Raw genomic sequence first — 57,671 nt, forward strand, 5'->3', positions numbered from 1 at the left:
TTGCCATCTTCGCTCCGCTACTCGCACCGTTTGATCCGAACTGGCAGGATGCCGCAGCACGTCTGCAGGCACCCAATGCTCAGCACTGGTTGGGCACCGATAGCTATGGTCGCGACCTGCTCTCACGTCTGATTTATGGCTCACGCCCTGCTCTTGGCCTGGTGTTGCTGGTCACAGTGATAACGCTCCCCGTTGGGCTGCTGATCGGTATTCTTTCGGGCTATTACGGCGGTTGGCTGGAGCGTGTGTTAATGCGTTTTACCGACGTCGTTATGTCGATGCCACGCCTGATTCTGGCCTTTGCTTTTGTGGCAATGCTTGGCCCAAGCCTTGTGAATGGCGCTCTGGCGCTGGCACTCACCACCTGGCCTGCCTATGCACGTCAGGCCCGGAGCGAAATTCAGCGTCTGCGCCATAGCGACTATCTCGCCGCCGCAGAAATGATGGGAATTCGTGGAACGCGCCTTTTAGCAGGTCACATTCTGCCGCTGTGTTTACCTTCGGCGATTGTGCGCCTGGCGCTCGACTTAGCCGGGATTATTCTAGCCGCAGCCGGGTTAGGTTTCTTAGGCCTGGGAGCCAGACCGCCAATGGCAGAATGGGGGTCGATGATCGCTGACGGTATGCAGGTTATTTTCGATCAGTGGTGGATTGCCGCAATTCCAGGTACCGCCATTTTGATTAGCAGCCTGGCGTTTAACTTACTGGGTGATGGATTACGCGACGTGCTGGAGCCTGGAAATGACTGAGAATCGTATTGAAGTCAGTGGATTAAACATTGATTATCCGGGCGCTCGGGTCGTGAATAATCTCTCATTCACGCTAGGTAACGAACGACTGGCATTGGTAGGCGAATCGGGATCGGGTAAATCGATGACCGCCAGAGCGTTAATGGGTCTGGTGCGTAAACCGGGCAAGGTAAGCGCAACTCAGCTCAAAGTATTAGATAACGATCTGCTCAGTATGCGTAACCGTGACTGGCAACGCCTGCGTGGTAATGATATCGCGATGGTTTTACAAGACCCGCGCTACGCACTCAACCCGGTGAAAAGCGTTGCACAGCAAATTGATGAAGCACTGCGCTTGCATCAAAAGCTATCTGGTTCACAGCGCCGTGAGCGGATCCATGAAGTGATCGGCGCTGTTGGGTTACAGGAAAATGTGCTGTCACGCTACCCGGCAGAACTCTCCGGCGGCATGGGGCAACGCGTGATGATCGCAATCGCTCTGGTCAACAATCCAAAAGTGTTGATCGCCGACGAACCGACTTCTGCGCTGGATGCTCGTCTGCGCAACCAGATTCTGGAACTGCTGGTTGAACAGTGCGAGCAGCGCCAGATGGCAATGTTGCTGATAAGCCACGATCTGCCGCTTGTTGCACAGCATTGCCAACGTGTACTGGTGATGTATCAGGGACAAAAAGTGGATGAGATGGCAGCCAGTCAGCTTGCCACAGCAACACATCCTTATACCCGTACGCTCTGGACATGCCGCCCTAACGCTGCAACTTACGGCATGATGCTACCGACTTTAGACCGCAGCCAGAATTTACAGGGAGAACATCATGGCGATCGTTGAAGTCAGTAATCTATGCGTGCAATTTAGCGCGAAAGGCCAGACCAAAACCGCCGTTCGCGATGCCAGTTTCGCTATTAATTCAGGGGAAACATTCAGTTTAATTGGCGCATCAGGGTGTGGGAAATCTACTATTTTGCGCGTCCTCGCGGGTTTACAACGCGAGTGGCAAGGTGGCGTAAAACTGCTGGATGGGGTAATTAAACCCGGCGTGCGTTTTCAGGGTGATTTGCGCCGCAACGTGCAAATGGTGTTTCAGGACCCGTATGCCTCTTTGCATCCTAATCACAACATTTACCGCACGCTTGCTGAGCCGCTAACGATTCATGGGGAAGTGCAAATAGCCGATCGCGTGGAAGAGGCGCTCCTACAGGTAGGGCTACCAACGGATGCAATGAAGCGCTATCCGCACCAGCTTTCCGGCGGGCAGCGCCAACGCGTGGCCATTGCCCGAGCGCTGCTGTTGCGGCCTAAAATTCTGCTGCTTGATGAACCCACTTCGGCACTCGATATGTCGGTGCAGGCCGAAATTCTCAATCTGTTAAATCGCCTCAAACAACAGTTCGGCATGACCTATCTGCTCGTTAGCCATGATGCCGATGTGATTGCGCATATGTCGGACCGCGCAGCATATATGGCAGGCGGCATCATTAAACATGAGTTTGACCGCGCCGCTCTGGTGCGAGGTGAGCACCGCATGGATGCCGCGTAAGCGGCAACCTGTAAACGCACCAATAAGCAGCATGACGCATGGTTATGGTGCAATAAAACCAGATATCACATAGCAAACTCGCCTCTGACCAGCATATTTAGCCGCAAAACGTGACCCTTTGTGATTAATTATTACGCAATCCCAAATCCCCCAGATCGTTTATCCTGATTTTTGTTAGGGGAAGCGAAGTGGCGTATTCCCTGCAATACTTGTTATGTGTATCGCGTGATACGCCATTCCCAGGAGCACATTTTGAACAGGTTACCGACTAGCGCTTCGGCTCTTGCCTGCACAGCGCACGCTTTGAACATCATCGAAAAGAAGACACTCACCCATGAGGAGATGAAAGCGCTAAACCGAGAGGTTATCGAAAACTTCCAACAGCATGTGAATCCGGGTTTTCTTGAGTATCGCAAATCAGTGACCGCCGGCGGGGATTACGGAGCCGTAGAGTGGCAAGCGAGTAGTTTAAATACGCTTGTCGACACCCAGGGTAAGGAATATTTAGATTGTCTGGGTGGGTTCGGCATTTTTAACGTGGGGCACCGTAATCCAACAGTGGTATCCGCCGTACAGCATCAGCTAGAAAAACAACCCCTGCACAGTCAGGAGCTGCTCGACCCTTTACGGGCGATGCTTGCCAAAACACTCGCGACCCTCACTCCGGGTAAACTCAAATACAGCTTCTTTAGCAACAGCGGTACAGAATCGGTTGAAGCCGCGATTAAACTCGCCAAGGCCTATCAATCTCCACGCGGGAAATTTACCTTTATCGCAGCCAGTGGCGCATTTCATGGCAAATCTCTCGGGGCGTTGTCAGCAACAGCAAAATCGGCTTTCCGTAAACCGTTTATGCCGTTACTTCCGGGTTTCAGGCATGTTCCGTTCGGCAATATAGACGCGATGCGTACTATGTTAAGCGAATGCCGTAAAACCGGCGATGATGTCGCGGCCGTAATCCTTGAACCTATTCAAGGTGAAGGCGGCGTGATTATCCCACCAGCAGGTTATTTACCGGCGGTTCGTAAATTATGTGACGAATTTGGCGCACTACTGATTTTTGATGAAGTGCAAACCGGTATGGGACGTACGGGCAAAATGTTCGCCTGTGAACATGAGAACGTGCAGCCTGATATTTTATGCCTCGCCAAAGCACTCGGCGGTGGCGTAATGCCGATTGGTGCCACCGTTGCGACAGAAGAAGTATTTTCTGTGCTGTTTGATAATCCTTTCCTGCACACCACAACATTTGGCGGCAACCCGCTGGCCTGCGCGGCTGCACTTGCAACCATTCATGTGCTGCTTGAGCAGAATCTACCGGCACAAGCGCAACAGAAAGGACAACTGTTGGTGGATGGCTTCCAGGCTCTGAAACGCGAGTTTCCGGAACTGGTGGTTGATGCCCGCGGGCAAGGTTTGTTGATTGCCATCGAGTTTAGCGACAACGAAATTGGCTATAACTTTGCCAGCGAAATGTTCCGCCAGCAGGTGCTGGTCGCCGGAACGCTCAACAATTCGAAAACCATTCGTGTTGAGCCTCCACTGACTATCACGATTGAGCAGTGTGAACATGTGTTGGGCTGTGCGAGGAAGGCTTTGCAGGGATTACGTGTAACAAAGCGTGAAATGGCAGGAATAGCTGATTAGCAACTAGAGCAATAGTTCCTATGGAACTATTGCTCTTGCGCTCTCAATTTTTTCACGTTAATTATTTTGTAAAATAAGGGTGTGAACATACGACGCAGACGATTTCTAACTTTTACTTTGAATGGTCTGTTGGCCATAATCTTTAACCATATTTCTTTCTTTTTCTTTATATGGTTCTCATCAATACCATCTTCAAGAATAACAGATTGTTGCGCATGTTCAGCTAAAGTTACTGGCTCAGGATAAACTGCTAACGTCTTAATCGCTGAATAGTCTTCGAAAAGCTGCCACTTATCTGCAACCATCCATACAGGGAAAAGTAATTTTTCCAGGTTACGAGCGGCCTCAAGATTAATCATATAAGCATGAGTGGTGGTTGCATGGTAAACAGGATAAATTGCATATTGATGATTAATATCCAGAATTTTTTTATCTATAATTCTATTTGTTTTACTCAATAACAATACTTTCGGTTCATCGTTATAGTTAGCTAATGGGTCAACCTCTACTAACGTTTTAACTATGTCTGATAGCAATGCATCATCTTCTAAAATCAGCGCTGTTTTTATTCCTTCATCAATCATTTTACGATAAATATAAATATGACTGAGAGCGCAACCTACCTCACCTGGCTTAACTGCATAGCAGTCCTTTTGAGTCACGGCTGCGAGTTCTTCTTGAGAAAATTTCCTGCCGTCTACAGCATTAAATATTTCAAAAGGAAGGCCTAATTTCTCGCACTGTAAAGAGATGGATTGTCTTCTTTCAACAGAGCCTTCAAGGTTTACGATAAAAATCTTCATCACGGTAATCATCCCTGATAAATATAAAATTGCACCCGGCAAAAGGTGCCATCAAAGTATGCGCATCATTATAAAGACGTATCGACAAAAATCTCTCTAAACTTACCTCAGTTGTATCAAACCCTAAGGCAATAACCCCACAAAACTCCGCTTCTTACGCGGTTCTGACATCATCTCTTCAAGCTTATCAACACACGCTAAGTAATGCGGCGTTTGCTTATGCGCCAGCACGGCTTCATCGTCCTGGTAGGCCTCATAAATAAAGAACCGCGTAGCAATATCAGGGTCCTGCAACACATCAAAACGCAGATTCCCCGGCTCTTTGATTGAGCCTTCATGATTGGCGCGGAACACGTCCATAAACTCGTCCACGCGCTCCGGTTTGATATTAATTTCCACCAGCGTCACGTTCATGCTTTGCCTCCCTGATGCTTCTCATCAAGCCAGAACTGATACGCCTCACGGGCGGAGACATTCTCATGCACCACCTTTTTCACCGCTTTTAGCATGGCGAGCGGCGCGTCTGACTGGAAGATATTACGCCCCATATCCACGCCCGATGCGCCCTGATCGATGGCCCGGAAACACATATCCAGCGCCTCTTGTTCCGGCAATTTTTTACCCCCGGCGATAACAATTGGCACCGGGCAACTGGCAGCAACCTTCTCGAAACCCTCTTCGACAAAATAGGTTTTCACAAACTGCGCCCCAATTTCTGCAGCGATTCGGCTGGCAAGCGAGAAATAACGCGCATCACGCGCCATCTCCTTACCCACACCGGTTACAGCGAGAGTTGGAATGCCATAGCGTGTGCCTTCGTCCACCAGCTTGATGATGTTGTTGATCGACTGATGCTCGTATTCACTGCCGATATAAATCTGCGCCGCCACCGCACAGGCGTTGAGGCGCAACGCGTCCTCCATCGTCACAGCCACACTTTCACGCGACAATTCGCTGAGAATTGAATTCCCGCCCGAGGCCCGCAACACCACCGGTTTGTTGGTAGCTGGCGGAACCACGCTGCGTAAAATACCGCGCGTACACATCAGCACGTCCGTTTCCGGGAATAGCGGCGCAATCGACAAATCAATGCGCTCAAGGCCCGTCGTCGGCCCCTGGAAATAACCGTGGTCGAAGGCCAGCATCACGGTGCGCCCGGAATCAGGGTTAAAGATTCGCGCCAGGCGCGACTGCATTCCCCAGTCCAGCGCCCCGCTGCCCTTCAGGTAAAACGCTTTGTTCTCCTGAGGACGGCCAATGCCGTAATCTTTGCCTTCGCGGATATCATCAAGATCTGCCATTTTTCCCTCCTCAGAAGTCGTATTTACCGATGTTCTCTTTGGTGAACACTACGCGCTCCGGCAGCAGCACAATACCGTTGCCTTTCGCTTCATACTGATAGCCCTGTACGCTATTCGGCTCGACTTTCAGGCTGCCAATTTTAGCCACATCAACAGTGTCACCAACGTTAAGATCGCCCTTTTTCAGCAACGTATTTGCGACGTTCACCGCAATTTCACCCTGTTGCACTACGTCCCACAGGCCAAAGGCTTTCACCGTTCCGCGTTCAACATACGGGCGCATGACGTTTGGCGTGCTGAAACCGACAATCGCAACATTGGTGCGTTTCAGGTTTTCAGCAGCCTGTGCGGCAGCAGGCAATGCGTTAGCATCGGGCGCAATGATCGCATCCAGATCCGGGTACGCTTTTAAGATCCCTTCGGCAGTTTGCAGAGATTTGGTGGCATCGTTATAGCCAAACTGTGTGGTGACGATTTCCCATTCTGGATGATCCTTCGTAATCTTCGCTTTTGCCTCTTTCACCCATTGGTTTTGATCCGTCACCGTTGGGCTCGAGTAGAAGAATGCAACTTTGGCCGCAGGTTTAGTAACTTGTTTGGCCGCCATATCCACCAGCATGCCACCGAGCTGTTGCGGCGTTCCCTGGTTGATGTAAATACTGCGGCATTCAGGTTTAGTATCAGAGTCCCAGGTCAGCACTTTTACCCCGCGCTGCATGGCGCGTTTAAGCGCAGGGCACAGCCCATCAGGCGAAACCGCTGAGACAATAATCGCGTTATAACCCTGATTGACGAAGTTGTTGATAAGCTGCACCTGGCCGGAGACGCTTGGTTCAGTTGGCCCATCGTAAGTCACTGGAACACCGAGATCTTTGCCCGTCTGCATCGCGCCATTGCCACCGCTGGTAAAGAAGCCCACGCCAACCAGTTTTGGAATAAAGGCAATCCTGTCGGCGGCTTGCACACTAACCACACCAAAAGCTAATGCCCATGCACTGAGTTGCAGGACGCGTTTTGTTGTCTGCTTCATAATCACACTCCCGTTAGTTTTCTGTTACCGCGCAAACGACGCCACGCCGCTTGTAGATATTCGCGGTGCAAACTCACCGAACGACCAATGACCACCACAATCAACAGCGCACCGGACAACGCACTCGATACCTGATTAGGCACGCCAGCCATCTGTAAACCTTGTTGCAAATACCCCACCAACAGAGCCGCCAGTGCTGTTCCCAAAATCGAACCGGAACCGCCATAAATATTCGCCCCACCCAACACAGCCGCCGTTAAAGCAGGCATTAACAAATCGCGCCCTAAATCAGAACGCGCCGAGCCGAAATACGAAACCAGCACAATCGCCGCAATAGCCGACGCCAACCCCACCATGCCGTAGACGCCATACAGTGAGCCGTTCACCGGCAGTGCCGCATAACGCGCCGCACGCGGGTTTTGGCCAATTAGAAAGATATGGCGACCAAAGCGGGCGCGGTGGGTCAGTAGCCAGAAAATCAACGTGATAACGGCAAACATCACCAGCGGAATGGGCAGGCCGAAAAGAGTGAGGTTGGCAAAGTTGGTAAATGCATCCGGAAAGCCACCAATACCTTCATAACCCGTCGCACCCGCCATACCGGAAAGCAGCAATGCCGCTCCGCCGAACAGATAAAGCGTGCCGAGCGTGATAACCAGCGGGCTGATGCCGGTGTAGTGAATCAATGCCGCATTAAACAATCCGCACAGCAGGCCGACTGCCAGGGTCAAAATTATGGCTACAGATATTGGCAAACCCGCCTGCAACATCACCCCCAGCGCAATAGCGCACAGGCCAATCGTTGAACCCAGCGAAATATCAATGCCACCGCTGATGATCACAAGCGTCAGCGGCAGCGCCACTATGCCGATGCAGATAAAATCGCTGGTGCTAAACAGCAGCATATTGATGTCTAACATGCGTGGGTTAATTGCACCGAACAGCAGAATTTCTGCCACCAGAATCAGCAATAGCGCCACTTCCCAGTTAAGTTTCAGCTTGCTCATTTACGCTACATCCTTCTTCTTGCGCGGAAAAGGCCGCACGTTTTTAGCCCCCGGTAATGGCGGTACAAAACGGCTGTATTTTTGCGCCCGCTGATGGCGCGCCAGTGCCTGGCGTAACCGCCCATCAAGCACTAGTACGCCGAGTAAAACCAGACCTGCAATAAAGTCATTCCACCAGGCAGGGAGTTTGAAGAGCACCAGAACAGTGTCGATTTGCGTGAGGAAAAATGCGCCGAGAAATGCACCAATGACCGTTCCAGTACCACCAAGCAGAGAGATACCGCCCAGCACACAAGCTGCGATAGCTTTCATCTCCAGCCCGCTGCCGGTTTGATTAGGTACAAAGCCAATTTGCGAAGCGAAGATAATCCCGGCGATAGCCGCCAGCATGCCATTGAAAGTGAATGCCATAAGACGGGTGCGGTTTACCGAAACACCAAGCTGGCGAGCAGCGGCCAGGTTGTCGCCAACAGCGTAAAAATCACGCCCGAAAGCGGTTCGTGCAAATACCCAGGCAGCGATAGCCACTAAAGCAAGAACCGTAAAACCAAGCGGGGAAATCCCCAAAGCGACGGGTTCGGAGAGCGATTTCAGATTAGGGGGCAGTCCTTCAATCCATTTGCCTCCTGTCCATAACAACATACCGCCGCGATAAAGCCCGAGCGTACCAAGCGTTGCTACAATCGCGGGAATGCGCAGCCAGACGACTAAAATCCCATTAAAGAAACCCGCCACCGCGCCAATCAACAAGGCAAAAAGCATCGATACCGGCAAGCTGAAGCCGCTGTTAAGCGCCACGCCGACAGCAATTGCACACAGCCCTACAGTAGACCCCACGGAGACGTCGATATTGCGCGTCAGCATCACCATCGAAGCCCCTACCGCCAGTAGGATCAGGATCTGAGCGCTGGTGAATATCATGCTTAGCGTTTGCAAGCTGAAGTAACTGTGATTGAGTCCGACCAACACGCCAAATAGGGCAACTATCGCCAGCAGCGCGCTGAGTTCACGGTTGCGCAGCAATGTTTTCATGCTTTACCTCCGCCAAACGCCATACTCATCATGCGATCCACAGTGATTGCTGGCTTACGTAGCTCACCATTCATGGCACCCTGGTGCATCACCAGCACGCGATCCGCAAGCCCGCTGAATTCATCAAGATCGGATGAGATCATCAGCACCGCAACATTTTGCGCCGCCACACTTTTGATCAGCTGATAGATATCCGCTCGCGCCGCCACATCCACACCGCGCGTTGGCTCATCAATGATGAGCAGCAGCGGATTGGCTTCAAGGCAGCGCGCCAGCAGGACTTTTTGCTGGTTGCCACCGGAAAGCGTGCGCACCGTCTGCCCGGCATCGTTGAGTTTGATCCCTAGCGCCCGGTGGTAACGTTCCACTATCGCGGACTCGCGCCTGCTTTGTTGCCACAGGCCCGACTCATTCAGCACCACTGTGTTCCAGCGGATCGGCGCATCAAGGAATAGCCCGGAAACCTGACGATCCTCTGGCAAGTAAATCAGTCCACGATCTAGCCGTGATTTGGTACGATCTCCGCTGATTTCACGATTTTCTAAATAAATATGCCCACCGCGAACCGGGCGTAAACCATAGAGCGTTTCTGCCAGTTCAGTACGCCCGGAGCCCACCAGTCCAGCAAGGCCTACGATCTCACCTGCATACAGTTCAAAACTAAGATCGATAAATCCCTCACCGGTCAGCTCCTCTACGCGCAGTACCGGAAAATCCTGTGGTTCGGTGCGACGATTTCCCGGCAATGCCAGCCACAATTTTTGTGTATCGCTTAACGCGTGTTGGCGATCGTTCGGTGTCATGGCGTTGATCAGCTGCTCATCAAGAAGCTGCGCAGTTTCACCTTGTAACACTACGGCACCGTCACGCATCACTGAGATATGGCTGGCAAGCTGGCGAATTTCCGGCAATTTGTGGGAGATAAATACAATGCCCACTCCAAGACTTTGCAAAGCGCGGATCTGACGAAATAGCCGTTCGGTTTCGCCAGGTGTAAGGGACGCGGTAGGCTCGTCCAGGATCAGGATCTTCGCCTCACGCATTAAACCACGCAGGATCTCGACCATCTGTTGATCGGCCACTTCCAGCGTGCTGGCTGTAGCGCTAAGTGGGATCTGACATTCAAGCTGCTGCATTTTCTCTTGCAGGCGCTTTTCCATATCGTTTAGCCGCGGCAGCCGAAAAAGGATGTTCTCGCGCACCGTCAGATTGGGGAACAGCATCGGTTCCTGCGGCACAAGGTAAATGCCTAACTCATGCGCCTGACCTGGTTTGAGCCGCCCAAATGCTTTGCCTTGTACCTTCAGTTCACCGCTATCTGGGGCTTCCACACCGGCAAAAATCTTCATCAGTGTGGATTTCCCTGCCCCATTACCGCCCAGCAATGCGTGGACCTGCCCTGCATACAGAGCAAAATCAATAGCTTTGAGCACGCTCACACCAGAAAACTGTTTGCTTATCTGTTGTGCTTCAAGCATTGCGGTGGTGTTTGGCATCGTCACTCCACAATTGAACAAAAGAGAAATTGAATTAATAATGTTCAAAAGCGTAGACGCCGGGTAATTTTTACAACAGGGCAGAGATCACAAAATTTTTAAATAGATCAGCTAAACCATTTGCATCTGAAAATGATCTTTTTGCCGTGTGCCTCACATTTTCTTACCCCGCACCTTCGAACATATGATCTAAATTTTAATAAGAGTTCACTTATGAGCGATAAACGAGCAGCAGAAGAAGGGAAACTAGCAGCACTCCCAATGGCCGAAGAAGAGCTATTGGCACGCGTGGCCTGGTCTTACTACCACGACGGCCTGACACAGAATGACATTGGTGAGCGGCTAGGGCTGCCACGTTTAAAGATTTCACGCCTGCTGGAGAAAGGGCGTCAATCTGGGGTGATTCGCGTACAGATTAACTCGCGTTTTGAAGGATGCCTGGCACTGGAAACTCAGTTGCAGCAGCGATTCGGTCTCAAAATTGCGCGTGTCCTTCCCGCGCATAACACCCCACCGATGAACACGCGGTTAGGCATTGGCGCAGCGCAATCACTGATGGGGATTCTGGAACCAGGGCAGTTGCTGGCGGTGGGATTTGGTGAGGCAACGATGAATTGCCTCCAACATTTGAGTGGTTTTATTAGCTCGCAACAGATTCGTCTGGTGACACTTTCCGGCGGTGTTGGGCCGTACATGACCGGCATCGGCCAATTGGATGCGGCATGTAGCGTTAGCATGATTCCGGCACCACTGCGGGTTTCATCGCCCCAAGTGGCAGAGATTTTACGCATGGAGTCGAGCGTGCGGGATGTCATTCTCGCCGCCACGGCCGCGGATGTCGCAGTAGTGGGTATCGGCGCTATCAACCAGAAGCGCGATGCGACTATCTTACGTTCCGGTTATATCAGCGAGGGAGAACAACTGATGTACGCCCGCAAAGGTGCTGTGGGCGATATTCTTGGCTATTTCCTGCAAGCGGATGGCGAACTGGTGGAAGCTCTGGAAATTCACCGCGAACTGCTTGGCGTAACGCTCGACGACCTGGCGCATCTCCCAACCATTGTGGGTGTCGCGGGAGGCGTGGACAAAGCGGACGCTATTTATGCCGCACTTCGAGGCCTGCGAATAAACGGCCTGGTGACGGAAGAAGAGACTGCGCGGGCGGTGTTAGCTTTGGCTGATTAACCTCTCGCCTTAGCTTGCGGGGATAATCAATGAGTTACTTGTTGGCATTAGACGCCGGGACGGGCAGTATTCGCGCCGTCATCTTTGATACTTCAGGCCACCAGATTGCCGTCGGCCAGGCTGAATGGAAACATCTAAGCATCACCGATGTCCCCGGATCGATGGAGTTTGATCTCTCAACCAACTGGCAGCTTGCCTGCCAGTGCATTCGTGAAGCTCTCCAAAAAGCACATCTTCCACCTGGTGCTATCAGTGCAGTTTCCTGCTGTTCAATGCGCGAAGGGATCGTGCTCTACGATCGTAACGGCGATCCTATCTGGGCATGTGCCAACGTTGATGCCCGCGCCAGCCGTGAAGTCAGCGAACTTAAAGAGATCCACGATTTCCAGTTTGAATCCGAGGTTTATCATGTTTCTGGTCAAACGCTGGCGCTAAGCGCGATGCCGCGCCTGTTGTGGCTTGCGCATCACCGTCCGGATATTTATCGCCAGGCCGCGACCGTGACCATGATCAGCGACTGGCTGGCAGCAAAACTCAGCGGCGAGCTGGCGGTTGATCCTTCTAATGCGGGTACAACAGGAATGCTCGATCTGGCGACTCGTGACTGGCAACCGGCACTGATGGATATGGCTGGATTGCGGGCAGATATTCTCTCGCCAGTTAAAGAAGCCGGTACGGTACTTGGTGGAGTAACGCAAGAAGCGTCACAGCAGAGCGGTTTACTGGTTGGCACTCCGGTGGTTATGGGGGGTGGCGATGTGCAGCTAGGTTGTGTCGGTCTTGGCGTAGTCCGCGCCGGACAGGCGGCAGTTTTAGGCGGTACGTTCTGGCAGCAGGTAGTGAATCTGCCTGCTATCAAAACCGATCCAGAGATGAATATCCGCATTAACCCGCATGTCATCAGCAACATGGTGCAGGCGGAATCCATCAGCTTCTTCACCGGCCTGACGATGCGTTGGTTCCGGGATGCTTTCTGCGCTGAAGAAAAACTGCTGGCAGAAAGGCTTGGCGTAGACACTTACGCCCTACTCGAAGATATGGCTGCGCGAGTTCCTGCGGGCTCTCACGGCGTGATGCCGATTTTCTCCGACGCCATGCATTTCAAACAGTGGTATCACGCAGCACCGTCATTTATTAACCTCTCAATCGACCCCGAAAAATGCAATAAAGCGACACTATTCCGGGCATTAGAAGAGAATGCTGCGATTGTCTCTGCGTGCAATCTTGAGCAGATTTCCGGTTTTTCCGGCATCCAGTTTGAATCATTGGTATTTGCAGGCGGGGGTTCTAAAGGCGCGTTGTGGAGCCAGATCCTGAGTGATGTAACAGGGTTACCAGTGCGTGTGCCCGTCGTTAAAGAGGCGACGGCACTCGGTTGTGCTATTGCTGCGGGTGTCGGTGCTGGGTTGTTTAACGACCTTGCTGAAGCGGGTGAGCGCCTGGTGCAATGGCAACGCGAATTCACGCCAAATCGGGCGCACCGTGAGCTATATGACGAGATGAAACGTAAATGGACGAAGGTGTATGCCGACCAGCTCACGCTGGTGGATAGCGGTTTAACCACTTCGATGTGGCAGGCTCCAGGTCTGGTGATGCGCCCTTCTCTTTGACGGAAAGGTCAGTTAGCTATGCCCTCTGGAATAAGAAGAAAGTATCTTTTCCAGGGGGAAGATTTAAATCCTCTGCCCTTGCGGAAAACCTCATCGTTCTTTGAATCACGTCACAATCATCAGACAACTTTCCCACATTTACGCTACATCCCGCTAAATTACTAACTCATCCGACCACATAATAATAATGACCTTTCAGGAAGAGAATATGAGCTATCCGTCGCTGTTTGCCCCGCTAGATCTGGGTTTCACCCAGCTTAAAAACCGTGTGCTGATGGGTTCGATGCATACCGGACTTGAAGAACATCCGAATGGCGCCGAGCGTTTAGCCGCCTTTTATGCCGAGCGTGCGCGCCACGGTGTGGCATTGATTGTGACTGGCGGCATTGCCCCTTCCCCTTCAGGTGTTGGCGTGGAAAGCGGCGCTGTGCTCAACAATGAAAGTCAACTTGCTCATCACCAGGTCGTGACGGACGCCGTGCACCGTGAAGGCGGGAAAATTGCCCTGCAAATCCTGCATACTGGGCGCTATAGCTACCAGCCAAACCCGGTCGCCCCTTCCGCTATTCAGGCTCCGATTAACCGCTTTAAGCCTCATGCATTGACCCATGATGAAATCCTCACGCTGATTGAAGAGTTTGCTCAGTGCGCGAGCCTTGCGAAGCAAGCCGGATACGACGGCGTGGAAATCATGGGTTCCGAAGGCTATTTGATTAACCAGTTTCTGGCCGCAAGAACCAACCAGCGCGATGACGAGTGGGGTGGCGACTACACCCGACGCATGCGTTTTGCTATCGAAGTGGTACGCGCAGTTCGTGAAAGAGTTGGGATTAATTTCATAATTATTTACCGCCTGTCGATGCTCGATTTAGTTGAAGGTGGCGGTACTTTTGAAGAGGCTGTTCAGCTTGCCAAAGCCATTGAAAATGCAGGCGCGACGCTGATTAACACGGGTATTGGCTGGCACGAAGCGCGTATTCCAACCATTGCAACACCTGTGCCACGCGGTGCATTCAGTTGGGTAACGCGCAAACTAAAGGGTCAGGTTTCGATCCCGTTGGTCACAACCAACCGAATTAACGATCCGCAAACAGCCGAAAAGATCCTTGCCGAAGGTGACGCCGATATGGTGTCGATGGCACGGCCATTCCTCGCCGATGCCGAGTTTGTTTCCAAAGCCGAGCAAGGGCGTGAAGATGAGATCAATACCTGCATCGGCTGTAATCAGGCGTGCCTGGATCAGATTTTCCTCGGCAAAGTCACTTCCTGCCTGGTGAACCCGCGCGCCTGCCATGAAACAAAAATGCCTGTTGTACCTGCCGCCGTGCTTAAAAACCTGGCAGTGGTGGGAGCCGGTCCCGCAGGACTCGCTTTTGCGATCAACGCCGCGGCACGTGGCCACAAAGTGACATTATTCGATGCCGCTTCAGAAATCGGTGGGCAGTTTAATATTGCCAAGCAGATCCCCGGCAAAGAGGAATTTTACGAAACGCTACGCTATTACCGCCGCATGCTGGGGCTGACGGGCGTTGAAGTTCGCCTTAATCAGTACGTCACCGCGCCAATGCTCAAAGAGTTCGACGAGGTTATTCTCGCCTGCGGCATCGAGCCACGCCTGCCGCTTATTGACGGCATCATGCATCCTAAAGTCCTCAATTACATCGATGTGCTACGCGAGAAAGCACCAGTGGGTAACCGTGTGGCAATCATCGGTGCTGGCGGGATTGGCTTTGATACCGCGATGTATTTAAGCCAGGAAGGGGAATCCACCAGCCAGAACATCGCAGAGTTTTGCGTGGAATGGGGTATCGATACTAGCCTGCAACATGCGGGCGGTTTACGCCCGGAAGGCGTACATCTGCATAAAAGCCCACGTCAGATTGTGATGCTACAACGCAAAACCAGTAAGCCTGGCGAAGGGTTGGGCAAAACAACAGGCTGGATCCATCGCACAACGCTGTTAGCGCGTGGCGTGAAAATGGTGGCGGGCGTGACTTACGAAAGAATTGACGATGAAGGGCTGCATATTACGGTCGGTGGAGAGCCGCAGACGCTGGCGGTCGATAACGTGATTATTTGTGCCGGTCAGGATTCGCGTCGTGAACTGGCAGAACCGTTACGCGAACTGGGGAAAACGCTGCATTTGATTGGTGGTGCGGATGTGGCGATGGAGCTGGATGCCCGGCGCGCAATCGCGCAGGGCACCCGTTTAGCGCTGGAAATTTAGCGAAGACGGCCTAGTTTCACGGCTTTTAATACGACGAATTTCTTGTTCGTAGCCACGGTGTCACAGTTACCGAAGATCTTCTTCAGTTTGTGGTAGTAATCCAGGTGGCGGTTAGCAACGATGTACAGCTCGCCGCCATTTTGCAGGCAACGACGGGCGTGGTGGAACATTTCCCACGCAACCTGATCGGTCAGGGCATGCTGCTGGTGGAACGGTGGGTTGCACAGAATGGTGTTAAAACGGTATGGCTCAACACCGGACAATGCGTTATTAATCATGAACTCGCAGCGTTCCAGGTTTTCTGGCATGTTGAATTCGATGTTCTTGCGGCTGGATGCCACGGCCATCGGTGATTCATCAACAAATACCACTTTCGCATCCGGGTTCTGCTCCAACAGGTGCAGGCCGACCACACCATTACCACAACCTAAATCAACAATTTCACCTTCAAGGCCTGTCGGCAGGTTTTCGATAAAGAATCGCGCACCAATATCCAGACCGGTACGGGAAAAGACGTTAGCGTGGTTATGAATCGTCCACGGCGTGCCTTCCAGTTTCCAGTTCAGCGTTTCGGGTACTTCTTTAATTACCGGAGCATTGAACGTCGTGTTGATCAGACGCGCTTTTTTCCACGCAAGCGTCGTGGTGGTTGGCCCAAGAATCTTTTCAAACAACTCGATAGTTGAGTTGTGAATATCACGCGTTTTTGCACCCGCGATAATACGTGTTTCAGGGGTCACAACATGGCGCAACGCACGAAGCTGTTGCTCAAGCAGTGCCAGCGTTTTAGGGATCTTAATCAGAACCACGGCTGGCGCTTCCGGGTATTTAACGGTGCTATCAAGGAACGTTACGTTGGATTCAACGATGCCGTTCTCACGCAAGTTCTCACGGATAGCCAGTTCGCTAAGATATGAGTCACTGATGCTGTATGGCTTGTGTTCAGCCAACACGCAAGACAGCGCCCCGAAAGTGTCGTTAAAAATCAGGACCGGGCCACTGATTTCGATTTCGTCCAGTTGCTGCAAAAGATAGTCATCGGCAGCTTCCCACGCCTGTAGTGGGTTAACGTCGTCCGTTTCTGGAAAACGTTTTAGTGTCAGTGAACGGAAACCGTCGTCTAATTGGCTCATCGGCCCTCCTGGATGGTAAAATTTCTGCTTATCCCCGAATGGGGGCGTGAGTATACCCTTTTTTTTCCTCAAACTGCGCAACTGCCTTTTGAAAGACGTCGAGCGAGCGAGATCTAATGAGCAATTTAACCTACCTTCAAGGCTATCCCGAGCATTTGCTCGCACAGGTCAGAACATTGATTGCGGAACAACGTCTGGGCGAGGTGCTGCAAAAACGGTATCCGGATACGCACAACATCACGACCGATAAAGCGCTATATGCGTGGACGCAAGATCTGAAGAACCAGTATCTGCGCAATGCGCCGCCGATTAATAAAGTCGCCTATGACAGCAAGATCCATGTTTTGAATAACGCGCTGGGTCTGCATACTGCGGTTTCGCGCGTTCAGGGGAACAAACTGAAAGCCAAAGCGGAGATTCGTGTCGCGACGGTATTTAAGAATGGGCCAGAAGCCTTTTTGCGCATGATTGTGGTTCACGAACTGGCGCACCTGAAAGAGAAAGATCACAACAAAGCATTCTATTCGCTGTGCTGCCATATGGAGCCGCAATATCACCAACTGGAGTTTGATACTCGGCTTTGGTTAACGCAGATGGCATTGAACGGGCAGGCTTGAGCAACATCTATCTCCTGCCAAATCATGCAATTGTAGGTCGGATTAGCGCCAGCGACATCCGACACAATCACGATGCAATTACTTCAACCCGGCAAATACCGCCGCAATCGCCACCGCACCAGGATCTTTCACCCCTTTCAGGTTATCGCTGTTCACGTATGACGAGCGCCCGGCATTGGCTTTGTGCATTTGCGCCGTTGCCTCCGCACCATCTTGTGCAGCCTTCACAGCAGCGTTCAGGTCGCTATCTTTGAGCGCTTCAAGTGCAGGCTGCAAGGCATCAATTAAGGTACGATCTCCCAACTCGGCCCCACCGTAGCGCTTCATCTGCTCAAGGCCAAACAATAATGCATCTGCAATTTTTTTCTTTTTAGCGACTTTTTGCCCGGCTGCCGTGAAGAAAATAGACATCAGCACGCCGCTTGACCCCCCCATGACTGTTGCCAGGCGTTCTCCGACTAACTCCAGGAGTGCTGCGGTATCATTTAATGGCAGCTTTCCGTCATCGTTAAGCTGCGCGATATCTCGCGCCCCCAGTGCAAACGTGGAGCCGGTGTCACCATCGCCGACTTTAGCATCCAGGGCATTCAACACTTTTTCCTGCTCAATAAGCGTCTGCGTGATGTGGCCTACCAGTGCTTTAACCGTGTCGTTTTCCGACGGTTTTGCATGCGTTCCCTCGCGAATGACGCTGTGTTTTTGCATTGGCATCGCATGGAGTTTTACCATTGGGTGCCAGCCTGTGGTTTCGACATCCGCTTGCAGCGCTTTAATAAATGTCTCATTCAGAGCAATGGCCGAGAGCGAAAAACCTTTCATATCGAGCGCGGTAACCAGCGGTGCAGGGCCAATCAAATAATCGATTTGCTCTTTCATTTCTGAATGCATCAACTCTTTCGTCAGGATGGCCATTTCTAACGATGAAACTCCGCCCAGGTTGTTGACCAGCACCGCAAGCCTTACCTCTTTACCGGTTTTTTTACGCAAATGTTTTACCAGCGTAGCCACTGTTTTCTGGCTGTTCTGGCTGGCAACGGTGCTTGCTCCAGGTTCGCCGTGAATACCCAGCCCTAACTCAACGTGACCGCCTTTGATGCGCCCTTCTTCCTCGTTTTGATCGGGAAGATTGCAGGTTTGCATGGCGACACCGATGCTGGCAATACTGTCGCAGGCACTTTGCGCGATGTCTCGAACATCACTCAATGATTTCCCCTGCTCTGCGGCAAAGCCCGCAATTTTATGGACCAGTACCGTCCCGGCAATTCCACGCGGCTGCTTGTTATCCGGCAACGAAATATCGTCACCAACAATAACCATCTCCACTTTCAGGCCGTGCTTTTTAGCTTTCTCGGCTGCCAGCCCGAAATTCAGGCGGTCACCGGTATAGTTTTTGACGATAAGCAGGCAACCACGGTCGCCGGTCACGGCCACAATGGCGTTTAATACCGCATCCACGCTCGGTGATGCGAACAGATCACCACATACCGCTGCGGTGAGCATCCCCTTACCAACAAAGCCTGCGTGCGCGGGTTCATGACCCGAACCACCGCCAGAAATAATCGCTACTTTGCTTTTGTTCCAGTCTTTACGCACCACCACGCGAATAGCGGGATCGGTACCTAACCGGGCCAGGTTATGAAAACGAGAGCTGATGATGACGCCTTCGATGGCATCGTTGACCATTTGCTGACGGTCATTAAAGAAGAATCTGGACATAGTTTCCCAACAATAAGTAATACATATGCAAAGCATAGCCTTTGCTGCGAGAGATGCCGCAAACCAGGATTTTTGAGTGATGACGTTCCCTATCCACTTGCTATGCTTATGGAAATGTTGCCACAGGAAAATCACCATGACTGCGCCGCTCCTGATTGCCAGAACTACCGAACAAGAACTGCATCTGTTGCCCAACATGGCAAACCGTCACGGGCTAATCACCGGGGCTACAGGCACTGGTAAAACCGTGACGCTGCAAAAACTGGCCGAGTCATTTTCAGAAATCGGTGTGCCAGTATTTATGGCTGATGTAAAAGGCGACCTCACGGGTATTGCGCAAGAAGGTGCTGAATCCGAAAAGCTGCTCGCAAGGCTTGCCAAAATTGGCGTGACTGACTGGTCACCTCATAGCAATCCAGTTGTCTTGTGGGATATTTTTGGCGAAAAAGGCCACCCGGTGCGCGCGACGGTGTCCGATCTTGGCCCATTGCTACTTTCACGCCTGCTCAACCTCAATGAAGTACAGGCGGGCGTACTGCAAATCATCTTCCGCATTGCCGACGATCAGGGTCTATTGCTGCTCGATTTTAAAGATCTGCGCGCGGCGACGCAGTACATCGGCGATAACGCAAAATCGTTCCAGAATCAGTATGGCAACATCAGCAGTGCATCGGTGGGTGCCATTCAGCGTGGGCTGTTGCAGCTTGAACAACAGGGGGCTGAATATTTCTTTGGCGAACCGATGCTGGATATCAAAGACTGGATGCGCACTGATGCTAATGGTAAAGGAATTATCAATATTCTATCGGCCGAAAAGCTCTATCAGATGCCGAAACTTTACGCCGCCAGCCTGCTGTGGATGCTTTCGGAAATCTATGAGCAATTACCTGAAGCTGGCGACCTGGAAAAACCAAAACTGGTGTTCTTCTTCGACGAAGCGCATCTGTTGTTTAATGATGCTCCACAGGTATTGTTGGACAAAATCGAGCAGGTAATTCGCCTGATTCGTTCCAAAGGCGTTGGGGTCTATTTTGTTTCCCAAAACCCATCTGATATTCCGGATACCGTGCTCGGCCAGCTCGGTAACCGCATTCAACATGCGCTGCGTGCCTTTACGCCTAAAGATCAGAAAGCCGTTAAAACTGCCGCGCAAACCATGCGCACAAATCCAAAGTTCGATACCGAAAAAGCGATCCAGGAGTTAGGCACTGGCGAGGCACTAATCTCATTGCTGGATGAAAAAGGCAGCCCGACGGTGGTTGAGCGAGCCATGGTTATCGCCCCTTGTTCACGCATGGGGCCGGTCACTGACGATGAACGCAACGGGCTTTTGAACCATTCACCGTTATACGGTAAATACGATGAAACGGTCGACAGGGAATCGGCGTATGAGCACTTACAGCAAGGTGTTCAGGCGGCAGGTGAGCAACAAAATGCACCACCCGCTAAAGGTGAATCAGTAGCCGTTGATGACGGTATTCTCGGCGGGCTGAAAGATATTCTGTTTGGCACTACAGGGCCGCGTGGCGGCAAGAAAGATGGCGTCGTGCAAACCATGGCGAAGAGTGCGGCACGCCAGGTAACTAACCAAATTATTCGCGGAGTTTTAGGCAGTATTATGGGTGGGCGGAAACGGTAATTTCTACACGTTAACTATCTATACCCAAAATAATTCGAGTTGCAGCCAACGCAGCTGCAACTCGAAGTATGAAGGGTATTATTAGCCGGAGCGCTTCATCATCATCCACAGACTGATAAGGAAGAACGTCGCACTTGGTAACAACGCACCCAAAATCGGCGGGATGCTGTAAACCAGACTTAGCGGGCCAAAGATTTGGTCAAGCACGTAGAAGACGAAACCAAAGCTGATACCAGTGACAACCCGCACACCCATTGGCACGCTACGCAGTGGGCCAAAGATGAATGACAGGGCCATCAGCATCATTACCGCAACGGAGAGTGGCGCAAAGATTTTGCTCCACATGTTGAGCTGGTAACGCCCGGCGTCCTGGCCACTGGATTTCAGGTACTTCACATAATTGTGCAGGCCGCTGATAGAAAGCGCGTCCGGGTCCAGCGCCACCACACCTAGTTTGTCTGGGGTCAGGTTGGTTTTCCACTCACCGCTAACGGTTTGAGCACCGGTAATTTGCTTCTCATTTGTCAGGTTTGACTCATCAACCTGTGACAAACGCCATACCTTATGTTCCACATCGTACTGGGCCGATGCCGCATAACGAACAGATTGCAGACGACGCTCTTTGTTAAAACTATAAATACTCACGCCCGCCAAATCGTTATCGCCTTTAACGCGCTCGATATAGACAAAACTTTGGCCATCTTTAGCCCACAACCCTTGCTGAGTTGTCAGCAAAGAACCGCCATACATCTGTTGTGCACGATAGTTACGGGCCATTTGTTCGCCTTGCGGAGCAACCCATTCACCAATCGCCATGGTCAGTAACACCAACGGAATAGCCGTTTTCATCACTGACAGCGCAATTTGCATCCGCGTAAAACCAGAGGCTTGCATCACCACCAGTTCGCTACGCTGCGCCAGCATCCCCAACCCAAGTAGAGCACCAAGCAGTGCCGCCATCGGGAAGAAGATCTGGATATCTTTTGGAATGCTAAGGACGGTATATACACCTGCCCCCATTGCTGAATAGCTGCCCTGCCCGGCCTTTTTCAACTGGTCGACAAACTTAATAATGCCCGACAGCGACACCAGCATGAACAGCGTCATCATGATGGTGGTGAAGATGGTTTTACCGATATATCGGTCGAGAACACCAAACATTTATGCCGCTCCTCGTGTTCTGCTAAAGCTTGCACGTAGCCGGCGCATCGGCACCGTATCCCACACATTGAGGACAATCGCGATGGCAAAATAGACCAGGTTAACCAACCATATCCAGATCATCGGATCGATTTTCCCCTTCGCCGCATTCGATTTCAGCGAGGTCTGAAGCAGGAAGAAAATCAGATATAACAACATCGCCGGAAGCATTGAAAGCACGCGCCCCTGCCGTGGGTTCACCACACTTAATGGCACCACCATCAACGCCATAATGACAACGGCCATAATGAGTGTCAGACGCCAATGCAGTTCAGCGCGAGCATTTGGCGCATCGTTAGTCCACAGAGCTTTCATGTACATCTGACTGGAATCTTCAGGGTCAAGCGCCACCGTCTGGTGCCCTACAACCGCCTGATAATCCTTGAAGTCAGTAATACGGAAATCGCGCAGCAATGCTGTACCTTCAAAACGCGTACCGGTATTGAGCGTCACAACCTGCGAACCGTCAGGGCGTTGAGATAAATGGCCGGAATCCGCAACCACTACCGATGGACGCGCATTTCCTTTCGGGCGCAACTGAGCGAGGAAAACGTCTTTAAAACTTGAGCCGTCAACGCTTTCAATGAACAAAACTGAGTTGCCGTCGGTCGCTTGCTGGAATTGCCCTTGAGCAAGTGCAGCCATACCAGGGTTAGCTTTGGCCTCAGCCAATACTTCGTCCTGATGACGAGAAGACCACGGCCCAAGCCACATTACGTTGACTGTTGCAATTGCACCGGTAAAGAGTGCGAGGATCATTGCAGCTTTGATCAGCACAGCTTTACTCAAACCGCAGGCATGCATTACCGTGATTTCACTTTCGGTATACAGTCGGCCAAGCGTCATGAGCAGCGCAAGGAAAAGGCTAAGTGGAAGGATGAGTTGCGCCATTTCAGGCACACCAAGTCCTAACAAAGAAAGTACGAGGTTTGTCGGAATATCGCCGTCAACCGCCGCCCCGAGAATCCTGACCAGCTTCTGACAAAAGAAGATCAGTAGCAGGATGAAGAGGATCGCAAGTTGGCTTTTGAGCGTCTCCCGAACCAGATATCTTATGATAATCACATTAAATACGCCTGTGAAAACGAGTCTTTTTGCAGGAAAATCGCTTGTTTCATCGCTTATACGTCATTTATTCTCTTGAGTCGTCGAAAACATCGCTAAGATTAAAAAGCCCGGCATAATACTGGCGCAGGGTGATTTAAATGACGTTGCCGAAACCGTAAAAAAACATACTCGTAAGATTAACACGAAGTCATCGCAACCGCGGAGATGAGTTACGAAAGCTTGCAATTCTAGCTGTAGCCACCGCCGTTGTCTTTAAGATTCAGGAGCGTAGTGCATGGAGTTCAGTGTAAAAAGCGGTAGTCCCGAGAAACAGCGTAGTGCCTGCATCGTTGTGGGAGTCTTTGAACCGCGTCGCCTGTCCCCGGTCGCCGAACAACTCGATAAAATCAGCGATGGCTACATCAGCGCGCTTTTGCGCCGTGGTGAGCTCGAGGGGAAACCCGGTCAAACTTTGTTGCTCCACCACGTTCCAAACGTACTCTCAGAGCGCATTCTACTGATTGGGTGTGGCAAAGAGCGTGAACTGGATGAACGTCAGTATAAGCAGGTTATCCAGAAAACCATTAATACTCTGAACGATACCGGTTCAATGGAAGCCGTATGCTTCCTGACCGAGTTGCACGTTAAAGGCCGTAATACTTATTGGAAAGTACGCCAGGCAGTAGAAACGGCAAAAGAATCTTTGTATAGCTTCGACCAGTTAAAAACCAATAAAAGCGAGCCACGCCGCCCGCTGCGTAAAATGGTCTTTAACGTGCCAACCCGCCGCGAATTGACGAGTGGTGAGCGCGCCATTCAGCACGGTCTGGCGATTGCTGCTGGTATTAAAGCGGCAAAAGATCTAGGCAACATGCCACCAAACATCTGTAACGCGGCTTACCTGGCTTCCCAGGCGCGTCAGTTAGCTGATTCTTACAGCAAAAACGTTGTTACTCGCGTGATTGGCGAACAGCAGATGAAAGAACTGGGCATGCACTCATACCTCGCAGTAGGCGATGGTTCCCAGAACGAATCGCTGATGTCGGTTATCGAATACAAAGGCAGCACCGATCCTGATGTACGCCCAATCGTGCTGGTCGGAAAAGGCCTGACGTTTGACTCCGGTGGTATTTCTATCAAACCTGCCGAAGGCATGGACGAGATGAAATACGACATGTGCGGAGCGGCTTCCGTATACGGCGTAATGCGTATGGTTGCAGAGCTGAATCTGCCGATTAACGTTATTGGCGTACTGGCGGGTTGTGAAAACATGCCTGGTGGCCGTGCTTATCGCCCAGGCGACGTGCTGACGACAATGTCCGGTCAAACGGTTGAAGTGCTGAACACCGACGCTGAAGGCCGCCTGGTTCTGTGCGATGTGCTGACTTACGTTGAGCGCTTCGAACCTGATGTGGTTATCGATGTGGCGACGCTGACCGGTGCTTGTGTGATTGCTCTTGGCCATCACATCACCGGTTTGATGTCTAACCACAATCCACTGGCTCACGAACTGATCGGCGCGTCTGAACAGGCCGGTGACCGCGCGTGGCGTCTGCCAATTGCTGATGAGTATCAGGATCAGCTGGACTCCAACTTTGCGGATATGGCAAACATTGGTGGCCGTCCAGGTGGCGCAATCACCGCTGCCTGCTTCCTGTCGCGCTTTACCCGTAAGTACAACTGGGCGCACCTGGATATCGCCGGTACCGCATGGCGTTCTGGTAAAGCCAAAGGCGCAACCGGCCGCCCTGTTGCGCTGTTATCACAATTCCTGTTGAACCGTTCTGGGTTTAACGGCGAAGAGTAATTTAACGCCCTCACTCTAACCCTCACCCAAGAGAGGGTTAGAGTGAAACACCATTCAATAGAAAAAGCTGGCTTAATGAAAAACGCGACGTTCTACCTGCTCGACAACGACACGCCTTCCGGTGAGTTGAGTGCCGTTGAAGCGTTGGTGTGTGAACTGGCGGCAGAAAGCTTTCGTGCAGGAAAACGCCTGCTGATTGCTTGTGTTGATGAACAACAAGCTATCCGTCTGGATGAAGCACTCTGGCAGCGCGACGCGCACGCATTTGTGCCGCATAATCTTGCCGGTGAAGGGCCGCGTTATGGTGCCCCGGTAGAATTGGCCTGGCCGCAACGACGCGGTAGTTCTCCGCGCGATGTGCTGATTAGCCTGTTGCCACAGTTCGCAGATTTTGCCACCGCTTTCCATGAAGTGATAGACTTCGTACCTTACGAAGACACTCAAAAACAACTGGCCCGTGATCGCTATAAGGCGTACCGCGTTGCTGGTTTCCACTTGACTACGGCGACTCATACCCCGCCGGGAACGACATAGCAGACAATGGAAAAGACATATAACCCGCAAGATATCGAACAGCCGCTTTACGAGCACTGGGAACAGCAGGGCTACTTTAAGCCAAATGGCGACACTAGCCAGGAAAGCTTCTGCATCATGATCCCGCCGCCGAACGTTACCGGCAGCTTGCATATGGGTCACGCCTTCCAGCAGACGATCATGGATACCATGATTCGTTACCAGCGCATGCAGGGTAAAAATACTCTGTGGCAGGCGGGGACTGACCACGCCGGTATCGCGACCCAGATGGTCGTCGAGCGCAAAATTGCCGCCGAAGAAGGCAAAACACGCCATGACTATGGCCGTGATGCTTTCATCGACAAAATCTGGCAGTGGAAGGCAGAGTCTGGTGGCACCATCACCCGTCAGATGCGTCGTCTCGGTAACTCCGTAGACTGGGAGCGCGAACGCTTCACCATGGATGAAGGCCTGTCCAACGCGGTGAAAGAAGTGTTCGTCCGCCTGTACAAAGAAGATCTGATTTATCGTGGCAAACGCCTGGTAAACTGGGACCCGAAACTGCGCACCGCAATTTCCGATCTGGAAGTTGAAAACCGCGAATCTAAAGGTTCTATGTGGCACCTGCGTTATCCACTGGCTGACGGCGCAAAAACCGCTGACGGCAAAGATTACCTGGTTGTCGCCACCACCCGTCCAGAAACCGTGCTCGGTGATACCGGTGTGGCAGTGAATCCAGAAGATCCGCGTTATAAAGATCTGATCGGCAAATTTGTTGTTCTGCCGCTGGTTAACCGTCTGATTCCAATCGTGGGTGATGAACACGCCGACATGGATAAAGGCACCGGCTGCGTGAAGATCACGCCTGCACACGACTTTAACGACTACGAAGTTGGCCGCCGTCATGCCCTGCCAATGATCAACATTCTGACCTTCGACGGTGATATCCGCGAAGCGGCAGAAGTGTTCGATACCAACGGCGAAGAAGCAGACGTTTACAGCAACGAGATCCCGGCTGAATTCCAGAAACTGGAGCGTTTTGCCGCGCGTAAAGCTGTGGTCGCTAAGTTCGACGAAATGGGCCTGCTGGAAGAGATCAAACCTCACGATCTGACCGTTCCTTACGGCGACCGTGGCGGCGTGGTTATCGAGCCAATGCTGACCGACCAATGGTACGTGCGCACCGCGCCGCTGGCGAAAGTCGCGGTTGAAGCTGTTGAGCAAGGCGATATTCAGTTCGTGCCTAAGCAGTACGAAAACATGTACTTCTCCTGGATGCGCGATATTCAGGACTGGTGTATTTCTCGTCAACTGTGGTGGGGTCACCGCATCCCGGCCTGGTACGATGCCGAAGGCAACGTGTATGTTGGCCGTAATGAAGCGGAAGTTCGCGCTGAAAATAACCTCGGCGACGACGTTGCTCTGAACCAGGACGAAGACGTTCTGGACACATGGTTCTCCTCCGGTCTGTGGACATTCTCTACGCTCGGCTGGCCTGAGAACACCGAAGCGCTGCGCACCTTCCACCCAACCAGCGTGATGGTTAGCGGCTTCGACATTATCTTCTTCTGGATTGCGCGCATGATCATGCTGACCATGCACTTCATCAAAGATGAAGACGGCAAGCCACAGGTTCCGTTTAAAACCGTCTACATGACCGGGCTTATCCGCGATGACGAAGGGCAGAAAATGTCCAAGTCCAAGGGTAACGTCATCGACCCGCTGGATATGGTTGACGGTATCTCCCTGGAAGACCTGCTTGAGAAGCGCACCGGTAATATGATGCAGCCGCAGCTGGCTGAGAAAATCCGTAAGCGCACCGAGAAGCAATTCCCGAACGGTATCGAACCGCACGGCACCGATGCGCTGCGCTTTACGCTGGCAGCTCTGGCGTCTACCGGTCGCGACATCAACTGGGATATGAAGCGCCTGGAAGGTTACCGTAACTTCTGTAACAAGCTGTGGAACGCCAGCCGTTTCGTGATGATGAATACCGAAGACCAGGATTGCGGCTTTAACGGCGGCGAAATGGTTCTGTCTCTGGCGGATCGCTGGATTCTTGCAGAATTCAACCGCACCGTGAAAGCATACCGTGAAGCGCTGGACAGCTATCGCTTTGATATCGCTGCCAACATCCTGTACGAATTCACCTGGAACCAGTTCTGCGACTGGTATCTAGAGCTGACCAAACCGGTTATGAACAGTGGCACTGAAGCGGAACTGCGCGGTACGCGTAATACGCTGATTAACGTGCTGGAAGGTCTGCTGCGTCTTGCGCATCCAATCATTCCATTCATCACCGAAACCATCTGGCAGCGCGTGAAGACCTTCAAAGGCATCACCGACGATACCATCATGCTGCAACCATTCCCGGCGTATAACAGCGAGCAGGACGATGAAGCTGCGTTTGCCGATACCGAGTGGATGAAGCTGGCGATCACCGCCGTGCGTAACGTTCGCGCTGAGATGAACATCTCTCCGGGCAAACCACTGCCAATCCTGCTGCGTAACGTGAGCGCGGAAGCGGAACGTCGTGTTAATGCGAACCGTACCTTCCTGCAAAACCTGGCGCGTCTGGAAAGCATCACCCTGCTACCTGCTGATGATAAAGGCCCGGTTTCCGTGACCAAAATCATCGAAGGTGCAGAGCTGCTGATCCCAATGGCAGGCCTGGTCGACAAAGCGGCTGAACTTGCGCGTCTGGACAAAGAGATGGCGAAGCTGGATGTGGAAATTACATCCATCGAAAACAAGCTGTCTAACGAAGGTTTTGTGGCGCGCGCGCCAGAAGCCGTAGTTGCGAAAGAACGCGAACGTCTGGCGGCATGTGGCGAAGCTAAAGTGAAATTGGCTGAGCAGAAAGAAACTATCGCTGCGCTGTAATTGAGTGCTTTGATATGAGAAGGCCGGGACATTTCCCGGCCTTTTTTTTTGGTGCCATCAAGCTTGAATGCTATAAATTAAGATTCGGTACCAACCCACGTGAAATTCGGCTCACCACATCGGTGGCAATTTTATCGTCGTGATCCTGCAATTCCAGGTCGTCTAAATCACCATCAACCCAGGTGTTTTTTGCCAGATAGCGGCAGTAACGAATACGTGCCCAAGGGTAGGCAATACCGAATGTGCACAAAGTGATTAAGCCATTAATAATAAGCTGCCCGACAAATCCAGCTAATGTCAAAGTGGAGCGGAAAGCTATTTTTTCACTCAGCGCTACTTGCTTATAGTAATAATTCCGCATCATCACATATAAATAGCTAAAGCTAACGATGAGTCCAAGCAGATAAATCAAATAACAAATTAGGATTGTTCCTTGAACTGATGCCAGCTCGTCCGGTGACATCATGCCGCCAGATAAAACCACGTGTATAATAGTCGGCGCTATTAACTTCAACACCAGCAATAAGAACGGCGTCAAAAGAAGCATCCCGATAATACTGAACATCACACATTTTTTGACACTGACACTAGCCGCAAATTTTTGCGTTCCAAAGCTTAATCCATTGAATAATAAATTCAACCACATGCCGACGGCAACGCCCTGTACTGCGCCAAATCCCAGGATGCCAACAATCATGGCAATAACAATCGTGATAACAATCCTGTCCATTTCAAACAAAGAGGCCGAACTTGCGGTATAGACAATCATCGAGCAGATTAAAAAAACACCTGCGAGCATTAATAATGGCGCACCCATCATCACCCACCAGGCTTTAAATCCTGATGCATTAAAATTGAACCGTACATTATTTAGCGTTGTTGATTGCATCTGATAACGCAGACTTTGAATAACTAAATAAGGCAAGAACAATATCAGTATCGCTAACAGGCAAAATGACAAAGGACTGCTTTGTTTAATGATTGCAAATTCTAAAGCCCCAAAGAAAACAAAAAGGCAAAGCCAGCTTATGAATAGTGATCCACCTTTCACGTTGTAAGAAAACCGTGAACCCGATAATTCGGTATTGCTGTAAATATAACGTTTACAACGCACGTAGGCCCACGGTGCAAAAATACCAAACGTGACAAGAGTGAGTAGAAAATTAACAACGCACACGCCAAAATAGCCGCTGCCTGTGCCATGAAAAGTAATATTCCTTGAGTGGCTAACTTCTGGAGTTCCCTGCTGATCAAACATATCCATCCTTATTGAAAATGAAATACTTAACGGTCAGCATTTAACCACAGCAAGCTACTTCGAAATAATCCGGTTCGGGATTTCCTCGCTACTTTAGGAACTTGCTTATTAACTTTCACAGTGGTATTTAAATATTCAATCTTTATCCCCATCATTAATGAGTCCACGCTATGAATCTTGCTGCTCCGGTTGAAATCGCACTGCGCCGGATAACCCCCCAGGACAATGCGGCCATCGCGCGCGTTATCCGCGAAGTCTCTGCTGAATATGGCTTAACCGCCGATAAAGGCTATACCGTGGCAGATCCAAATCTCGATGAGCTTTATCAGCTCTACAGCCAACCGGGTCATGCCTATTGGGTTGTGGAAGTGGATGGTGAAGTTGTCGGTGGTGGTGGTGTCGCGCCATTAACGTGCAGCGAACCGGACATTTGTGAATTGCAGAAGATGTATTTCCTGCCGGTAGTGCGTGGCAAAGGGTTGGCTAAACGCCTGGCGTTGCAGGCAATGGATTTTGCCCGCGAAAAAGACTTTAAGCGCTGCTATCTGGAAACCACAGCGTTTCTGACTGAAGCCATCGCGCTGTATGAGCGTCTGGGCTTTGAACATATTTCTGAGCCGCTTGGCTGCACTGGCCATGTGGATTGCGAAGTGCGGATGATTAAGTCTCTGTAACCGCTTTAAATGGGTTTACTGAATCTATTCGATCCAGTAAACCCTGCAACTTTTATTGGGTAGCTAACCGTTGAATTCGCTTATCACGGCGGATTTTGCGCTCTTCCATCACCGCAACCATCGCCATTAGCACGATGCAACAGATTGCAGCGGCATCCAGTGCTGCGAAAGTCCCTGCCCAGCCAGTCAGACCAAAAATTGGCGTCCCGTCGGCTATCATCCCAAGCCCTAACTTAGCGAAGCTGTCGCCAATCAAATAGGCGAAGGTGCCTTTGATGCCGTCAGCCGCACCGATAGCTTTTTTCGGAACGAAGCCGACTGCCGCCACGCCAATCAGCAATTGTGGACCAAACACCAGGAAGCCCAGCGCGAACAACGATGCCAGGTAGACATACTGGTTGCTGGCGTGCTGATAAACGCCGAGGGTCGCAATAATTAATGCCAGCGCAACACAGGCGACCAGCGCACGGCGACCGTTCGCCAGATCCGACAACCAGCCCCACAGCAACGTGCCGACCAATGCCCCTACTTCAAACAGGGTAAAGCCCTGAATCGCCACTTCTTTGGAAAGCTTCAGCTCCTGAAACGCGTAAACCGTGGACCACTGGTCAATACCGATGCGCACCACGTAGAGGAAGATATTGGAGAAGCACAGCAGCCAAATAACTTTGTTCTTCAGCACGTACTCAACGAAGATTTGCCATTTGGTCATCGACTCGTCTTCGGTCTCTTTATCTTCTTCGCTGATTTCTTCGCTAAACAACTCTTCAGCTTTGCCCAGGCCGTAAGACTCAGGGGAGTCGCTGCCATAGCGCAGGCCAATGAAGCCAACAACCAGCGCGATGATGGATGGGAAGATAAACATGCCAATAACGTGGCCGTCGAACAGAACGTTCGCACCAATCAGCGCCACGCCTGCGGCACCCGCACCGCCCAGGTTATGGGAGATATTCCACAGACCCAGATAGGTTCCGCGCTTGCGGCGCGGCGTCCATTTAGTGATGGTGGAGTAGCTGCATGAGCCACCCGCGCTCTGGAAGAAACCGCTCAGGGCGTAGAAGGCAATCATCATAAACAGGCTGACCGAACCGGTCCCCATACTGGCGCTAAAGCCGAGCATACAGATAGCCGAGAGGATCAGCATAAACGGCAGGAACTGCTTGGTGTTTTTGCCGTCTGCGTAGTAGGAAACCAGGGTTTTACCCACGCCGTAGGTGATGGAGAAGCCCAGGCCTATCATCCCCAGTTGCGTCATGCTCAACCCGTAAGTAGAGATCATGTCGTTCTGCGCAATGTTGAAGTTCTTACGGATCAGATACATGGTCAGGTAGCCAATAAAGACTACCAGGTAAGACTGCATGAACGGTTTGAACCACATCTTGCGCCGCACATCGAGCGGCAAATCCAGGGTCGGCTTGCGCACCTGATTTAATAAGGCCAGCATGGGTTACTCCTGATTTAAAAACCTGCGTGATAGCAGGCATTGTAAAAATCAGCAGCGGCTTTGGCCTGAGATGGCTTCCAGGAACAACCTGGAAAATTTCTTAGTTTTGCGCCATTCGAGGTAAAAAGGTGAGATGTATCACGCTTCGCTACGGACGCGTGGGGACTGGGCATTCAGGAACGGCAGCAACAGCAGCGCAGAAATGCCTGCCGCGATAGCAATCACCGCGAAGTAACCGTTCCAGTGCCAGATATCGATCACACGCGCCAGCGGCCAGCCAGACAAAGATGCGCCGAGATAAGCGAATAGGCCAACAAAGCCGGTCGCGGCCCCCGCTGCCTCTTTGTGGGAGCACTCCGCTGCCGCCATGCCGATAAGCATCTGCGGGCCAAACACAAAGAATCCTGTGGTGAAGAAACAGGCCGCCTGCATCACGTAGCTGGCAAACGGCATCAGCCATAGCGAGCCTACCGAGAGCAAAATCCCGGCGGCAAATATCAGGTTCATTGGCCCACGGTTGCCATTGAAGAGTTTGTCTGACCCCCAGCCTGCCACCAGTGCGCCGATAAACCCACCCAACTCAAACATCGTTACCGCCGAGTTCGCAGTGACCAGATCCACGCCCAGAGTCTCCGACATGTAGAGATTACCCCAGTCGTTGATCGCCGCCCGAACCACGTAGACCAGGACATAGCACAGTGACAGCAGCCAGATATAAGGATTCCCCAGCACGTATTTGTAGAGGATTTCCCGGCGCGTCAGCCCTGCGCCTTCCTGCTGCTGGGCGATTTCCAGTTCATCGTGCCGCCAGTCACCTATCGGCGGCAAGCCTACGGTTTGCGGGCGATCGCGCAGACGCCAGCAGAGAAATAACCCGGCCAGAATAGCCAGCGAACCGGCGATCATCATCCCTGCACGCCAACCGTAATGCAGCGCCGCCGCGCCGACCACCATAGGGATTAGCGCCCCGCCGACGTTATGCGCGGTGTTCCATACCGCCCACCAGCCACCGCGCTCCGTACGGGAGTACCATGCCGTGAGCAAACGGGCGCATACCGGCGAACCCCAGCCCTGGAAAAAGGCATTCAGCACCCACAACAAGGCGAATGCCCAAAGGGAGGTGGAAAAACCAAAAAGAATGTTAACAACACCAGTGGCGATAAGCCCCAACCCCATAAAATAACGGGCGTTTGAGCGATCACTGACGATGCCGGAGAAAAATTTCGACAGCCCATAAGTTATGTAAAATAGCGTAGCCAACAGGCCGATATCGGTACGTGTCATCACGCCGCTGGCGAGAATTTCCGGCGCGGCGGCATTAAAGCTTTTACGGGTGAAGTAAAACAGCGCATAGCCCAGCCAGATGGTGATCAGAATATGTCGACGCCAGTAGCTATAGCGGGCGTCAATTTCGGCTTTATCACTAACGGGCGTCGCCGCCGGTGGGGCTTTCAGGAAAGTGAACATCGTCAGTCCTTACGCGTATCTCAATGGCAAACTGACGCTGACGCGCGTGCCGTGAGTACAGGAAATAGTGAGGGTTCCGCCGAGCGCCGTGACCCGTTCGCGCATACCTGCCAGGCCAAAACCTTGATGCCCGGAGTCGGATGGCAGGCCGCTGCCGTCATCTTCAATTACCAACATCAGGCGCATGTCCTGCTGCCAGCCCTGGATCGTTACTGCGCTGGCGCTGGCGTGTTTCACAATGTTATTTAGCCCTTCCTGGCAAACGCGGAACAGCGTAACGCGCTGGCTTTCGCTCAGTAGCGGCTCGTCGATTTTCCAGTCGAGGTGGCTCACGATGCCACGGCTTTCCAGCTCCATTTCACGCATCAGCGAACGAATCGCCTGCCCCAGAGATAAATCATCCAGCTGGCGCGGGCGCAGGCGTCCCAGCAGACGGCGTACCGAATCATAAATCCCAAGGGACAACTGTTCGATATGCGCCCCACCCAATTTGACCCCTTCGTTTCCCGGAGCCAGGCGCTGCACAATCCCCGCCTGGGTACGAATCGCGGTAATGGTCTGGCCGATGTCGTCATGAAGTTCGCGCGCCACTTCACGCCGCACGCTCTCTTCGGTTTCCAGCAGGCGTTCAGCAAGACGGTGATTGCGCGCAAGCTCAGTTTGCAGGGACTGGTTAAGCTCACGCAGGCGCTGGATCCCCGCACCCAGCAACAGCCCGGTCAGGCTTTGTGCCAGCAACGAAAGCAGCAGATCCACCGGGTGATCGTGCCAGGTTTGGCTGGCGATCAGCGCAATGGCGTTCATCAACGTCGCGATCAGCGCGCCCTGCCAGCCGTAATGCCAGGCCAGGGCGATAATCGGCAATGCCAGGCAAAATGGGGTAAAGCGGGAAAGTTCGGCTGGTAGTCCAAGTTGTAGCCACAAGCTGACCACAAACAGCAGCAGATACCAGATAAGGTGACGAGCACGCCAGTTCACCGGCTGTGAAACCAGTCCCGGCCCCAGCGGCTGCCAGACGGTACTGGTGAGGTAATGCCAGATAACCAGGCAGGTTGGGGCCAGGGTTAACCCGCCGGTCAGCGTGAGCAACAGCGCGTTCAGGGTCTCCTGCCCTTGCCCGATCCACGGTAACGACTGTAACAGTGCGGCGGCAATCAGCGCCCCACCCTGACGCAGCAAGGTGCGCCAGTCGCGCTGATGGCGGTAGCGGGAAATCAGCGCCACGGGTAGGAGGGTTAGCACACCACCGATCATCAACAGTGGAAGATGCGCCAGTGCGACTTCCTGCGCCAGCCAGACGAGCATCAACCACTCCGCGCCGAGCAATACAGGCCAGTAGCCGCGCGGGCATTGCAGCATCAGCCCTAAACGCAGGCCGAAGGGAAACAGCAGTACTGCAAGCTCAGGCCGTTCCACCAGGTGCAAGCTGATGCTCCACAGGCAAAACCAGCTGGCTGTGAAGATAAAAAAACTGGCGGCGACGGAGATAAGCCGGGAGAAAAAGGGTTGCATCACCATCCGTCAAACAGGCGATGAGCCAGTCCGACATCGTTGCTGACGTCGAGTTTTTCCATCAGATTGGCGCGATGCACGTGAACCGTCTTCGGCGACAGCCCAAGTTCGGTGGCAATCTCTTTGACCGCCATGCCCTGGGCCAGTTTTTCCGCCACCTGGCGCTCGCGTTTGGTTAGCGGATCCTGCCGTCCGGCCGCCAGTTTAATGGCAATGTCTGGCGTCAGGTAGCAGCCGCCTGTCGCCACCGTATGGACCGCGGCAATCAGCTCATCCGGGCTGCAGCGTTTTGACAGAAAGCCACGCGCACCGGCGTTTAAAGCCTGCTCCACCAGCGCCGGGCTGTCGTGAACCGACAACATAATCGTCGCCATCCCTTTTGGTAACTGGCTGAGTAGTTCCAGCCCGGAAATATCCGGCATCGAGATATCGCAAATACACACCTGCACGCCACGCCCCGGCAGCCCGGACAGCGCTTCGCGCCCGGAGCCGAACTCAACCACAATCTGAAAATCTGGCTCCAGCCCCAACAGCTGTGCAAAGCCAGAGCGGACGATAAGGTGGTCGTCAATAAGGGCGATGGTTATCATGATACTTTCCAGGAAGGTAAAAACGCGCTTACCTTAGCGATAAGCGCGAAGCTGTTCAAGCCTTAAGCAATTCCAGTGAAGCCACAGGCAGGGGCAATTCACGACCCTGCTGTTTTAGAGAAAGGTATGCCGCTGTGAAAACGAAATTCTTCGTCCGGGCTGCTAATCAATGCCGCTTCGACCTCGCCAAAGAAACGCACACGATCGCTGATGTCCCCACCTGCAATCTGTTCTGCCAGCGCTAGATAATCCTGATAATGCCGTGCTTCCGAACGCAGCAGCGACAAATAGAATTTCTGTAATTCATCATCCAGGTGCGGAGCCAGAGAGGCGAAACGCTCACAGGATCGCGCCTCGATATACGCCCCACAAATCAGTTTATCCACCAGCATAACCGGCTCATGAGTACGCGTTTGGCTCAGCAGCGCTTTGGCGTAACGGCTGGCGGTCATTTTCACGTAAGGAATATTGCGGGCGATCATGATCTCACGCACCTGCCAAAAGTGGTGCAGCTCTTCTTTAATCAACAATACCATGCTGTCGATAAGTTGCTGGCCCCAGGCACTCTGCGTTTGCGGCATGACGTTCTTGCTCAGGGTTTTATGCAGCGCGACAAAATCAGGTTCGGCTCCCTCACGGAAAGCGAAATCTTCATAGGGTTTTAGCCAATCAAGTAAAAACTGCGCACTGCTTTTATCGGCAACATATTTGCGAATCAAAAACATCGCCGTTTGCGCAGCTTTGAGTTCGCACACCAGATGGTCAGTCAGCAGCAATGGCAAATGCTCCGGCTGGCAGGCTTTTTCAATCCATGCATCAGGCGTTGGGCAGTGCAGAAAATTCAGTACCGGGGAGAGTAGTTGCGGGTAGTTCATAATGGGGAGTTATCTTTCCTTGATGTGCAGCGGCAATCGCCGCTGCACAGAAGAGATTAGTGGCGTACGCCGTCGTCGTCTTCGTCAGCTAAATCTTCGTCGTCATCACCTTCTTCACCGTCTTCGCCATTCGGATCTTCGTAGTAAGTGCCCCAACCGTCATACTCCACACCGAATTTCTCAGCGAGGTTCAGCAGTTGTTCTACTTGCTCATCCAACAGCTCAGCTTTTAACGCACTTTCACTCAGCACGTCACAGCAGATAACGGTATCACCCTCTTCCACTTCGAGCTCTTCCGGGTCAGTAACTTCGTAACCCATTTTGAAAGCTTCAACAGCTGCTTTTTCAAGAGTTTCGAAATCGTCTGCGGAAAGGTGATGCTCGATAGTATACAGCGCGTCAGGATCGCTGCCGTCTTCCAGTAATTCTTCAATAATCAAACGCGTTTCTTCGCGTTGCTCTTCGAGTAGTTCTGGATTTGCCATGGCCCTTTCCTCAATTTGTAGGCAGATACTTCTATTTTCACACACGGCTGAGTTTGCCTCCACCTTTCCCGATAAAGATTTATCCATCGGGGGTTGCAAATGAATATTCATACATATAAATTGAATATTAATTCAATAAATGGCTTGTGCCATGCGAGGAAAATATGAGTCATTTCTATCAAAAGCATTTTCTTAAATTACTGGATTTCACACCTGCACAGCTTCATGAGTTACTTACCCTGTCTGCCAAACTAAAAAACGATAAGAAAAAAGGCACTGAAGTTCAGCATCTTACTGGAAAAAATATCGCGCTCATCTTCGAAAAAGACTCGACTCGTACGAGGTGCTCTTTCGAAGTTGCCGCATTTGACCAGGGCGCTCGCGTCACTTATCTCGGCCCAAGCGGAAGCCAGATTGGGCATAAAGAATCAATTAAAGATACGGCGCGTGTACTAGGCCGTATGTATGACGGTATTCAGTATCGCGGGTTTGGTCAGGAAATCGTTGAAACACTGGCGCAGCATGCTGGCGTGCCAGTGTGGAACGGGCTGACCAATGAGTACCATCCCACGCAATTACTGGCCGACCTGCTGACAATGCAGGAGCACATGCCAGGCAAAACTTTCAAAGAAATGACGCTGGTCTATGCGGGTGATGCGCGTAATAACATGGGCAATTCCATGCTCGAAGCCGCCGCTCTTACCGGGCTGAATCTGCGCCTTGTGGCTCCACAAGCCTGCTGGCCTGATGAAAAGCTGGTGGCAGAATGCCAGGCAATGGCCGCTCACAATGGCGGGAAAATCACGCTGACGGAAGATGTTGCCGCAGGCGTTAAAGGAGCTGACTTCATTTATACCGATGTGTGGGTATCTATGGGTGAGGCCAAAGAGAAATGGGCCGAGCGTATTAACTTGCTGCGGGCCTATCAGGTTAATAGCGCGATGCTGGCGTTGACCGGCAATCCGCAGGTTAAATTCCTGCACTGCTTGCCTGCATTCCATGATGACCAGACGACGCTGGGCAAGCAGATGGCAGAACAATATGACCTGCATGGCGGTATGGAAGTGACGGACGAGGTGTTTGAGTCGGCAAACAGCGTGGTGTTCGACCAGGCGGAAAACCGGATGCACACCATTAAAGCGGTGATGGTGGCTACACTGGTTAAGCTTTGATTTTCAGTGGCGGATGGTTGTAGTCCTCCGCCACTGTATTTTATACCCAAAATAATTCGAGTTGCATCGAGGCGGCAAAAGAAGGAATCCCGATGAGCTTACATAAGTAAGTGATTCGGGTGAGTGAGTGCAGCCAACAAAGAGGCAATTTGAAGTATGAAGGGTATTTAGGCCATCAACATCTTCACAACGACTTTACGCACAGTCGCCGGTTTCCCCACAGCGCACAGCGGTTTGTGAACTTCGCCTGGATAAAACACCACGAAATCCCCTTCATTTAACACGATGGTTTTTTCCTGCTCGCCTTCTGGCAGGAACGCAATGTCCTTATCAGCCAGCCAGTCAGTTTCCGGCGTACCAGCTGGCAGGCAGCTAAACGTCATACCTTCCAGGCCGCGCATCACAATCTGGATATCCAGATAGCGCTGGTGAAACTCTGCCGGGCGCTCTTCAATAGGTTGCGTAGAGTCTTCAGAAACCAACATAAACAGACGGTTACCGTCGATGTCATGCTTGCCTAATGAGGTTTCTGGAGTGATGTGCTGTTTAACATGCTCAATCGCCTGACGCAGTTCTTCAGGAAGCCAGGATTGCAAAGAATGAATGTTGCCAATAATCATGATTAATACCTTTTTGAAACGATGTTTTATTACGGTATTTATACGAGCATTCACCTTTTGCCGCCATGAGTTTTTTAAGAAAACCTGTGCTGGCGCATGTTTAGCGCAAAACATGTTACAGCTTTGTATCAGCCATGAGGTTTTTATGCATAAAAAAAGCATAACCTCAAAATAGATCCCGCTGGGATAGTTCGTAACCTTCTGTTTAAAAAACAAAATTATTTAAAACTAACCACCAGTCACATTTTAAACCTGGTAAGTAAGCGCAAATTTAGTCATAACTATTTTGTTTATTTTCCCATGCTGTGGATGAAAAATACGGCTTTATGCATAGTTATATTTAAATTTCAAAATACTGCTAAATTTCAACAAGTTAAAAAACATCAGTTTGTTCACCCAATAACATTGGGTTAACACTAATAAAATAGAATATGCATAATTTCGCGTAGTTATTCAGACTGCTCAATTGCTTTATTTATAATTCCATGACAGCTATCAATTAATTAACAGAGAATTTAAATGTCCCTTGAGCGCGTGATTAAGCTCACATTAAATATCCCTCATGAAATTAACATACGCCTCGAAGACATTTCGAAAGCCTATTTAACTTGCGGTAATAGCTAACTATTACCACTGATATTTTCATCTCAGGATTAATGCAAAGGAATAGTCATGGACAAGCACTATGTTGGTTCCGAAATTGGACAACTTCGCAGTGTAATGCTGCATCGCCCTAATCTGAGCCTGAAAAGACTCACCCCATCTAATTGCCAGGAATTATTATTTGACGACGTTTTATCTGTAGAACGTGCTGGCGAAGAACACGATATATTTGCTAATACATTACGCGGTGAGGGGGTTGAGGTTTTATTACTGACGGACCTTCTCACTCAAACGCTGGATGTCAGCGATGCCAAGGCATGGCTGCTGGCAACACAGATTTCTGACTACCGCCTTGGCCCAGCATTTGCCTCCGACATTCGCAGCTGGCTTGCAGATATGTCACATCGTGAATTGGCTCGCAGGCTGAGCGGCGGCCTGACTTATGGTGAAATTCCAACTTATATTCAAAATATGGTTGTCGATACCCATGAAGTCACCGACTTTATTATGAAACCGCTCCCTAACCATTTATTCACCCGCGATACTTCCTGCTGGATTTATAATGGCGTATCTATTAACCCAATGGCGAAAGCCGCACGCCAACGTGAAACAAATAACCTGCGAGCGATTTACCGTTGGCATCCATTATTTACCGATGGAAACTTTATTAAATATTATGGCGACGACAATATTAATTATGACCACGCAACATTAGAAGGCGGTGATGTATTAGTCATTGGCCGTGGTGCGGTATTAATTGGTTTGTCTGAGCGCACCACTCCGCAAGGTGTCGAGTTCCTCGCTGAATCATTATTCAAACATCAACAAGCTACTCGCGTTATTGCCGTTGAACTGCCTAAACACCGTTCCTGTATGCACCTCGATACCGTGATGACACACATCGATATCGACACCTTCTCCGTCTACCCGGAAGTGGTCCGCAAAGACGCCCAGTGCTGGACGCTAACCCCGGACGGTCGTGGCGGCATCAAACGCCATCAGGAGCCAAACCTGCTGCATGCGATTGAACAAGCGCTGGGTATCGATCAGGTCCGTTTAATCACCACTGGCGGTGATGCGTTTGAAGCTGAACGTGAGCAATGGAATGACGCCAATAACGTGCTAACCGTACGCCCAGGTGTGGTCATCGGCTATGAACGCAATATCTGGACCAACGAAAAATACGACAAAGCGGGCATCAAAGTCTTGCCGATTCCTGGTGACGAATTGGGCCGTGGTCGCGGTGGTGCACGCTGCATGAGCTGCCCACTAGAACGTGACGGTATTTAATCCAGGGAGAGATGAAATGGAACACAAACCGACACTGGTTGTAGCACTGGGCGGCAACGCGCTATTGAAACGCGGCGAGCCTCTGGAAGCAGAAATACAACGTAAGAACATTGATTTAGCGGCTAAAACCATCGCACAACTCACCTCCTCCTGGCGTGTCGTGCTGGTTCATGGCAATGGCCCACAAGTCGGGTTGCTGGCACTACAAAACAGTGCCTATGAAAAAGTGACGCCATATCCACTCGACATTCTTGGAGCCGAAAGTCAGGGAATGATTGGCTACATGCTACAGCAGTCGCTGAAAAATCAGCTGCCAAACCGGGAAGTCAGCGTATTGCTGACTCAGGTAGAAGTGGACGCCAACGACCCCGCATTCGAAAGCCCAACGAAGTACATCGGCCCGGTGTATGACAAGGCGCAAGCCGACATGCTGGTTGCGGAAAAGGGCTGGACAGTTAAAGCCGACGGCCAGTATTTCCGCCGCGTAGTGCCATCCCCACAACCAAAACAGATTGTGGAAAGCGATGCGATCACAGCCCTTATTCAGCGCGATCACCTGGTGATTTGCAACGGTGGCGGCGGTGTTCCGGTAGTCGAAAAAGCCGACGGCTACCACGGTATCGAAGCGGTGATTGATAAAGATCTTTCCGCCGCATTGCTGGCGCGCCAGATCGAAGCCGATGCGCTGTTGATCCTCACCGATGCCGACGCCGTCTATCTCGATTGGGGCACGCCAACTCAGCGACCAATTTCTCATATTACGCCGCAGGAACTGGATGCCATGAAATTCGACGCCGGTTCGATGGGCCCGAAAGTCGCTGCCTGTAGCAAGTTTGTGGCGCAGTGCCACGGTATTGCCGGGATTGGAGCGCTTGAGGATGGCCCGGCAATTCTGGCGGGTGAGAAAGGTACGCTGATTCGTATTGCTTAATAATTTCAAAAGGATAAAAAAATGACTATCAATCTGAAAAACCGCAACTTTTTGAAACTGCTGGACTTCAAACCTGTAGAAATCCAGTACCTGATCGACTTGTCTCGCGAACTGAAAGCCGCCAAAAAAGCAGGTACTGAGAAGAAAACCCTGGTGGGCAAAAACATCGCGCTGATTTTCGAAAAAACCTCCACCCGCACGCGCTGCGCATTTGAAGTCGGCGCGTTCGATCAGGGTGCGCTGGTGACGTACCTCGGCCCAAGCGGCTCGCAAATCGGCCATAAAGAATCCATGAAAGATACCGCCCGCGTTTTAGGCCGCATGTACGACGGCATTGAATACCGCGGCTACGGCCAGGATATTGTCGAAGAACTGGGCGAGTACGCAGGTGTTCCGGTGTGGAACGGCCTGACCAATGAATATCACCCAACTCAAATTCTCGCGGATTTGATGACCATGCTTGAGCACGCGCCGGACAAAAAACTTCAGGATATCGCCTTCGCTTATCTGGGTGATGCTCGCAATAACATGGGCAATTCCCTGATGGTGGGTGCTGCGAAAATGGGTATGGATATTCGCCTGGTCGCGCCAAAAGCCTTCTGGCCTGAACCTGCCCTGGTTGAGCAATGCCGCGCGATTGCTAAAGAAACCGGTGGTCGCATCATGTTGACCGATAGCGTCGAAGAAGGTGTGGCAGGCGTTGATTTCCTCTACACCGATGTGTGGGTTTCTATGGGCGAGCCTAAAGAAGCCTGGGCTGAGCGCGTCAGTATCATGACCCCCTATCAGGTTAACCAAAATGTCATCAATGCTACTGGCAACCCGAATGTGAAATTCATGCACTGCCTGCCAGCCTTCCATAACGAACACACCAAAGTCGGTAAAGAGATCGAGCAGGAATACGGCCTGAAAGGGCTGGAAGTGACTGAAGAAGTCTTTGAATCAGCGCATTCCATTGTCTTTGATGAAGCCGAAAACCGTATGCATACGATTAAAGCCGTCATGGTTGCCACGCTCGGAGAGTAATTCGCACTGGCGGCGGGGATGCCCTCGCCGCCACCCGTGCATTCATGCTGCATCCCACAGCAAGAGGAAAGGAAAATGGCCGATGCTACCCACGGAGATGTCGCCGAGACATCCACAACAAAAGAAACAAAATTAGGGCTTAGCGCGCTGGTTGCGCTGGTAATTGGTTCAATGATTGGCGGTGGGGTATTCAGCCTGCCGCAAAACTTTGGCTCCGTCGCCTCACCGGGCGCGTTACTCATTGGTTGGGTAATTACCGGAGTCGGGATGTTATGTCTCGCCTTTATCTATCAAAACCTCAGCTCCCGTTGCCCGGAACTTGAAGGCGGCGTCTATAGCTACGCTCGCGCTGGATTCGGCGATTTCATCGGCTTCCAGTCTGCCTGGGGATACTGGTTCTCCGCCTGGCTGGGCAACGTTTCCTACGCGGTATTACTGTTTAGCGCGATGAGCTTTTTCATCCCGGTATTCGGCGATGGTAATAACCTGCCGTCGATAATCGGCGCATCTATAGTGTTGTGGCTGGTACACGCACTGGTTCTGCGCGGCGTACGTGAAGCGGCTTACATCAACACGATCCTCACCGTCGTCAAAGTGGTTATCCTGCTGGTGTTTATCGTCGCGGTGTTGATAGCCTTTAAGATCGGTGTCTTCACAGCCGACTTCTGGGGCCGCATGATGCTCGTCAACGGCACCGCGCCTGAGCTGTTCGATCAGGTGAAAAATACTATGCTGGTGACCACATGGGTGTTTATCGGTATTGAAGGGGCAACCGTCGTTTCTGCTCGTGCCGCAAATCGTAGCGATATCGGTAAGGCTACAGTGATTGGTTTGCTGGGCGCACTGGCAATCTATGTGCTGGTCAGCGTGCTGTCGATGGGGATTTTGGATCAGGCATCCCTTGCCGGGCTGAGAAACCCTTCTATGGCAGGCGTGCTGGAGAGTGTAGTTGGGCCATGGGGTGCTAAATTTGTTGCCGGTGGCGTTATTCTTTCTGTTGCCGGTGCCCTGCTCGCCTGGACGCTATTCGCCGCAGAACTGCCTCGCGTTGCCGCCAAAGACGGGATCTTCCCGAAAATCTTCGCCAGGGAGAACGCCAGACATTCACCTTCGTTCTCATTGTGGATAACCAACGGCCTGATCCAGTTATTCCTCATCCTCACTCTGTTCTACCAGGCGGGTTATCAGGCGCTGTTCTCTATCGCAACCGCCGCCATTCTGCCGCCGTACCTGTTTAGCGCCGCCTATGGTTTGAAACTTGCCTGGACGGGTGAACGCTATGCGAAAGGAGAATCACGCACCAGCGGTTTAATACTCGGCGTTATCGCCACCGTTTACGGTTTCTGGCTTTGCTACGCCGCTGGCGACTCAATGCTACTGAGTTCGTTGCTATTCACCCCAGGGCTTGTGGTCTTCCTGTGGCAGAAGAAACAGCAAGGGCAACAAATGCTGAAGGGTTATGAATGGGCAATCGCTGCGGCAATTCTACTGTTAGCAGCCTGGACGTTAAAACTGGTTGTTTCCGGTTCTATTCAGATTACCTGATAACTATGACGCCCCGAAAGGGGCGTTAAATTCTAATAATAATACATTTAGCAACATTATTTGTTGGTTAGATTGGAAAAATCTGATCGAGAAAACGGTTTGGATTTATAAGCAGCGTAAATTAGTCGCCTGATAAATCAAGGAATGGTGAATGCAATGAGCGTATCCCACGCACCCTCGGAGAAGGATCATAATCAGCTAACACTCTGCCAAAGACTCATTGTCCATAAAAGCTATCAATCGCAAGAAGAACTGCGCCGCGATATGCAGCTCCACGGATTTGAAAACATTAGTCAGTCTACGGTGTCCCGTCTGCTGAAATTGCTTGGCGTTATCAAAATACGTAACGCCAAAGGTCAGAAAATTTATGCATTAAATCCGCAATCTCAACCCGCACCGGATGCAGCACGTTCAATAGCGGAGATGGTAATTAGCGTCGAGCATAATGCTGAGTTTGTCATGATTCATGCCGTTCATGGATACGGGCGGGCCATAGCAAGAATTCTCGATTATCGTGCCGTGCCAGAAATTTTAGGCGTAGTAGCGGGCAGCAGCATTGTATGGATTGCACCACGCGAGGTACAAAAAACCGCACAGGTCCATCGGCGAGTTATGCAAACCCTTGGATTACATTAGAGTCGGATAAATATTCACAGCAACCGATTGCTAATGGCCAAAATATGTGAATTTATCCCTTGAAGTGTCCTCCCACATGCGTATAATGCGCCACAATTTGCCGGAGGAAGCATGGTCCAGTGTGTTCAAAAAATTGCCACACCACGTCGTCTAAAAGACGGCGCTAACCTGTTTTTTTCTCCGTTGCAGCAATCAATTCCAAAGGCCCCTCATTGAGGGGCTTTTTTTTTGCCCGACGCCCGAGAACAGGAGATAAACATGGCTAACCCCCTATATCAAAAACATATCATTTCCATAAACGATCTCAGTCGTGAAGAACTTGAACTGGTGTTGTCTACGGCGGCAAAACTGAAAGCGAATCCGCAACCTGAACTGTTGAAACACATCGTTGTTGCCAGTTGCTTCTTTGAGGCTTCAACGCGTACTCGTCTCTCTTTTGAGACCGCGATTCACCGTCTGGGTGCATCGGTTGTCGGCTTCTCCGACAGCAGCAATACCTCGCTGGGTAAGAAAGGCGAAACACTGGCCGATACTATTTCAGTTATCAGCACCTATGTTGATGCAATCGTAATGCGCCATCCGCAAGAAGGTGCTGCACGCCTGGCAACGGAGTTCTCAGGCAATGTACCGGTGTTGAACGCAGGTGATGGTGCCAACCAACACCCAACACAAACGCTGCTGGATCTGTTCACCATCCAGGAAACGCAGGGGCGTCTGGAAAACCTGAATATCGCCATGGTCGGTGACCTGAAATATGGCCGCACCGTGCACTCTCTGGCACAAGCCCTGGCGAAATTTGAAGGTAACCGCTTCTACTTTATCGCGCCAAATGCGCTGGCAATGCCGAAATACATTCTCGATATGCTGGATGAAAAAGGCATCGTCTGGAGCTGCCATGAAGCTATCGACGACGTTGTAGGCGAGTTGGATATTCTGTACATGACTCGCGTACAGAAAGAGCGCCTGGACCCGTCTGAATACGCCAACGTGAAGGCGCAGTTTGTCCTGCGTGCAGCAGACCTTGTCGATGCCCGCGAGAACATGAAAGTGCTACACCCGCTGCCACGCGTTGATGAAATCACTACGGATGTCGATAAAACCCCGCACGCCTGGTATTTCCAGCAGGCAGGCAACGGTATTTATGCCCGCCAGGCTCTGCTGGCGTTAGTTTTGCAACCTGAACTGGTTTGAGTGAGAGGAAGATTAAGATGACACACGACAACAAATTACAAGTTGAAGCGATTAAACGCGGAACAGTTATCGATCATATTCCTGCACAGGTGGGCTTTAAGTTACTGACTCTGTTCCAGTTAACTGAAACCGACCAGCGCATCACCATCGGCCTGAACTTACCTTCAAAAGAACAGGGCCGTAAAGACCTGATTAAAATCGAAAATACCTTCCTGACCGATGAGCAAGTTAACCAACTGGCGCTGTATGCACCGCATGCGACAGTAAACCGTATCGATGAATATGAAGTGGTCGGTAAGAGCAAACCGAGCCTGCCTTCACGCATTGATAGAGTGTTGGTTTGCCCAAATACCAACTGCATCAGCCGCAGCGAACCGGTTCACTCTTCGTTCGCAGTGAAAAAACGCGACGAGAACATCAGTCTCAAATGCAAATATTGTGAGAAGGAGTTCTCACATTACGTTGTGCTGGCAGATTAATCATTGCCGCTAAAGCTCTCGTCCCTATAATGGACGGGAGCTTTTTTGTTTGCCTACTCATCACGATTAATAACCTTTAGATTTCGAGTTGCAGGTAGGCGGCAAGGGATCTCATCCCCAGGAGCTTATATTAATAAGTGACTGGGGTGGGAGCACGCAGCCAACACCCCTGCGACTTGAAAGATATGGTTATTCTAAGGAGAAAGAATGTCTCGTATTATCAGCACCGAAAATGCCCCAGCAGCAATCGGCCCATATGTTCAGGGTGTCGATCTTGGCAGCATGATTATCACTTCTGGCCAGATCCCAGTGAACCCAAAAACAGGCACCGTACCGGAAGACGTGGCAGCACAAGCGCGCCAGTCTCTGGAAAACGTGCAGGCGATTGTTGAAGCCGCTGGCCTGAAAGTGGGCGATATCGTTAAAACGACTGTTTTCGTAAAAGATTTGAATGACTTTGCGACCGTAAACGCAACTTACGAAGCATTCTTTAATGAGCACAAAGCGACTTTCCCAGCGCGTTCTTGCGTGGAAGTAGCTCGTCTGCCTAAAGATGTGAAGATTGAGATCGAAGCGATTGCCATTCGCCGCTAACGATTGAATTTAAGGCCGCTTTCGCGGCCTTTTGTTTTGTCGGATGGCGCTTCTGTACGACCTACTTAACACTCGCCCGCAACAATTTCTGCAACGGATACACCGCCGCAATCACCACTTCATCCTGCGTTTGCGCCGCTTCATCGAGCTGTTTTTGAATCCCCTGAACTTCATCAGCGCTCAATGTTCCCTGTTTCGCCACTAAGTCCGTTAATCGCAAGCCAATTCCCGCCAGTTTATCGACATTTTCAGCCACTGGTTTCAGCTCTTTAAGCTGGTAATTGCCATCGATAAGTTCCAGCACATCTGGCGTGTTACTTTGCCAGCGAGCAAAAGTACGGTGCAAAGACTCCGCACTGTTACTGTCCTCCGGGTCGGCTATTAGTTTATCGGCCCAGAGATCCAGCGCACGCACCTGGTTGCTTTCTGCGCCTAGTGCATCAGCAAAGCGGTTTAGCGGTTCGAAATGATGGTAATTACCCGCCTGGAATTTCAGATGCTGGCGGGTGTAATACTGTGCGGGTTCAACGGCCTGAGCGAGGATCTGCAACGGCATAATTTCCGTCGAACCCGCAAGGCGCGTCATTTGTAGAGCTGCAGCAGCGTGCTGCTGTAGGCCAACTGAAACGGTTGACCACGCATCTATCGCCTGCAAACGCTGGTACATATTATCGATATCTTTCACATCTTCGGCGGACCACAAACGTTCAGCGACCGCAAAGGCACGCGGCCACAGCTTGATATCCAGTAATGGAGATGCCACGTTTTCAGCCCACAGAGCCGCCTCGCCACCGAGGATATTGCTCATCTGCTCAGGGGTTGGCACCACAGGCTGGATGCCATCAGGCACGTCATCTAATTTCTGGCCGGTTGCAGGGTAACGCACATTGCCCACCAGCATATATCCGCTCAATTTGTCTTTATCGAGCGTTAATACCGGGCGTGTTTCTCCCATCCAGGTGTCCACGGTGAAGGTCACCTGCGTTGGGCTTAGCCATTCGATATCGCGCACCGCACGGCGTGATTTTCCTTTGAAGTCGATAAACCCACGCCATGAATTTTTCCCATTCACCAGCGTAAAGCTGCCTTCCACGGCACTACCTTTAAGGCGCGGCATACTGAAGAACCAGCTTTGCGCGCTGTCAGCTTCGGTAATTTTGTCGATGCCGTTCAGGCCCTGCGGCTGGATCTCGTTGCGATAGTGGTAAGCGGTGGACTGCGGCTGATCCAGATAGAAGCCGGTGGAGAGAATGCCTTTGTAGCCGTTCGCGGCGACGGTCCCCAGCGCATCCTGTCCCTGCCATGATTGGATCAAAATACTTTTCGGCAGATCCGGGTGATAGATCTCATCCCAGCCCATCATGTGACGTTGATGTTTTTCGAGGATCTTCTCCAGGCGCTGGTTGAAGTACGTCTGCAATGCGTGGGTATCTGCCAAATTGTTCTGCTTCATAAACGTCTGGATTTCTTTCGAATTTTGCCAGTGTTCAGCATCAACTTCATCGCCGCCGATGTGCAAATAGCCGTCCGGGAAAATCGCCGTCAGCTCGCCAATCATGGTATCGACAAATTTATAGGCCGCGTCTTTGGTCGGGTTAAGCAGCGGTTTCAACACGCCCCAATGGCGCTCCATTTGATATGGCCCCGGCGCGCTCATCAGTTCAGGATAAGCCACCGCAATCGCCGATGCGTGTCCTGGCAAGTCCATTTCTGGCACCACGCGGATGCCAAGAGAAGTCGCGTAGCGCACCACTTCTTTCATCTGCGCCTGGGTGTAAAAATCACCGTCGCTCGCCAGTTGCTGCAATTTTGGATACGCAGTGGAAGCAAAGCGCCAGCCCTGATCGTCGGTTAAATGCCAGTGCAGCACGTTCATTTTGGCGGCGGCCATGCCATCTAACTGACGCAGAATATCTTTGATTGGCATGAAGTGGCGGGCGGAGTCGATTAACAATCCACGCCACGGGAAGCGAGGCTGGTCTTTGATGGCGACAAACGGAATGGCGGTGTTTTCCGGGCCATTTTGAATCAGCTGCAACAGGGTTTCCATGCCGCGCATCGCGCCAAATCGCGTGTTTGCCGTGAGCTTTACACCGTCAGCGGTGACGCTTAATTCGTAGCTTTCATCGCTGTCGAGTTTTGGCAGTGGGGCAACGATATTTTTGATTTGGATATTGATAGTCGGTTTGGCGGGATTCGCCTGAGCGGGTTGCAACTGCCAGCCCGTTTGCTGGGAAATTCGCTGCCGCCAGCGTTCGGTGGCACCAGGCAGTTTGTCGCCGCTGATTTTTATGGAAATGGCGTTATCAATTTGCAGCATGCCTTCCGCTGCCGGACGGTTAACTTCCTGCGGCCAGGGCATCAGTGGCAAATCACCAGCTGGTGCGGCCCAGGCCGGGCAAGTTGCAGCGATGCAACCTGCCAGCAGGCTCAAACGTATGGATTTAAACATGAATATTCCTTTAACAATGACGGGCCAGAAAAAAGCAAAAACAATCTGGTAACACGTGAGGAAATATTCATCAAGGTTATGGCGAGATGTGGATCACATCCCGCTCATATTTACTATACCCATTAGCATTCGAGTTGCAGCCAGGCGGCCAGGACGCTCACCCCAGGAGCTTACTTGAGTAAGTGACTGGGGTGAGCGTCTGCAGCCAACGCCGCTGCAGCTTGAAGGATGATGGGTATATTATTGCCAGCCGTAACGACGGCTGTAGAACCCTTTCATACACTGAGTCAGCGTCATATATCCGGCGAGGATCGCAATCAGCCATGGGAAGTAGCTCAGCGGCAGCGCCTGAAGTTGCAGGTAGCTTGCCAGCGGAGTGAACGGCAGGCTGATGCCAACTACCATCACCACCAGCGTCATGATCATCAACGGCCAGGCGGCACGGCTCTGAATGAACGGGATACGGCGGGTGCGAATCATATGCACAATCAATGTTTGCGACAGTAAACCGACCACGAACCAGCCGGTCTGGAATAGGGTTTGCGCTTCCGGCACGTTCGCCTTAAATACCCACCACATCACGCAGAACGTCAGGATGTCGAAGATAGAGCTGATTGGCCCGAAGAACACCATAAAACGGCCTAAGTCTGACGGGTTCCAGCGCTGCGGTTTCTTGATTTGCTCGTCATCAACGTTGTCGAACGGAATCGCCACCTGGGACACATCGTACAGCAGGTTTTGAATCAGTAAGTGCAACGGCAGCATCGGCAAGAACGGCAGGAAGGCGCTCGCCACCAGTACGCTGAACACGTTACCGAAGTTAGAACTGGCGGTCATTTTGATGTATTTCAGCATGTTGGCGAAAGTACGGCGACCTTCGATAACGCCCTCTTCCAGCACCATCAGGCTCTTTTCCAGCAAGATGATATCTGCGGCTTCACGCGCAATATCCACTGCACCATCGACGGAAATACCGATGTCTGCGGCACGCAAGGCCGGGGCATCGTTAATGCCGTCGCCCATGAATCCAACCACGTGGCCTTCGCCGCGCAGCAGACGCACGATACGTTCTTTGTGCATTGGCGTCAGGCGGGCAAACAGCGTGGTACGCAATGCCAGCGCCGCCAGCTCTTCGTCGGCCATGTTTTCGATATCACTACCGATTACTAACTCGCCAACATCCAGCCCCACTTCACGGCACACTTTCGCCGCTACCAGCTCGCTATCCCCGGTCAGGATCTTAACGGCAATGCCACTGGCTTTGAGTGCTTTCAACGCAGGTGCGGTTGTTTCTTTCGGTGGATCCAGGAACGCGATATAGCCTTCGAGGATCAGATCAGATTCATCCACACGACCATAATCTTCACAACGCGCTGGCAGGAATTTGGTCGCCACCGCCACCACACGCAAACCCTGGCGGTTCAGATCGTCAGTCACGCGGCGAATACGTGCCAGCATGGATTCGCTCAACGGCACGATTTCATCGCCATAACGCACTTGCGTGCAGACGTTGAGGATCTCCTGCAACGCGCCTTTGCAGATCAGCTGATGCACATCCGGCTGCTCAGAAACCACTACCGACATGCGGCGGCGCTCAAAGTCGAACGGGATTTCGTCCACTTTTTGCCAGCGTGTGGCTGCGTTACGCGCATGATCCTCATCAACCCCTTCCAGCACCGCGACATCAAGCAGGTTTTTCAGCCCGGTCTGGTAATGGCTGTTAAGCCATGCGGTATGTAGCACCTGGTCGCTCGTGGCACCCAAAATATCGGTGTGCGATTCCAGAACAATGCGGTCTTGCGTCAGCGTGCCGGTTTTATCGGTGCACAAAATGTCCATCGCGCCGAAGTTTTGAATCGCGTCGAGGTGTTTGACGATCACTTTCTGTTTCGAGAGTTTTACCGCCCCGCGAGCCAGCGTTGAAGTGACGATCATCGGCAGCATTTCAGGCGTCAAACCCACCGCAACGGAGAGCGAGAACAGCGCCGCTTCCCACCAGTCGCCTTTGGTGAAGCCGTTGATCAGCAGCACAATCGGCGTCATCACCAGCATAAAGCGGATCAGCACCCAGCTTACGCGGCTGATGCCTTTCTGGAATGCGTTCGGCTCGCTTTCTTGTTGGGTGACACGCCCGGCGAGTTGCCCAAACCAAGTGTTGCCGCCGGTAGAAATAATCATTGCCAGCGCCGTGCCGCTCACTACGTTGGTGCCCATAAAGCACAGCGTGTCGCATTCCAGCGGGTTGTTGTGCGACATGTCGCGGCTGACTGCCACCTTTTCAACTGGCAGCGATTCACCGGTTAGCGACGCCTGGCCGACGAAGAGATCGCGAGCCTGAATGACGCGCAAATCCGCCGGGATCATGTCGCCCGCCGCCAGTTTGACGATATCGCCCGGCACCAGTTGGTCGAGGGAGATTTCGACAAACTCGTTTTCACCGTTTTCATTCACCACACGGAGCACGGTGGCGGTGTTGCTGACCATCGCTTTTAGCGTGTCCGCCGCTTTGGTGGAACGCGCTTCCTGCACAAAATTCAGCAGCGTGGCAATCACCACCATCAGCGCAATGACGCCTGCGGCAAACAGGTCTTCGGTGGAATAGGAAACAATGCCGAGGATTGTCAGCAAGATGTTGAAAGGGTTGCGATAGCACAGCCACAAATGAACCCACCACGGCGACGGTTTTTGCGCCGGGATTTGGTTCGGGCCGTGGCGTTCGAGAGCGTTTTCAACTTCACGCACATTCAGCCCTTCCGGATGGCTTTGGAAATCGCGATACAGTTGTTCTTCAGATGCTTGCGCATATTTCAGGCAGGATTCGCTCAGTGAAGCCGGAACTTCTTGTGCGTGAGCAACAGTGTTGTCATCAGGCATCAGGTCGCGCTGGATCAGGCGACGAGGCAGGTGACGGCCCAGTTGTGCGAACAACTGCCGGGTGAGATTTTTTAACAGCATAAAAGAGTCCCTCGGCCCCACATAATATGGAGCCCGGTGACATGCAGGCGCGGCTCAGCCGACCTTACAGATCAAATTTTTTCATCAGCAGGGACAAATCGAAAAGGACGATTGAAGCCGCTGCCTTACGCTATCCGGTAAGGCTGCCACTTCTTATTGAGAAGGGTTTTTTACCGGATTATTCCTGTCATTACAGGGTCTGGACTGGGATCAGGTTCCATGTCGCCTCCGGTTAAAAGAAAAGTCATCACATTAGTCGCGGGCATTCTACGCCTCGAAACATCAACCTAACGTAAACCAGAATTTTTTCCCTTGTGATATTGTTTCGCCGCCGTACTCTAATGAGCAATTGATTGCCGGGAATAAGGATTGTTATGCAAAGCCGCCTCACGATAAAAGATATCGCCCGCTTGAGCGGTGTGGGTAAATCGACCGTCTCTCGTGTATTAAACAATGAAAGCGGAGTGAGTGCTCGCACACGTGAACGGGTTGAAGCGGTGATGCAGCAAGAAGGGTTTTCTCCTTCCCGTTCGGCGCGCGCCATGCGTGGCCAGAGTGATAAAGTGGTCGCCATTATTGTGACGCGTCTGGATTCGTTGTCGGAAAACCTCGCAGTGCAAACCATGCTGCCGGCACTTTACGAGCAGGGTTACGACCCGATTATGATGGAAAGCCAGTTCGACCCGGAGCTGGTTGAAGAACACCTCGGCATGCTCAAGCGGCGCAATATCGACGGCGTAATCCTGTTCGGTTTTACCGGTATTAATGAAAAAATACTCGCCCCGTGGCAATCAACGCTGGTACTGATGGCGCGGGATGCCAAAGGGTTTGCCTCGGTTTGTTATGACGATGAAGGGGCCATCAATATTTTAATGTCGCGCCTTTATGAACAAGGCCATCGTCACATCAGTTTCCTCGGCGTACCGCATAGCGATGTGACCACCGGTTTACGCCGCCATGAAGCCTATCTCGCCTTCTGCAAACAACATCAGTTGGCGCCAAATGTAGCCCTGCCGGGGCTGGCGATGAAACAGGGTTACGAACACGTCGACGAAGTTTTGCTGCCGGAGACCACCGCCCTGTTATGCGCCACCGATACCCTCGCTCTGGGTGCCAGCAAATATCTGCAAGAACACCAGAGCAACACGCTGCAACTGGCGAGCGTCGGTAATACGCCTCTAATGAAGTTCCTGCATCCGGAGATTATTACCGTCGATCCCGGCTATGCGGAAGCAGGCCGCCAGGCGGTATTGCAGTTGATCGGGCAAGTCACACAAGCACGCGATCTGCGCCAGATCGTTATCCCCAGCACCCTCCAGTAAATCACCACGATGACGGTTTATTGTGATCGTCGCTGGATTTCGGGAACGTTCCCATTTTCGTTGGGAAGATTAAAAGATAACCTTGCGGCAGATAAAAACTCTCTCCTTACTCTGGAACCTCATCATGGCCAAAGTGAAACAACAGGATATCGATAAGCTGATAGAACTGGTCGGCGGGCGTGAAAACATTGCTACCGTCAGTCACTGCATCACCCGCTTACGCTTTGTATTGAACAACACCGCAATTGCGAAGCCGAAAGAGATTGAAGAGCTGCCGATGGTTAAAGGCTGCTTTACCAACGCCGGGCAGTTCCAGGTGGTGATTGGTCCGGAAGTGGGCGATTACTACCAGGCATTGATCGCCGCCACAGGGCACAGCACCGCAGATAAAGAACAAGCGAAACTTGCCGCGCGTCAGAACATGAAATGGCACGAACAGCTTATTTCCCACTTTGCAGAGATCTTCTTCCCTTTATTACCGGCGTTGATCAGCGGTGGTTTGATCCTCGGGTTCCGTAATGTGATTGGCGATTTGCCAATGAGCAACGGGCTTACGCTCGCGCAAATGCACCCTTCCCTGCAATCGATCTACGACTTCTTATGGTTGATTGGCGAGGCAATTTTCTTCTATCTGCCAGTCGGTATTTGCTGGTCAGCTGTGCGGAAAATGGGTGGAACGCCTATCCTTGGGATCGTGCTCGGCGTCACGCTGGTATCACCACAGCTGATGAATGCCTATGAATTAGGTAGCAAAATTCCAGAAGTGTGGAACTTTGGCTGGTTCACTATCGAGAAAGTCGGCTACCAGGCGCAAGTGATTCCAGCGTTGTTAGCGGGCCTGGCTTTGGGCTTTATTGAGACGCGTCTGAAACGCATTGTTCCAGATTACCTCTATCTTGTAATAGTGCCTGTGTGTTCGCTGATTCTGGCGGTATTCCTGGCTCACGCGTTTATCGGCCCGTTTGGCCGCTGGATTGGTGATGGCGTGGCCTTTGCGGTTCGCCATTTGATGACGGGAAGTTTTGCGCCAGTTGGTGCCGCGCTGTTTGGCTTCCTGTACGCCCCGCTGGTGATTACCGGTGTCCACCAGACGACGCTCGCCATCGATATGCAGATGATTCAGAGCATGGGCGGAACGCCAGTGTGGCCGCTGATTGCGCTGTCTAACATTGCGCAGGCGTCTGCGGTTGTCGGCATCATTATTTGCAGCCGTAAGCATAACGAACGTGAGATTTCCGTTCCGGCAGCGATTTCCGCCTTCCTCGGCGTGACCGAACCGGCGATGTACGGCATCAACCTGAAATACCGCTTCCCGATGCTGTGCGCGATGATTGGATCAGGTATCGCAGGCTTGTTGTGTGGCTTGAGCGGCGTGATGGCGAACGGGATTGGCGTCGGCGGCTTGCCGGGCATTTTGTCCATCCAGCCGCGTTACTGGGAAGTATATTCTCTGGCGATTCTGATTGCCGTAATCGTGCCAATTGTACTGACCAGCGTGATGTACAAGCGCAAGCATCGTCAGGGCACATTGTTGGTGGTGTAGTTTTTTATAATTTGGTTTTCAAAATATGCCCTAAATAATTCGAGTTGCAGCAAGGCGGCAAAGGAGTGAATCCCCAGGAGCTTACTAGAGTAAGTGACTGGGGTGAACGAGAGCAGTCAACACAGCAGCAGCTCGAAGTATGACGGGCATTTAGGAATGATTTATGAATACAACTCCCTGGTGGCAACATGGTGTCATCTACCAGATCTACCCGAAGAGTTTTCAGGATACGACCGGCAGCGGTACCGGCGATCTTGCAGGGGTCATTAAACGCCTCGACTACTTAAAACTGCTGGGCGTTGACGCCATTTGGCTGACCCCTTTTTATATCTCCCCGCAGATTGATAATGGCTATGACGTTGCCAACTACTGCGCGATTGATCCGACTTACGGCACCCTGGATGATTTCGACAAGCTTGTCGCTGAAGCGCATGACCGCGGGATTCGAATCATCCTGGATATGGTGTTTAACCACACGTCCACGCAACACGCCTGGTTCCATGAAGCGCTAAACAAAGAAAGCCCATACCGCGAGTTTTATATCTGGCGCGACGGTACGCCGGATCTGGTGCCTAACAACTGGCGCTCTAAATTTGGGGGTAACGCCTGGCGCTGGCATGCGGAAAGCGGCCAGTATTATCTGCATCTGTTTGCGCCTGAGCAGGCGGATCTAAACTGGGAAAATCCGCAGGTACGCGCGGAACTGAAGAAAGTCTGCGAGTTCTGGTCAGATCGCGGTGTTGATGGTTTACGCCTTGATGTGATCAACCTGATATCGAAAGATCAAGATTTCCCAAGCGATATTGATGGTGGTGACGGGCGTCGTTTTTATACCGACGGGCCACGCATTCACGAATATCTGCAAGAATTCAGCCGCGATGTGTTTAAGCCACGCGGATTGATGACTGTTGGTGAAATGTCGTCAACCACGCTTGATAATTGCCAGCAATACGCGGCGCTTAACAGCGATGAACTGTCGATGACGTTCAACTTCCATCATCTGAAAGTGGATTATCCCAACGGGCAAAAATGGGCGCTGGCGGCTCCAGATTATGTGGCACTGAAAGCTATTTTCAGCCACTGGCAGCAAGGTATGCACAACGTGGCGTGGAATGCGTTGTTCTGGTGTAACCACGACCAGCCGCGCATTGTGTCGCGCTTTGGTGATGAAGGCGAACTGCGCGTTCCGGCAGCAAAAATGCTGGGCATGGTGCTGCACGGTATGCAAGGCACGCCATATATTTACCAGGGCGAAGAGCTGGGGATGACCAATCCACACTTTAAACGCATCGTTGATTATCGCGATGTGGAAAGCCACAACATGTACGCGGAACTGCGGGCGCAAGGCCGGGATAGCGATAATCTGCTGGCTATTCTTGCCAGCAAATCACGCGATAACAGCCGCACACCGATGCAGTGGGACGATGGCGAAAACGCAGGTTTCACCCAGGGAACACCGTGGATTAACCTTTGCGATAACTATCAAACCATCAATGCTAAAACAGCAGTGGATGACCCGGACTCGGTATTTTATGCCTACCAGCAACTGATTAAGCTGCGTAAAGCAAACCCTGTTTTCACCTGGGGTAGTTATCAGGATTTGCTGCCGGAGCACCCGTATTTATGGTGTTATCGCCGCGAGTGGCAAGGGCAAACATTGATTGTCGCAGCCAATCTCAGCCGTGAAAACCAGTGGTGGATGCCGGAAGCCTTCGAAGGTGACTGGGATGTACTGATGAGCAACTATTCTGATGCTGTAGGTAAACCTGGCGAGATAAGTTTACGGCCATTCGAGGCTGTCTATTGGTTGCAAGGTTAATCCTTACCCGATTTCTCCCTCATATTTGAGGGAGATCTCCTCCTTCAAATTTAAAGATTTTCCCTCACCGCCCATCCTTCCTGCTACGCCTGATTTACTTTGTTCTGCATCAATAAAATCGCAAACATCTTTGATGCAAATCACTACATATAGACCTTAAAATGCACCCCGCCCCAACATGTTGTAGTTATCGACTATTATAACAACATGTTCCACAGATGATTCTGGGGATTATCTGTGGATAAACGTAGGCCAGAAAACAGAAAGCCTATGACAGCCCGAGCAATTACAGCCCGTAGGCAATTCTAATCCTTTGTGGATAACATTTTTAAATATGGAGAAACCATGACACCGCATGTGATGAAAAGAGACGGGTGCAAAGTACCTTTCACTTCAGAGCGCATAAAAGAAGCTATTCTTCGTGCAGCTAAAGCAGCGGGAGTCGATGACGCAGACTATTGCGCCACCGTAGCAGATATTGTCCGTGCGCAGATGGAAGGTCGTAACCAGGTTGATATTGGTGAAATCCAGACCGCCGTCGAAAACCAATTAATGGCCGGTGACTACAAGCAACTTGCACGTGCATACATTGAATATCGCCACGACCGCGATATCGAACGTGAGAAGCGTGGCCGCCTGAATCAAGAAATTCGTGGTCTGGTAGAACAAACCAACTCCGCTTTGCTCAATGAAAACGCCAATAAAGACAGCAAAGTTATCCCGACTCAGCGCGACTTGTTAGCCGGTATTGTGGCTAAACACTATGCCTCACAGCACCTGTTACCACGCGATGTGGTTCTGGCACATGAACGTGGTGATATTCACTATCACGATCTTGATTACTCGCCGTTCTTCCCGATGTTTAACTGCATGCTTATCGATCTTAAAGGCATGCTGACGCACGGCTTTAAAATGGGGAATGCGGAAATTGAGCCGCCAAAATCTATCTCAACAGCAACAGCTGTTACCGCACAAATCATTGCCCAGGTTGCCAGCCACATTTATGGC

The 57,671-nt window shown here is 51.7% G+C and carries 48 protein-coding genes (2 of these 48 running past the window's edge); 27 read left to right on the forward strand and 21 right to left on the reverse strand.

Going from position 1 to position 57,671, the window contains the following annotated elements:
* The 4 genes from LVQ76_RS06410 to ygjG all read left to right on the forward strand — a co-directional run.
* Positions 1 to 749, forward strand: the 3' portion of a protein-coding gene (locus LVQ76_RS06410; protein ID WP_232921242.1) for an ABC transporter permease. 85 nt of this gene lie to the left of the window's left edge; 749 of the gene's 834 nt are visible here — the last part of the coding sequence; its start codon lies off the left edge, out of view; it ends in the stop codon at positions 747 to 749.
* Positions 742 to 1,578 (forward strand): ABC transporter ATP-binding protein, encoded by an 837-nt coding sequence (locus LVQ76_RS06415; RefSeq protein WP_232864662.1) that lies wholly within the window; start codon positions 742 to 744, stop codon positions 1,576 to 1,578. Before LVQ76_RS06410 ends, LVQ76_RS06415 begins: the two co-directional genes overlap by 8 nt.
* The gene (locus tag LVQ76_RS06420) at positions 1,565 to 2,287 is read left to right on the forward strand and encodes an ABC transporter ATP-binding protein (protein WP_232921243.1); all 723 of its coding nucleotides are present in this window, start codon (positions 1,565 to 1,567) and stop codon (positions 2,285 to 2,287) included. Before LVQ76_RS06415 ends, LVQ76_RS06420 begins: the two co-directional genes overlap by 14 nt.
* A gap of 252 nt (positions 2,288 to 2,539) precedes the next feature.
* Entirely contained in the window at positions 2,540 to 3,934 is a 1,395-nt protein-coding gene (gene ygjG, locus LVQ76_RS06425; RefSeq protein WP_232921244.1) for a putrescine aminotransferase, read from the forward strand.
* Positions 3,935 to 3,960: 26 nt separating this feature from the next.
* Here the strand turns inward: ygjG and LVQ76_RS06430 are convergent, their stop codons facing one another.
* The 7 genes from LVQ76_RS06430 to lsrA all read right to left on the reverse strand — a co-directional run bounded on the left by LVQ76_RS06430 (position 3,961) and on the right by lsrA (position 10,585).
* Complete coding sequence (locus LVQ76_RS06430) at positions 3,961 to 4,737, reverse strand: glycosyltransferase family 25 protein (protein WP_232864715.1); 777 nt, start codon at positions 4,735 to 4,737, stop codon at positions 3,961 to 3,963.
* Between the two features lie 123 nt (positions 4,738 to 4,860).
* Positions 4,861 to 5,151: a (4S)-4-hydroxy-5-phosphonooxypentane-2,3-dione isomerase gene (lsrG, locus tag LVQ76_RS06435; protein WP_232864665.1), complete on the reverse strand. Its 291-nt coding sequence runs from the start codon at positions 5,149 to 5,151 to the stop codon at positions 4,861 to 4,863.
* A complete protein-coding gene (gene lsrF, locus LVQ76_RS06440; protein WP_232921245.1) occupies positions 5,148 to 6,038 on the reverse strand; it encodes a 3-hydroxy-5-phosphonooxypentane-2,4-dione thiolase in 891 nt (296 codons plus the stop codon). Before lsrF ends, lsrG begins: the two co-directional genes overlap by 4 nt.
* A 10-nt stretch (positions 6,039 to 6,048) precedes the next feature.
* Positions 6,049 to 7,068, reverse strand: coding sequence for an autoinducer 2 ABC transporter substrate-binding protein LsrB (gene lsrB, locus LVQ76_RS06445; protein WP_232921246.1), 1,020 nt, complete (start codon positions 7,066 to 7,068; stop codon positions 6,049 to 6,051).
* 2 nt (positions 7,069 to 7,070) lie between these two features.
* A complete protein-coding gene (gene lsrD / locus LVQ76_RS06450; RefSeq protein WP_232921247.1) occupies positions 7,071 to 8,075 on the reverse strand; it encodes an autoinducer 2 ABC transporter permease LsrD in 1,005 nt (334 codons plus the stop codon).
* On the reverse strand, positions 8,076 to 9,107 hold the full coding sequence (lsrC, locus tag LVQ76_RS06455) for an autoinducer 2 ABC transporter permease LsrC (protein WP_232864668.1): 1,032 nt from the start codon (positions 9,105 to 9,107) through the stop codon (positions 8,076 to 8,078).
* On the reverse strand, positions 9,104 to 10,585 hold the full coding sequence (gene lsrA, locus LVQ76_RS06460) for an autoinducer 2 ABC transporter ATP-binding protein LsrA (RefSeq protein WP_232921289.1): 1,482 nt from the start codon (positions 10,583 to 10,585) through the stop codon (positions 9,104 to 9,106). The genes lsrC and lsrA overlap by 4 nt, the downstream gene beginning before the upstream one ends.
* A 231-nt stretch (positions 10,586 to 10,816) precedes the next feature.
* Between lsrA and lsrR the strand changes: the two genes are divergently transcribed.
* From lsrR to LVQ76_RS06475, 3 genes are all read left to right on the forward strand, one after another.
* A complete protein-coding gene (gene lsrR, locus LVQ76_RS06465; protein WP_064513960.1) occupies positions 10,817 to 11,788 on the forward strand; it encodes a transcriptional regulator LsrR in 972 nt (323 codons plus the stop codon).
* 29 nt (positions 11,789 to 11,817) lie between these two features.
* Positions 11,818 to 13,398 (forward strand): autoinducer-2 kinase, encoded by a 1,581-nt coding sequence (lsrK, locus tag LVQ76_RS06470; RefSeq protein ID WP_232921248.1) that lies wholly within the window; start codon positions 11,818 to 11,820, stop codon positions 13,396 to 13,398.
* 208 nt (positions 13,399 to 13,606) lie between these two features.
* The gene (locus LVQ76_RS06475; protein ID WP_232921249.1) at positions 13,607 to 15,625 is read left to right on the forward strand and encodes an oxidoreductase; all 2,019 of its coding nucleotides are present in this window, start codon (positions 13,607 to 13,609) and stop codon (positions 15,623 to 15,625) included.
* Here the strand turns inward: LVQ76_RS06475 and rlmG are convergent.
* On the reverse strand, positions 15,622 to 16,758 hold the full coding sequence (gene rlmG, locus LVQ76_RS06480; protein WP_232864670.1) for a 23S rRNA (guanine(1835)-N(2))-methyltransferase RlmG: 1,137 nt from the start codon (positions 16,756 to 16,758) through the stop codon (positions 15,622 to 15,624). The two genes, LVQ76_RS06475 and rlmG, sit on opposite strands and share 4 nt — an antisense overlap.
* Before the next feature lie 116 nt (positions 16,759 to 16,874).
* Here rlmG and LVQ76_RS06485 point away from each other — a divergent pair, with 116 nt between their 5' ends.
* Positions 16,875 to 17,375 carry a M48 metallopeptidase family protein gene (locus LVQ76_RS06485; protein WP_151993030.1) on the forward strand — a complete coding sequence of 167 codons (501 nt, stop codon included), beginning with the start codon at positions 16,875 to 16,877 and terminating at the stop codon, positions 17,373 to 17,375.
* Between the two features lie 78 nt (positions 17,376 to 17,453).
* Here the strand turns inward: LVQ76_RS06485 and LVQ76_RS06490 are convergent, their stop codons facing one another.
* Positions 17,454 to 19,091 carry a glycerone kinase gene (locus tag LVQ76_RS06490; RefSeq protein ID WP_232921250.1) on the reverse strand — a complete coding sequence of 546 codons (1,638 nt, stop codon included), beginning with the start codon at positions 19,089 to 19,091 and terminating at the stop codon, positions 17,454 to 17,456.
* Between the two features lie 136 nt (positions 19,092 to 19,227).
* Here LVQ76_RS06490 and LVQ76_RS06495 point away from each other — a divergent pair, with 136 nt between their 5' ends.
* Positions 19,228 to 20,730, forward strand: a complete 1,503-nt coding sequence (locus LVQ76_RS06495; protein ID WP_232921251.1) for a helicase HerA-like C-terminal domain-containing protein — start codon at positions 19,228 to 19,230, stop codon at positions 20,728 to 20,730.
* Between the two features lie 81 nt (positions 20,731 to 20,811).
* On the opposite strand, the gene lptG is transcribed toward LVQ76_RS06495, so the two are convergent.
* Entirely contained in the window at positions 20,812 to 21,891 is a 1,080-nt protein-coding gene (lptG, locus tag LVQ76_RS06500; RefSeq protein ID WP_151993027.1) for an LPS export ABC transporter permease LptG, read from the reverse strand.
* Positions 21,892 to 22,995, reverse strand: coding sequence for an LPS export ABC transporter permease LptF (gene lptF, locus LVQ76_RS06505; protein WP_232921252.1), 1,104 nt, complete (start codon positions 22,993 to 22,995; stop codon positions 21,892 to 21,894).
* Positions 22,996 to 23,272: 277 nt separating this feature from the next.
* Here lptF and pepA point away from each other — a divergent pair, with 277 nt between their 5' ends.
* The 3 genes from pepA (at position 23,273) to LVQ76_RS06520 (ending at position 28,180) form a co-directional block, all read left to right on the forward strand.
* Positions 23,273 to 24,784, forward strand: coding sequence for a leucyl aminopeptidase (pepA, locus tag LVQ76_RS06510; protein WP_064513975.1), 1,512 nt, complete (start codon positions 23,273 to 23,275; stop codon positions 24,782 to 24,784).
* A 75-nt stretch (positions 24,785 to 24,859) separates the two neighbouring features.
* Positions 24,860 to 25,318, forward strand: a complete 459-nt coding sequence (locus tag LVQ76_RS06515) for a DNA polymerase III subunit chi (RefSeq protein WP_034459595.1) — start codon at positions 24,860 to 24,862, stop codon at positions 25,316 to 25,318.
* Between the two features lie 6 nt (positions 25,319 to 25,324).
* A complete protein-coding gene (locus LVQ76_RS06520) occupies positions 25,325 to 28,180 on the forward strand; it encodes a valine--tRNA ligase (protein WP_232921253.1) in 2,856 nt (951 codons plus the stop codon).
* Positions 28,181 to 28,250: 70 nt separating this feature from the next.
* Here the strand turns inward: LVQ76_RS06520 and LVQ76_RS06525 are convergent, their stop codons facing one another.
* On the reverse strand, positions 28,251 to 29,438 hold the full coding sequence (locus LVQ76_RS06525) for a YjgN family protein (RefSeq protein ID WP_232864676.1): 1,188 nt from the start codon (positions 29,436 to 29,438) through the stop codon (positions 28,251 to 28,253).
* 170 nt (positions 29,439 to 29,608) lie between these two features.
* On the opposite strand from LVQ76_RS06525, the gene LVQ76_RS06530 reads away from it, so the two are divergent.
* Positions 29,609 to 30,112 (forward strand): GNAT family N-acetyltransferase, encoded by a 504-nt coding sequence (locus LVQ76_RS06530; protein WP_232864677.1) that lies wholly within the window; start codon positions 29,609 to 29,611, stop codon positions 30,110 to 30,112.
* A 52-nt stretch (positions 30,113 to 30,164) separates the two neighbouring features.
* Here LVQ76_RS06530 and uhpT read toward each other — a convergent pair whose 3' ends face one another.
* The 6 genes from uhpT to rraB all read right to left on the reverse strand — a co-directional run bounded on the left by uhpT (position 30,165) and on the right by rraB (position 36,485).
* On the reverse strand, positions 30,165 to 31,556 hold the full coding sequence (gene uhpT / locus LVQ76_RS06535) for a hexose-6-phosphate:phosphate antiporter UhpT (RefSeq protein WP_232921254.1): 1,392 nt from the start codon (positions 31,554 to 31,556) through the stop codon (positions 30,165 to 30,167).
* Between the two features lie 138 nt (positions 31,557 to 31,694).
* Positions 31,695 to 33,023: an MFS transporter gene (locus tag LVQ76_RS06540; RefSeq protein ID WP_064513986.1), complete on the reverse strand. Its 1,329-nt coding sequence runs from the start codon at positions 33,021 to 33,023 to the stop codon at positions 31,695 to 31,697.
* Between the two features lie 9 nt (positions 33,024 to 33,032).
* Positions 33,033 to 34,535 (reverse strand): signal transduction histidine-protein kinase/phosphatase UhpB, encoded by a 1,503-nt coding sequence (gene uhpB, locus LVQ76_RS06545; RefSeq protein WP_232921255.1) that lies wholly within the window; start codon positions 34,533 to 34,535, stop codon positions 33,033 to 33,035.
* Positions 34,535 to 35,125 carry a response regulator transcription factor UhpA gene (uhpA, locus tag LVQ76_RS06550; RefSeq protein ID WP_232921256.1) on the reverse strand — a complete coding sequence of 197 codons (591 nt, stop codon included), beginning with the start codon at positions 35,123 to 35,125 and terminating at the stop codon, positions 34,535 to 34,537. Before uhpA ends, uhpB begins: the two co-directional genes overlap by 1 nt.
* 98 nt (positions 35,126 to 35,223) lie before the next feature.
* Entirely contained in the window at positions 35,224 to 36,000 is a 777-nt protein-coding gene (miaE, locus tag LVQ76_RS06555; RefSeq protein WP_232904479.1) for a tRNA isopentenyl-2-thiomethyl-A-37 hydroxylase MiaE, read from the reverse strand.
* A 56-nt stretch (positions 36,001 to 36,056) separates the two neighbouring features.
* Complete coding sequence (rraB, locus tag LVQ76_RS06560; RefSeq protein WP_064513995.1) at positions 36,057 to 36,485, reverse strand: ribonuclease E inhibitor RraB; 429 nt, start codon at positions 36,483 to 36,485, stop codon at positions 36,057 to 36,059.
* Between the two features lie 99 nt (positions 36,486 to 36,584).
* Between rraB and argL the strand changes: the two genes are divergently transcribed.
* Together argL and argF (LVQ76_RS06565) are read left to right on the forward strand one after the other, a co-directional pair.
* Positions 36,585 to 36,653: a putative translational regulatory protein ArgL gene (argL, locus tag LVQ76_RS22455; RefSeq protein ID WP_407643460.1), complete on the forward strand. Its 69-nt coding sequence runs from the start codon at positions 36,585 to 36,587 to the stop codon at positions 36,651 to 36,653.
* Positions 36,650 to 37,657: an ornithine carbamoyltransferase gene (gene argF / locus LVQ76_RS06565; RefSeq protein WP_232921257.1), complete on the forward strand. Its 1,008-nt coding sequence runs from the start codon at positions 36,650 to 36,652 to the stop codon at positions 37,655 to 37,657. Before argL ends, argF (LVQ76_RS06565) begins: the two co-directional genes overlap by 4 nt.
* 167 nt (positions 37,658 to 37,824) lie before the next feature.
* On the opposite strand, the gene LVQ76_RS06570 is transcribed toward argF (LVQ76_RS06565), so the two are convergent.
* Positions 37,825 to 38,277 (reverse strand): NanQ anomerase/TabA/YiaL family protein, encoded by a 453-nt coding sequence (locus LVQ76_RS06570; RefSeq protein ID WP_232921258.1) that lies wholly within the window; start codon positions 38,275 to 38,277, stop codon positions 37,825 to 37,827.
* Between the two features lie 672 nt (positions 38,278 to 38,949).
* Here LVQ76_RS06570 and arcA point away from each other — a divergent pair.
* The 8 genes from arcA (at position 38,950) to ridA (ending at position 46,572) form a co-directional block, all read left to right on the forward strand.
* Positions 38,950 to 40,170, forward strand: a complete 1,221-nt coding sequence (gene arcA, locus LVQ76_RS06575; protein WP_232864685.1) for an arginine deiminase — start codon at positions 38,950 to 38,952, stop codon at positions 40,168 to 40,170.
* Between the two features lie 16 nt (positions 40,171 to 40,186).
* Entirely contained in the window at positions 40,187 to 41,101 is a 915-nt protein-coding gene (locus LVQ76_RS06580) for a carbamate kinase (RefSeq protein WP_232904476.1), read from the forward strand.
* Between the two features lie 21 nt (positions 41,102 to 41,122).
* A complete protein-coding gene (argF, locus tag LVQ76_RS06585; protein WP_151993014.1) occupies positions 41,123 to 42,127 on the forward strand; it encodes an ornithine carbamoyltransferase in 1,005 nt (334 codons plus the stop codon).
* A gap of 75 nt (positions 42,128 to 42,202) precedes the next feature.
* Complete coding sequence (gene arcD, locus LVQ76_RS06590) at positions 42,203 to 43,672, forward strand: arginine-ornithine antiporter (protein ID WP_151993013.1); 1,470 nt, start codon at positions 42,203 to 42,205, stop codon at positions 43,670 to 43,672.
* Positions 43,673 to 43,828: 156 nt separating this feature from the next.
* Positions 43,829 to 44,308, forward strand: coding sequence for an arginine repressor (locus LVQ76_RS06595; protein ID WP_226811972.1), 480 nt, complete (start codon positions 43,829 to 43,831; stop codon positions 44,306 to 44,308).
* Positions 44,309 to 44,566: 258 nt separating this feature from the next.
* Positions 44,567 to 45,499, forward strand: a complete 933-nt coding sequence (gene pyrB, locus LVQ76_RS06600) for an aspartate carbamoyltransferase (protein WP_154150851.1) — start codon at positions 44,567 to 44,569, stop codon at positions 45,497 to 45,499.
* Between the two features lie 17 nt (positions 45,500 to 45,516).
* Complete coding sequence (gene pyrI / locus LVQ76_RS06605) at positions 45,517 to 45,978, forward strand: aspartate carbamoyltransferase regulatory subunit (protein ID WP_151993011.1); 462 nt, start codon at positions 45,517 to 45,519, stop codon at positions 45,976 to 45,978.
* 207 nt (positions 45,979 to 46,185) lie between these two features.
* Positions 46,186 to 46,572 (forward strand): 2-iminobutanoate/2-iminopropanoate deaminase, encoded by a 387-nt coding sequence (ridA, locus tag LVQ76_RS06610; RefSeq protein WP_064514015.1) that lies wholly within the window; start codon positions 46,186 to 46,188, stop codon positions 46,570 to 46,572.
* Positions 46,573 to 46,633: 61 nt separating this feature from the next.
* Here the strand turns inward: ridA and LVQ76_RS06615 are convergent, their stop codons facing one another.
* Positions 46,634 to 49,024: a beta-N-acetylhexosaminidase gene (locus LVQ76_RS06615; RefSeq protein ID WP_232921259.1), complete on the reverse strand. Its 2,391-nt coding sequence runs from the start codon at positions 49,022 to 49,024 to the stop codon at positions 46,634 to 46,636.
* A gap of 240 nt (positions 49,025 to 49,264) precedes the next feature.
* Positions 49,265 to 51,979, reverse strand: coding sequence for a magnesium-translocating P-type ATPase (gene mgtA / locus LVQ76_RS06620; RefSeq protein ID WP_232921260.1), 2,715 nt, complete (start codon positions 51,977 to 51,979; stop codon positions 49,265 to 49,267).
* Positions 51,980 to 52,353: 374 nt separating this feature from the next.
* Between mgtA and treR the strand changes: the two genes are divergently transcribed.
* The 4 genes from treR to nrdD form a co-directional block, all read left to right on the forward strand.
* Positions 52,354 to 53,301, forward strand: coding sequence for a trehalose operon repressor TreR (treR, locus tag LVQ76_RS06625; protein WP_232904473.1), 948 nt, complete (start codon positions 52,354 to 52,356; stop codon positions 53,299 to 53,301).
* Positions 53,302 to 53,425: 124 nt separating this feature from the next.
* Positions 53,426 to 54,844, forward strand: coding sequence for a PTS trehalose transporter subunit IIBC (treB, locus tag LVQ76_RS06630; RefSeq protein ID WP_232921261.1), 1,419 nt, complete (start codon positions 53,426 to 53,428; stop codon positions 54,842 to 54,844).
* 163 nt (positions 54,845 to 55,007) lie between these two features.
* On the forward strand, positions 55,008 to 56,663 hold the full coding sequence (gene treC / locus LVQ76_RS06635) for an alpha,alpha-phosphotrehalase (RefSeq protein ID WP_232904471.1): 1,656 nt from the start codon (positions 55,008 to 55,010) through the stop codon (positions 56,661 to 56,663).
* Between the two features lie 345 nt (positions 56,664 to 57,008).
* Positions 57,009 to 57,671 carry the 5' end (the start) of an anaerobic ribonucleoside-triphosphate reductase gene (gene nrdD / locus LVQ76_RS06640; RefSeq protein ID WP_232921262.1) on the forward strand. Its footprint extends 1,488 nt past the window's final position, so only the first 663 of its 2,151 coding nucleotides appear in the window; the start codon lies at positions 57,009 to 57,011; its stop codon lies beyond the right edge, outside the window.

Source organism: Buttiauxella cochleicola (genome assembly GCF_021283185.1).
In the GTDB taxonomy this organism is placed as follows: domain Bacteria; phylum Pseudomonadota; class Gammaproteobacteria; order Enterobacterales; family Enterobacteriaceae; genus Buttiauxella; species Buttiauxella massiliensis.

Coding starts and splice junctions, on each gene's coding strand:
- lsrA (WP_232921289.1), bottom strand. CDS start 10,585: ATGCTTGAAGCACAACAGATAAGCAAACAGTTTTCTGGTGTGAGCGTG.
- lsrD (WP_232921247.1), bottom strand. CDS start 8,075: ATGAGCAAGCTGAAACTTAACTGGGAAGTGGCGCTATTGCTGATTCTG.
- lptG (WP_151993027.1), bottom strand. CDS start 21,891: ATGTTTGGTGTTCTCGACCGATATATCGGTAAAACCATCTTCACCACC.
- argF (WP_151993014.1), top strand. CDS start 41,123: ATGACTATCAATCTGAAAAACCGCAACTTTTTGAAACTGCTGGACTTC.
- pepA (WP_064513975.1), top strand. CDS start 23,273: ATGGAGTTCAGTGTAAAAAGCGGTAGTCCCGAGAAACAGCGTAGTGCC.
- arcD (WP_151993013.1), top strand. CDS start 42,203: ATGGCCGATGCTACCCACGGAGATGTCGCCGAGACATCCACAACAAAA.
- pyrB (WP_154150851.1), top strand. CDS start 44,567: ATGGCTAACCCCCTATATCAAAAACATATCATTTCCATAAACGATCTC.
- lsrC (WP_232864668.1), bottom strand. CDS start 9,107: ATGAAAACATTGCTGCGCAACCGTGAACTCAGCGCGCTGCTGGCGATA.
- pyrI (WP_151993011.1), top strand. CDS start 45,517: ATGACACACGACAACAAATTACAAGTTGAAGCGATTAAACGCGGAACA.
- LVQ76_RS06525 (WP_232864676.1), bottom strand. CDS start 29,438: ATGTTTGATCAGCAGGGAACTCCAGAAGTTAGCCACTCAAGGAATATT.
- LVQ76_RS06420 (WP_232921243.1), top strand. CDS start 1,565: ATGGCGATCGTTGAAGTCAGTAATCTATGCGTGCAATTTAGCGCGAAA.
- LVQ76_RS06515 (WP_034459595.1), top strand. CDS start 24,860: ATGAAAAACGCGACGTTCTACCTGCTCGACAACGACACGCCTTCCGGT.
- LVQ76_RS06615 (WP_232921259.1), bottom strand. CDS start 49,024: ATGTTTAAATCCATACGTTTGAGCCTGCTGGCAGGTTGCATCGCTGCA.
- LVQ76_RS06485 (WP_151993030.1), top strand. CDS start 16,875: ATGAGCAATTTAACCTACCTTCAAGGCTATCCCGAGCATTTGCTCGCA.
- treR (WP_232904473.1), top strand. CDS start 52,354: ATGCAAAGCCGCCTCACGATAAAAGATATCGCCCGCTTGAGCGGTGTG.
- LVQ76_RS06595 (WP_226811972.1), top strand. CDS start 43,829: ATGAGCGTATCCCACGCACCCTCGGAGAAGGATCATAATCAGCTAACA.
- rlmG (WP_232864670.1), bottom strand. CDS start 16,758: ATGAGCCAATTAGACGACGGTTTCCGTTCACTGACACTAAAACGTTTT.
- LVQ76_RS06540 (WP_064513986.1), bottom strand. CDS start 33,023: ATGTTCACTTTCCTGAAAGCCCCACCGGCGGCGACGCCCGTTAGTGAT.
- LVQ76_RS06490 (WP_232921250.1), bottom strand. CDS start 19,091: ATGTCCAGATTCTTCTTTAATGACCGTCAGCAAATGGTCAACGATGCC.
- LVQ76_RS06530 (WP_232864677.1), top strand. CDS start 29,609: ATGAATCTTGCTGCTCCGGTTGAAATCGCACTGCGCCGGATAACCCCC.
- treB (WP_232921261.1), top strand. CDS start 53,426: ATGGCCAAAGTGAAACAACAGGATATCGATAAGCTGATAGAACTGGTC.
- LVQ76_RS06430 (WP_232864715.1), bottom strand. CDS start 4,737: ATGAAGATTTTTATCGTAAACCTTGAAGGCTCTGTTGAAAGAAGACAA.
- lsrB (WP_232921246.1), bottom strand. CDS start 7,068: ATGAAGCAGACAACAAAACGCGTCCTGCAACTCAGTGCATGGGCATTA.
- LVQ76_RS06495 (WP_232921251.1), top strand. CDS start 19,228: ATGACTGCGCCGCTCCTGATTGCCAGAACTACCGAACAAGAACTGCAT.
- uhpA (WP_232921256.1), bottom strand. CDS start 35,125: ATGATAACCATCGCCCTTATTGACGACCACCTTATCGTCCGCTCTGGC.
- lsrK (WP_232921248.1), top strand. CDS start 11,818: ATGAGTTACTTGTTGGCATTAGACGCCGGGACGGGCAGTATTCGCGCC.
- uhpT (WP_232921254.1), bottom strand. CDS start 31,556: ATGCTGGCCTTATTAAATCAGGTGCGCAAGCCGACCCTGGATTTGCCG.
- lsrF (WP_232921245.1), bottom strand. CDS start 6,038: ATGGCAGATCTTGATGATATCCGCGAAGGCAAAGATTACGGCATTGGC.
- LVQ76_RS06520 (WP_232921253.1), top strand. CDS start 25,325: ATGGAAAAGACATATAACCCGCAAGATATCGAACAGCCGCTTTACGAG.
- uhpB (WP_232921255.1), bottom strand. CDS start 34,535: ATGCAACCCTTTTTCTCCCGGCTTATCTCCGTCGCCGCCAGTTTTTTT.
- LVQ76_RS06570 (WP_232921258.1), bottom strand. CDS start 38,277: ATGATTATTGGCAACATTCATTCTTTGCAATCCTGGCTTCCTGAAGAA.
- lsrG (WP_232864665.1), bottom strand. CDS start 5,151: ATGAACGTGACGCTGGTGGAAATTAATATCAAACCGGAGCGCGTGGAC.
- lsrR (WP_064513960.1), top strand. CDS start 10,817: ATGAGCGATAAACGAGCAGCAGAAGAAGGGAAACTAGCAGCACTCCCA.
- ridA (WP_064514015.1), top strand. CDS start 46,186: ATGTCTCGTATTATCAGCACCGAAAATGCCCCAGCAGCAATCGGCCCA.
- rraB (WP_064513995.1), bottom strand. CDS start 36,485: ATGGCAAATCCAGAACTACTCGAAGAGCAACGCGAAGAAACGCGTTTG.
- LVQ76_RS06475 (WP_232921249.1), top strand. CDS start 13,607: ATGAGCTATCCGTCGCTGTTTGCCCCGCTAGATCTGGGTTTCACCCAG.
- arcA (WP_232864685.1), top strand. CDS start 38,950: ATGGACAAGCACTATGTTGGTTCCGAAATTGGACAACTTCGCAGTGTA.
- argF (WP_232921257.1), top strand. CDS start 36,650: ATGAGTCATTTCTATCAAAAGCATTTTCTTAAATTACTGGATTTCACA.
- mgtA (WP_232921260.1), bottom strand. CDS start 51,979: ATGCTGTTAAAAAATCTCACCCGGCAGTTGTTCGCACAACTGGGCCGT.
- LVQ76_RS06415 (WP_232864662.1), top strand. CDS start 742: ATGACTGAGAATCGTATTGAAGTCAGTGGATTAAACATTGATTATCCG.
- miaE (WP_232904479.1), bottom strand. CDS start 36,000: ATGAACTACCCGCAACTACTCTCCCCGGTACTGAATTTTCTGCACTGC.
- LVQ76_RS06580 (WP_232904476.1), top strand. CDS start 40,187: ATGGAACACAAACCGACACTGGTTGTAGCACTGGGCGGCAACGCGCTA.
- treC (WP_232904471.1), top strand. CDS start 55,008: ATGAATACAACTCCCTGGTGGCAACATGGTGTCATCTACCAGATCTAC.